Origin of the sequence: Leisingera coralii, from assembly GCF_049056525.1 — a bacterium.
Taxonomy (GTDB): Bacteria; Pseudomonadota; Alphaproteobacteria; order Rhodobacterales; family Rhodobacteraceae; genus Leisingera; species Leisingera coralii.
Window position 1 is genome coordinate 1 of sequence record NZ_JBHUPT010000023.1, and the last position, 55,094, is coordinate 55,094.

At 65.7% G+C, this 55,094-nt stretch carries 53 protein-coding genes, 1 tRNA gene, 1 pseudogene and 2 riboswitches (1 of these 57 running past the window's edge); of the genes and pseudogenes, 14 read left to right on the plus strand and 41 right to left on the minus strand.

Annotation, left to right across the window (positions count from 1 at the left end):
• Positions 1-19: 19 nt before the first annotated feature.
• The 5 genes and pseudogenes from ACFMBG_RS09210 to ACFMBG_RS09230 form a co-directional block, all read left to right on the plus strand.
• Positions 20-435: pseudogene (locus tag ACFMBG_RS09210) on the plus strand (transposase family protein); the annotation flags it as partial.
• Between the two features lie 820 nt (positions 436-1,255).
• Positions 1,256-3,532: a glycosyltransferase family 2 protein gene (locus ACFMBG_RS09215; RefSeq protein WP_421054407.1), complete on the plus strand. Its 2,277-nt coding sequence runs from the start codon at positions 1,256-1,258 to the stop codon at positions 3,530-3,532.
• Positions 3,533-3,641: 109 nt separating this feature from the next.
• A complete protein-coding gene (locus ACFMBG_RS09220) occupies positions 3,642-5,210 on the plus strand; it encodes a class I SAM-dependent methyltransferase (protein WP_421054408.1) in 1,569 nt (522 codons plus the stop codon).
• A 66-nt stretch (positions 5,211-5,276) separates the two neighbouring features.
• Positions 5,277-6,650: a hypothetical protein gene (locus tag ACFMBG_RS09225; RefSeq protein ID WP_421054409.1), complete on the plus strand. Its 1,374-nt coding sequence runs from the start codon at positions 5,277-5,279 to the stop codon at positions 6,648-6,650.
• 73 nt (positions 6,651-6,723) lie between these two features.
• Complete coding sequence (locus ACFMBG_RS09230) at positions 6,724-7,626, plus strand: hypothetical protein (RefSeq protein ID WP_421054410.1); 903 nt, start codon at positions 6,724-6,726, stop codon at positions 7,624-7,626.
• On the opposite strand, the gene ACFMBG_RS09235 is transcribed toward ACFMBG_RS09230, so the two are convergent.
• From ACFMBG_RS09235 to ACFMBG_RS09260, 6 genes are all read right to left on the minus strand, one after another.
• Positions 7,610-8,548, minus strand: a complete 939-nt coding sequence (locus ACFMBG_RS09235; RefSeq protein WP_421054411.1) for a hypothetical protein — start codon at positions 8,546-8,548, stop codon at positions 7,610-7,612. The two genes, ACFMBG_RS09230 and ACFMBG_RS09235, sit on opposite strands and share 17 nt — an antisense overlap.
• Positions 8,549-8,552: 4 nt before the next feature.
• Positions 8,553-9,863 (minus strand): TRAP transporter large permease, encoded by a 1,311-nt coding sequence (locus ACFMBG_RS09240; RefSeq protein WP_421054412.1) that lies wholly within the window; start codon positions 9,861-9,863, stop codon positions 8,553-8,555.
• Between the two features lie 6 nt (positions 9,864-9,869).
• Complete coding sequence (locus ACFMBG_RS09245; RefSeq protein ID WP_222480696.1) at positions 9,870-10,403, minus strand: TRAP transporter small permease; 534 nt, start codon at positions 10,401-10,403, stop codon at positions 9,870-9,872.
• A 73-nt stretch (positions 10,404-10,476) separates the two neighbouring features.
• Positions 10,477-11,451, minus strand: a complete 975-nt coding sequence (locus tag ACFMBG_RS09250) for a TRAP transporter substrate-binding protein (RefSeq protein WP_421054413.1) — start codon at positions 11,449-11,451, stop codon at positions 10,477-10,479.
• 49 nt (positions 11,452-11,500) lie between these two features.
• Entirely contained in the window at positions 11,501-12,754 is a 1,254-nt protein-coding gene (locus ACFMBG_RS09255; protein ID WP_421054414.1) for an NAD(P)/FAD-dependent oxidoreductase, read from the minus strand.
• Complete coding sequence (locus tag ACFMBG_RS09260; protein WP_421054415.1) at positions 12,751-13,878, minus strand: enolase C-terminal domain-like protein; 1,128 nt, start codon at positions 13,876-13,878, stop codon at positions 12,751-12,753. The genes ACFMBG_RS09255 and ACFMBG_RS09260 overlap by 4 nt, the downstream gene beginning before the upstream one ends.
• 100 nt (positions 13,879-13,978) lie before the next feature.
• Here ACFMBG_RS09260 and ACFMBG_RS09265 point away from each other — a divergent pair, with 100 nt between their 5' ends.
• The 3 genes from ACFMBG_RS09265 (at position 13,979) to ACFMBG_RS09275 (ending at position 16,596) form a co-directional block, all read left to right on the plus strand.
• Positions 13,979-14,881 carry a LysR family transcriptional regulator gene (locus tag ACFMBG_RS09265; protein ID WP_421054416.1) on the plus strand — a complete coding sequence of 301 codons (903 nt, stop codon included), beginning with the start codon at positions 13,979-13,981 and terminating at the stop codon, positions 14,879-14,881.
• Positions 14,882-15,159: 278 nt separating this feature from the next.
• Positions 15,160-15,852, plus strand: a complete 693-nt coding sequence (locus tag ACFMBG_RS09270) for a GntR family transcriptional regulator (RefSeq protein WP_421054417.1) — start codon at positions 15,160-15,162, stop codon at positions 15,850-15,852.
• 9 nt (positions 15,853-15,861) lie between these two features.
• The gene (locus ACFMBG_RS09275) at positions 15,862-16,596 is read left to right on the plus strand and encodes an aspartate/glutamate racemase family protein (protein ID WP_421054418.1); all 735 of its coding nucleotides are present in this window, start codon (positions 15,862-15,864) and stop codon (positions 16,594-16,596) included.
• A gap of 38 nt (positions 16,597-16,634) precedes the next feature.
• On the opposite strand, the gene ACFMBG_RS09280 is transcribed toward ACFMBG_RS09275, so the two are convergent.
• The 7 genes from ACFMBG_RS09280 to ACFMBG_RS09310 are packed head-to-tail and all read right to left on the minus strand — an operon-like array spanning position 16,635 to position 23,143.
• Positions 16,635-17,567 (minus strand): AEC family transporter, encoded by a 933-nt coding sequence (locus tag ACFMBG_RS09280; protein ID WP_421054419.1) that lies wholly within the window; start codon positions 17,565-17,567, stop codon positions 16,635-16,637.
• A gap of 50 nt (positions 17,568-17,617) precedes the next feature.
• A complete protein-coding gene (locus ACFMBG_RS09285) occupies positions 17,618-18,415 on the minus strand; it encodes an MBL fold metallo-hydrolase (protein WP_421054420.1) in 798 nt (265 codons plus the stop codon).
• Entirely contained in the window at positions 18,415-19,224 is an 810-nt protein-coding gene (locus ACFMBG_RS09290) for a TatD family hydrolase (protein WP_421054421.1), read from the minus strand. The genes ACFMBG_RS09285 and ACFMBG_RS09290 overlap by 1 nt, the downstream gene beginning before the upstream one ends.
• Before the next feature lie 35 nt (positions 19,225-19,259).
• Complete coding sequence (locus tag ACFMBG_RS09295; RefSeq protein WP_421054422.1) at positions 19,260-20,378, minus strand: DNA polymerase III subunit delta'; 1,119 nt, start codon at positions 20,376-20,378, stop codon at positions 19,260-19,262.
• The gene (tmk, locus tag ACFMBG_RS09300; RefSeq protein ID WP_421054423.1) at positions 20,375-21,022 is read right to left on the minus strand and encodes a dTMP kinase; all 648 of its coding nucleotides are present in this window, start codon (positions 21,020-21,022) and stop codon (positions 20,375-20,377) included. Before tmk ends, ACFMBG_RS09295 begins: the two co-directional genes overlap by 4 nt.
• Positions 21,019-22,206: a D-alanyl-D-alanine carboxypeptidase family protein gene (locus ACFMBG_RS09305; RefSeq protein ID WP_421054424.1), complete on the minus strand. Its 1,188-nt coding sequence runs from the start codon at positions 22,204-22,206 to the stop codon at positions 21,019-21,021. Before ACFMBG_RS09305 ends, tmk begins: the two co-directional genes overlap by 4 nt.
• A 10-nt stretch (positions 22,207-22,216) precedes the next feature.
• Positions 22,217-23,143 carry an SPOR domain-containing protein gene (locus tag ACFMBG_RS09310; RefSeq protein WP_421054425.1) on the minus strand — a complete coding sequence of 309 codons (927 nt, stop codon included), beginning with the start codon at positions 23,141-23,143 and terminating at the stop codon, positions 22,217-22,219.
• Between the two features lie 253 nt (positions 23,144-23,396).
• Between ACFMBG_RS09310 and ACFMBG_RS09315 the strand changes: the two genes are divergently transcribed.
• Together ACFMBG_RS09315 and ACFMBG_RS09320 are read left to right on the plus strand one after the other, a co-directional pair.
• Positions 23,397-23,486, plus strand: a tRNA-Ser gene (locus ACFMBG_RS09315).
• Between the two features lie 72 nt (positions 23,487-23,558).
• The gene (locus ACFMBG_RS09320) at positions 23,559-25,100 is read left to right on the plus strand and encodes a CHAD domain-containing protein (RefSeq protein ID WP_421054426.1); all 1,542 of its coding nucleotides are present in this window, start codon (positions 23,559-23,561) and stop codon (positions 25,098-25,100) included.
• Positions 25,101-25,109: 9 nt separating this feature from the next.
• Here ACFMBG_RS09320 and cobF read toward each other — a convergent pair whose 3' ends face one another.
• The 10 genes from cobF to cbiE all read right to left on the minus strand — a co-directional run bounded on the left by cobF (position 25,110) and on the right by cbiE (position 32,633).
• Complete coding sequence (cobF, locus tag ACFMBG_RS09325) at positions 25,110-25,862, minus strand: precorrin-6A synthase (deacetylating) (protein ID WP_421054427.1); 753 nt, start codon at positions 25,860-25,862, stop codon at positions 25,110-25,112.
• Positions 25,863-25,935: 73 nt separating this feature from the next.
• Positions 25,936-26,439, minus strand: a complete 504-nt coding sequence (locus ACFMBG_RS09330; protein ID WP_421054428.1) for a hypothetical protein — start codon at positions 26,437-26,439, stop codon at positions 25,936-25,938.
• Positions 26,440-26,505: 66 nt separating this feature from the next.
• The gene (locus ACFMBG_RS09335; protein WP_421054429.1) at positions 26,506-27,204 is read right to left on the minus strand and encodes a CbtA family protein; all 699 of its coding nucleotides are present in this window, start codon (positions 27,202-27,204) and stop codon (positions 26,506-26,508) included.
• Positions 27,205-27,208: 4 nt separating this feature from the next.
• A complete protein-coding gene (locus ACFMBG_RS09340) occupies positions 27,209-27,379 on the minus strand; it encodes a CbtB domain-containing protein (RefSeq protein WP_421054430.1) in 171 nt (56 codons plus the stop codon).
• A gap of 34 nt (positions 27,380-27,413) precedes the next feature.
• A riboswitch (cobalamin riboswitch) is annotated at positions 27,414-27,616 on the minus strand.
• Positions 27,617-27,792: 176 nt separating this feature from the next.
• Positions 27,793-28,128 (minus strand): DUF1636 family protein, encoded by a 336-nt coding sequence (locus tag ACFMBG_RS09345; protein ID WP_421054431.1) that lies wholly within the window; start codon positions 28,126-28,128, stop codon positions 27,793-27,795.
• Positions 28,125-28,859, minus strand: a complete 735-nt coding sequence (gene cobA / locus ACFMBG_RS09350) for a uroporphyrinogen-III C-methyltransferase (protein WP_421054432.1) — start codon at positions 28,857-28,859, stop codon at positions 28,125-28,127. Before cobA ends, ACFMBG_RS09345 begins: the two co-directional genes overlap by 4 nt.
• A complete protein-coding gene (locus tag ACFMBG_RS09355) occupies positions 28,856-30,166 on the minus strand; it encodes a cobyrinic acid a,c-diamide synthase CobB (RefSeq protein WP_421054433.1) in 1,311 nt (436 codons plus the stop codon). Before ACFMBG_RS09355 ends, cobA begins: the two co-directional genes overlap by 4 nt.
• 114 nt (positions 30,167-30,280) lie before the next feature.
• The gene (cobM, locus tag ACFMBG_RS09360; RefSeq protein WP_421054434.1) at positions 30,281-31,075 is read right to left on the minus strand and encodes a precorrin-4 C(11)-methyltransferase; all 795 of its coding nucleotides are present in this window, start codon (positions 31,073-31,075) and stop codon (positions 30,281-30,283) included.
• Entirely contained in the window at positions 31,072-31,449 is a 378-nt protein-coding gene (locus tag ACFMBG_RS09365; RefSeq protein ID WP_421054517.1) for a cobalamin biosynthesis protein, read from the minus strand. Before ACFMBG_RS09365 ends, cobM begins: the two co-directional genes overlap by 4 nt.
• On the minus strand, positions 31,446-32,633 hold the full coding sequence (gene cbiE / locus ACFMBG_RS09370) for a precorrin-6y C5,15-methyltransferase (decarboxylating) subunit CbiE (protein WP_421054435.1): 1,188 nt from the start codon (positions 32,631-32,633) through the stop codon (positions 31,446-31,448). Before cbiE ends, ACFMBG_RS09365 begins: the two co-directional genes overlap by 4 nt.
• On the opposite strand from cbiE, the gene ACFMBG_RS09375 reads away from it, so the two are divergent.
• A complete protein-coding gene (locus tag ACFMBG_RS09375) occupies positions 32,632-33,372 on the plus strand; it encodes a cobalt-precorrin-6A reductase (protein WP_421054436.1) in 741 nt (246 codons plus the stop codon). The two genes, cbiE and ACFMBG_RS09375, sit on opposite strands and share 2 nt — an antisense overlap.
• Here ACFMBG_RS09375 and cobJ read toward each other — a convergent pair.
• The 7 genes from cobJ to ACFMBG_RS09410 all read right to left on the minus strand — a co-directional run bounded on the left by cobJ (position 33,369) and on the right by ACFMBG_RS09410 (position 41,519).
• Complete coding sequence (cobJ, locus tag ACFMBG_RS09380; RefSeq protein ID WP_421054437.1) at positions 33,369-34,133, minus strand: precorrin-3B C(17)-methyltransferase; 765 nt, start codon at positions 34,131-34,133, stop codon at positions 33,369-33,371. The two genes, ACFMBG_RS09375 and cobJ, sit on opposite strands and share 4 nt — an antisense overlap.
• Complete coding sequence (locus tag ACFMBG_RS09385) at positions 34,130-34,846, minus strand: precorrin-2 C(20)-methyltransferase (RefSeq protein WP_421054438.1); 717 nt, start codon at positions 34,844-34,846, stop codon at positions 34,130-34,132. Before ACFMBG_RS09385 ends, cobJ begins: the two co-directional genes overlap by 4 nt.
• 3 nt (positions 34,847-34,849) lie before the next feature.
• Complete coding sequence (locus tag ACFMBG_RS09390) at positions 34,850-35,479, minus strand: precorrin-8X methylmutase (protein ID WP_421054439.1); 630 nt, start codon at positions 35,477-35,479, stop codon at positions 34,850-34,852.
• 1 nt (position 35,480) lies between these two features.
• Positions 35,481-36,644 carry a precorrin-3B synthase gene (gene cobG / locus ACFMBG_RS09395; protein WP_421054440.1) on the minus strand — a complete coding sequence of 388 codons (1,164 nt, stop codon included), beginning with the start codon at positions 36,642-36,644 and terminating at the stop codon, positions 35,481-35,483.
• Positions 36,641-39,886 (minus strand): cobaltochelatase subunit CobN, encoded by a 3,246-nt coding sequence (gene cobN, locus ACFMBG_RS09400; protein WP_421054441.1) that lies wholly within the window; start codon positions 39,884-39,886, stop codon positions 36,641-36,643. The genes cobG and cobN overlap by 4 nt, the downstream gene beginning before the upstream one ends.
• A gap of 185 nt (positions 39,887-40,071) precedes the next feature.
• Entirely contained in the window at positions 40,072-41,106 is a 1,035-nt protein-coding gene (gene cobW / locus ACFMBG_RS09405) for a cobalamin biosynthesis protein CobW (RefSeq protein WP_421054442.1), read from the minus strand.
• A gap of 2 nt (positions 41,107-41,108) precedes the next feature.
• Entirely contained in the window at positions 41,109-41,519 is a 411-nt protein-coding gene (locus tag ACFMBG_RS09410) for a DUF1636 family protein (protein ID WP_421054443.1), read from the minus strand.
• Between the two features lie 97 nt (positions 41,520-41,616).
• Positions 41,617-41,832: riboswitch (cobalamin riboswitch) on the minus strand.
• 51 nt (positions 41,833-41,883) lie between these two features.
• Here ACFMBG_RS09410 and cobO point away from each other — a divergent pair.
• Positions 41,884-42,519, plus strand: a complete 636-nt coding sequence (cobO, locus tag ACFMBG_RS09415) for a cob(I)yrinic acid a,c-diamide adenosyltransferase (protein ID WP_421054444.1) — start codon at positions 41,884-41,886, stop codon at positions 42,517-42,519.
• A 91-nt stretch (positions 42,520-42,610) separates the two neighbouring features.
• Here cobO and glpD read toward each other — a convergent pair whose 3' ends face one another.
• The 11 genes from glpD to metG form a co-directional block, all read right to left on the minus strand.
• A complete protein-coding gene (glpD, locus tag ACFMBG_RS09420; protein WP_421054445.1) occupies positions 42,611-44,188 on the minus strand; it encodes a glycerol-3-phosphate dehydrogenase in 1,578 nt (525 codons plus the stop codon).
• Positions 44,181-44,966 (minus strand): DeoR/GlpR family DNA-binding transcription regulator, encoded by a 786-nt coding sequence (locus ACFMBG_RS09425; RefSeq protein ID WP_421054446.1) that lies wholly within the window; start codon positions 44,964-44,966, stop codon positions 44,181-44,183. The genes glpD and ACFMBG_RS09425 overlap by 8 nt, the downstream gene beginning before the upstream one ends.
• 139 nt (positions 44,967-45,105) lie before the next feature.
• Positions 45,106-46,185 (minus strand): DUF1513 domain-containing protein, encoded by a 1,080-nt coding sequence (locus ACFMBG_RS09430; protein ID WP_421054447.1) that lies wholly within the window; start codon positions 46,183-46,185, stop codon positions 45,106-45,108.
• A gap of 16 nt (positions 46,186-46,201) precedes the next feature.
• Positions 46,202-47,197: an imelysin family protein gene (locus ACFMBG_RS09435; RefSeq protein ID WP_421054448.1), complete on the minus strand. Its 996-nt coding sequence runs from the start codon at positions 47,195-47,197 to the stop codon at positions 46,202-46,204.
• Positions 47,197-48,759 (minus strand): di-heme oxidoreductase family protein, encoded by a 1,563-nt coding sequence (locus ACFMBG_RS09440; protein ID WP_421054449.1) that lies wholly within the window; start codon positions 48,757-48,759, stop codon positions 47,197-47,199. The genes ACFMBG_RS09435 and ACFMBG_RS09440 overlap by 1 nt, the downstream gene beginning before the upstream one ends.
• Positions 48,716-49,204, minus strand: a complete 489-nt coding sequence (gene bfr, locus ACFMBG_RS09445; RefSeq protein WP_421054450.1) for a bacterioferritin — start codon at positions 49,202-49,204, stop codon at positions 48,716-48,718. Before bfr ends, ACFMBG_RS09440 begins: the two co-directional genes overlap by 44 nt.
• Complete coding sequence (locus ACFMBG_RS09450) at positions 49,167-49,445, minus strand: (2Fe-2S)-binding protein (RefSeq protein WP_421054451.1); 279 nt, start codon at positions 49,443-49,445, stop codon at positions 49,167-49,169. The genes bfr and ACFMBG_RS09450 overlap by 38 nt, the downstream gene beginning before the upstream one ends.
• Before the next feature lie 469 nt (positions 49,446-49,914).
• The gene (locus tag ACFMBG_RS09455; protein WP_421054452.1) at positions 49,915-51,183 is read right to left on the minus strand and encodes an imelysin family protein; all 1,269 of its coding nucleotides are present in this window, start codon (positions 51,181-51,183) and stop codon (positions 49,915-49,917) included.
• Positions 51,184-51,209: 26 nt separating this feature from the next.
• Positions 51,210-51,689, minus strand: coding sequence for a hypothetical protein (locus tag ACFMBG_RS09460; RefSeq protein WP_421054453.1), 480 nt, complete (start codon positions 51,687-51,689; stop codon positions 51,210-51,212).
• A gap of 10 nt (positions 51,690-51,699) precedes the next feature.
• Positions 51,700-51,870: a hemin uptake protein HemP gene (gene hemP / locus ACFMBG_RS09465; protein ID WP_008554566.1), complete on the minus strand. Its 171-nt coding sequence runs from the start codon at positions 51,868-51,870 to the stop codon at positions 51,700-51,702.
• 370 nt (positions 51,871-52,240) lie between these two features.
• Positions 52,241-53,959 (minus strand): methionine--tRNA ligase, encoded by a 1,719-nt coding sequence (gene metG, locus ACFMBG_RS09470; RefSeq protein WP_421054454.1) that lies wholly within the window; start codon positions 53,957-53,959, stop codon positions 52,241-52,243.
• A gap of 234 nt (positions 53,960-54,193) precedes the next feature.
• Between metG and ACFMBG_RS09475 the strand changes: the two genes are divergently transcribed.
• Both ACFMBG_RS09475 and ACFMBG_RS09480 read left to right on the plus strand, forming a co-directional pair.
• Complete coding sequence (locus tag ACFMBG_RS09475; RefSeq protein WP_421054455.1) at positions 54,194-54,919, plus strand: OB-fold-containig protein; 726 nt, start codon at positions 54,194-54,196, stop codon at positions 54,917-54,919.
• Positions 54,920-55,017: 98 nt separating this feature from the next.
• Positions 55,018-55,094: the start of a flotillin family protein gene (locus ACFMBG_RS09480; protein ID WP_421054456.1), read on the plus strand. It continues 1,690 nt past the right edge of the window; 77 of the gene's 1,767 nt are visible here — the first part of the coding sequence; it begins with the start codon at positions 55,018-55,020; its stop codon lies beyond the right edge, outside the window.

Genomic DNA, 55,094 nt, shown 5'->3' on the forward strand with positions numbered 1-55,094 from the left:
GGCCTTTTGCTCGCCATCTATGGTCCTCCGTTTCCTAATCATAGGGGCGGACCACTTCTTTGGGGGAGGCTCACCGGACTTTCCCAAGCGCCATGGCAAGCCGCACGTGGATGACAGACGTGTTCTGAGCGGGATTACCTTCATCAATCGCGGTGGTTTGCGCTGGTCCGATGCGCTGAAAGAGAATGGCCCGCCCAGTGAGGCGGGACCGTCGCCCCAGAAGGGCGGCGCAAGCCCGGTGAACGCTCTGCAATCGCTGGAAACGGTGGAGCAATACGGGTGTCTTCGTGCGGATCATGGAAGAATTGGCTGCTGAACACTCGGATCATACGGCAGTCATGATCGGCGCGACGTACCTGAAAGCCCATCGCACGGCTTCATGCCCAGGGCTGAAAATAGGGGGCTGGGCGTCTGATCGGGCGCACCAAGGGCGGCACGGCAGATCGAACAGTTCCACGTGGTCATTGTCGCGCGCATCTAGCATATGCTGAGCCAGTTTCTTGCCATGAATCCGCTGATTGCCCTTCAGGATCCTGCGCGGCCCCCATTCAGGCCAAGCGCTTCGATCAGCGCTGCCCGCATTTTGGCGATGTTCGCGCAGGCCTCGCACAGCTAGGATTCGGTTTCGGGGTGAACAGGCAGCGTGCCCGGGATTGCCGCACTGGCGGGCTGATTGAGGTTTCTGGACAGGTGAGATTGCCCCAAAGCCGCCAGAACGCGCCCCAGAGGCTCAGGGCCGGCGACAGGGTCGTATTCCAGCGCCGCACCTTTTAGAGGTCCTGGGCAAACAACACGGCCTTGATATAGGCCCCAAGCGGCACGCCATTGGCCGCTTCTTCGGGATGCGCGCGTTCCTCGAAGGTCAAACGCAACGGAAACGGTGCTTCACGCTGCTAGCGCGCTTTGGCGGATTTCGCCGCTAGGTCACAGAAATTCTAGCGCGAATTCATCGTCATTGACCTCAGATCGCTACGGCCAATAGATGTAAGATGGCGCTCCTAATCCTCTAAAACCTCAAAGAGAGTGTCCGAGTGTTCTCTCTCCAGGCGCACCAGCTATCCTGAAAAGCAAGCCTGAACAGGCAGCCTTTGCGTAACCGCGCCGTGTTGTTTTGTTGCGGGAATATCAGCTGCCGGCGGCTTTGGCGGCGGGTGGCGGCGTTTCCAGGTTCCGGCACATCGGCAGGCCGGTTATAAGGGCACTTGCTCCGGGCACGGCTTCCGGGGCCAAGAACGCCATAACGTGAAGCAGCAGTATGCCAAGTCCAGCAAACGGGAATCGCGACAGCAGGATCCTTGAGCGCGAGCTTTGCGCGCTGTCATTGGGGCAGGCTGTTTTGCTGGATGCCGTGGAGATGCCAGGCGGCAATGGCCGCCTGGCCCGTCTGTTTTTCAAATCCGGAACTCCGCGGGAGGGGCTCGATACATCCTCTCCGGCCGGCAAGGCGATCCTGCACAACTTTGGCGGGGCGCCTGTTCTGGATATTGAGGTCAAAAACGGAAGCAACCCGCTTGCGGTGTCCGTTGATGGCACGCTTTTTAGCATCGGCCTGCACCCGGACGAGACGGAGCTGTTCACCGGGCTCAACGTGCTGGCCGCGGTGCGTAATGGCGAAACGGTCCGGACGGCGGTTGAATGGCTGCGGTTCCATGCCGCGCAGCATGGTATGCAAGGCGCGGTCATTCTGGACCGGGCTCCGCCGCAGGAGAGCCGCCAGTTCATCCAGGCGCTGCAGGAGCAGGCCGCGGGCATCGAGGGGCTGCAGCGGGTTGTCGTGGTGCATTCCAGGCTGCCCCTGGGCAAGGACGGCCTGCCGGAGGAGGCGCATCCCTTCAACGTGCCGGGGGCGCCGGGCAAGGACCGGATGGAGATCCCGCCCGCCGACCCTTGGCGTGCGCCGCTGGGCGAGTTCCTGATCTACGAAATCCTGCGCGCGCGCTTTCTGGCGCGCGCCCGGGCGGTGGCCAATATCGACCTGTTCGACCTGCTGGCACCTGTCGATGGCCCCAATGTTTTTGACCGCGCGGCGGAGGCGCCTTCCGGCTGTCTGCGCCTCGGCGGGGTGCAGGGCTATCCCTGGCGGGTGCGCAAGGGAAGCGAGGCTGCTTTTGCGGACCACATCTGCACCCAGTTTGACGCCACCGGCCTGCGCCCTCGCTGGTGCCTGGCACCTGCCAAGACCGGAGCGGACTGCATCTGGCGCCTCATCCGCGTGGTTGGGGCAGAGCCTGACCCGGCGGATGATCTGCGGTTCTACCGCTGCATGGGCCTGCGCCACCCAGCCGATACCGTCTCAAAAATCGTGCCGAAAACCAGCCTGGTGGAAACGCCGGAGCTGCTGGAGCTGGCCACCGGGTATTTCAATGTCAAACCCGTGCGCATTCCCGAGGAGCAGGCGATCAAGCGCAGCGGCGGCAAGCCAAAGACCACCATCGTCACCACGATGAAGAACGAAGGCCCCTTCATCCTGGAATGGCTGGCCTATCACCGGGTGATCGGGGTGGATGATTTTCTCGTCTACACCAATGACTGCACCGACGGCACCGACACCATGCTGCAGATGCTGCAGGAGAAGGGGCTCGTGCAGCACCGCGAAAACCCGTTCCGGGGCACTGATCTGAAGCCGCAGCATGCGGCGCTGCAGGCGGCGGAGGAGGAGCCGGTCATCCGGGACGCCGACTGGCTGGTGTGCATGGATGTGGATGAATTCATCAACATCAAATGCGGCGCGGGGCGGCTGGCTGACCTGTTCGAGGCGGTGGGCGATGCCAACATGATCTCGATGACCTGGCGGCTGTTCGGCAATAGCGACGTGCGCGATTTCACCGGCGATCTGATCACCCGGGAATTCACCCGCTGCGCCTTTGAGGTGACCCGCAAGCCGCATCAGGCCTGGGGCTTCAAAACGCTGTTCCGCAACAATGGCATCTTCAAAAAGCTGGGCGTCCACCGCCCCAAGGGGCTGAAGCCGCAGCTGTGGGAGGACATCCGCTGGGTCAACGGCTCCGGCCGGGACATGCCGCGGGAGATGTTCCGAAATGGCTGGCGTTCGTCGATGAGCACTTACGGTTATGATCTGGTGCAGCTCAACCACTACGCCGTGCGCAGCGCCGAAAGCTTTCTGGTCAAGCGCGACCGCGGCCGGGTGAACCACGTGGACCGCGACCAGGGCCTGTCCTACTGGTTCCGGATGAACAACAACGCCGAGGAGGAACGCTCGATCCAGCGCATGATCCCGGCGCTGGAGGCGGAGATGGCGCGGCTCTTGGCGGATCCGGAAATCGCGGCGGCGCATGAGTACTCCTGCCGCAAGCATCGCGAAAAGATCGGGGAGCTGAAGACCCGGGGCGATATGCTGGAACTGTTTAATGAGCTGACCGGGGACAAGCTGTGCAAGCTGTCGCGGATGCACGCGCATTTCGGCGCCAATGTGTTCCTCAGCGGCCCCGGCGTGATCCCGGATGAGATCGCCGAAAAGGAGCCGGGCAGCGATTTCTGGTTCACGGTAGAGCGCGGTGAGACCACCCATTGACCGCCGCGGCCCCTTCGATTGACAGGCCTTCCGGCGGCGGGCTAGAATCCGTTAACAAAAAAACGCGGTTAAACGGCTGCATTATACGGGTATTTGAGGGGCAGTAATCATGGCACTTCCGGCCATTGCGTCGCTATGGGTGGGCCCGGAGCTCAGCTGGCTGGAACAGCTCTGCCTGCAATCCTTCCTGGACAACGGCCATGAGGTGATCTTGTTCACCTATGATGAGGTCAAAGGCGTGCCCGATGGCGTGCAGGTGGCGGACGCCAATGACATCCTGCCCGCTGACCGCATCATCCGCCACGCCAAGACCGGCAGCCCGGCCTATCATGCCGATATCTTCCGGCTGCATATGCTGCGCCAGACCAACTATGTCTGGGCCGATACCGATGCCTATTGCTGCCAGCCCTGGGACATCAAGGGCAAGCATTTCCACGGCTGGATCTCCGACAACAAGCCGATGGTCAACAACGGCGTGCTTCGGCTGCCCAAGACCTCCAAAACGCTGAAGGCGATGCTGCAGTTCACCAGTGACGAATATCCCATCCCGCCCTGGTACAGCGCCCGGAAGCAGGCCGAACTGCAGGCGCTGAAAGATGCTGGGCAGGGGGTTCACGTGTCGCTGTTGCCCTGGGGCGTCTGGGGGCCGGATGCGCTGACCTGGTTCCTGCAGGAAACCGGGGAGGTGTCCAACTCCCGCCCCGGCCATGTGATCTATCCGGTGCCGTTCAAGCGGGCTGGCGTTGTGCTCAACCCGAACCGCCCGGACCAGGCGCGGGGCTACATCCGCAGCGATACCCTGTCGATCCATTTCTGGGGCCGCCGCTTCCGCAACATTGCTGCCAAATACGGCGGCGTGCCGGCGGAAGGCAGCTATGTGCATGAATTGCTAGCCAAGCACGGGATCAACGCGGAGAAAACCCGCCACCTGCTGCTGCCTGCTCCCGAGCCGGAAGAGGCCGCCGCGGAGGCGGTGGACCCGTCCGCGCTGGATTTTTCGATGTTCAGCGACCGGGATGTGGCCAACCTCCTTTTGCAGCGTTCCGAACTGGCAAGCTCCGGTCAGACCCTCAGGGACTGGATGGCAGGCGACGAGGCGCTGCTACTGGCGGAAGCCCGGATACAGCGGGACCATATCCTGCAGGAGTCGATCCGGATTGCCGAACGGGAATGCAATTTCTTTCTTGAGGCTACAGATCCCATCGCGCCCAAGCGGGCCGCCGATATCGGCTGCGGCTACGCCTTTGCCAGCCTCTTGCTGCACCGCCGTTACGGCTGCGACATCGTGCTGATCGATATCGAAGAGGGCAACGGCCGCCATTTCGGCTTCAAGGGCGCAGGCGCAGGCTTCACCAGCCTGGCGACCGCCCGCGCATTCCTCGAAAGCAACGGGGTGCCAGCGGAAAAGATCACCACCATCAACCCCAGCACCGAAGACACCGCGGCGCTGGGCCGTTTCGATCTGGTCATCAGCCTGGCATCCTGCGGGTTCCACTATCCGGTCGGCACCTACGAGGATCTGTTCCGCAACCAGATCAACGAGGGCGGCGGTATTGTGCTGGATATCCGCAAAAGCTCTGGCGGCATTGCTGCGATGAAGAGCTTTGGCGCAGTTGATGTGCTGGCCAAGCACGGCAAATACTCCACCGTCCTGATCCGTGCCGGGCAGGGGACGTGAGTGGTACCCGGATCCTTAACCCTTTTCGGGTATGGCGTGGGCAGGCCCATGGGGGACAGTTGACGCATGTTTGGTGAAGACTTCGACTTGAAGGGCGTTCTGCCGTCGCTGGATGTGGACGACGTCCGCACCGTTGCCGACGTGAACGGACAGGCCCCTGAGCTGTGCATTCTTCTGCACCAGCGCTATGGCTGCAGCATTGATTTTGTCAGCCTCGACCGCAAGGGCGCGCCCAAGCCGCCGGATGAAGCTGAGTTCCAGGACTGGCTGGCCCGGCTCGAACGGGGCGGGGTGGACCGGGATGCAATCCGAGTTGCCGGCCAGCCGCGCGGGCAGGGCAGCTATGACGTGATCCTGGCGCTGAACAGCTTTGGCGTCCGCCACAAGATCCAGAATATCAAACCGCTGCTGGACCAGGCGCTGCACCCGCTCAGCCGCCTGGTGATCGAGATCCGCAAAGGTTCGGGCAGCTACCCGTTCCTCAAGGCTTATGGCAGCTGCAACACGCTGCTGCCGCCGGAGGCGGGCAAGAATGGCCTGGCCATCCTCTCCGCCGAACCGCAGGAGGTGCTGCCGCCCACGGGCGAGTGGTCCCGGGTGGCCCGCCAGCTGGCCGGCAAGGAAGGTTTCTTTGACGAGCTGGAGGAGCATTCCTTCCTGTTCATGCCGCGCGGCGGGACCCTGGTGGTGACCTTCGACAACCTCGATATCGCGATGACCAAGCGCGACGACCGGCGGCCCTGGGGGTTCAGCTTCATCGAGGCGCAGGGCTGGTCGATGCTGGGGGTGATGGCGAACGGCTGGACCTGGTTCCGCCATCAGGAAGTCAGCCGCAAGTTCGAGGAACTGCGCGACAGCGGTTTCTTTGACCGGTTTTCACGGGTGGTGTTCTACGGCGCTTCGATGGGCGGCTATGCGGCGGCGGCCTATGCCGCGGCGGCGCCGGGGTCCACGGTATTTGCGATCAGCCCGCAATCCACCCTCGACAAGACCCTGGTGCCTTGGGAAATGCGCTACAAGAAGGTCTGGGACCGGGATTTTTCCGGCCCCTTCGGCGATGCGGCGCTGGCCAGCCAGGCGGCAGGCGATGTGCATATCATGTTCGACCCCTATGCGGCGCCGGATGCCGCCCATGCAGCCCGGTTCACCGGTGCAAATGTCACCTTCTGGCGCTGCCCGCTGCTGGGGCACCGGCTGGGCTCCTCGCTGCAGCAGATGGGCATCCTGCAGGAGATCGCCCGCGGCGCCATCGCCGGCGAGCTGACCCCGCACCGGTTCCACCGGCTGCTGCGCAAGCGGCATGGCTTTCCCCGGTTTCAGCGGGAGCTGGCCAACCTAGCGCTGGAGCGCGGCCATCCCCGGCTTGCGCAGCGGGTCTGCGACTATATTCTGCACCAGCGGGACGACCGGTTCTTCCGCCGGATGAAGGCGCGGCTCTAGCCCGCGCAGGCAGCGGCACGGCGGGCCGCCAGGGCACCGCGGAAAGGACACCGGGCAGCGACCGGACAAGACAATGAACCAGGCAGACAGCACCATGCGGGACATAACCCTCGCCTTTCACATCGGGGCCCCCAATACCGACAACGGCCAGCTGACCTGGTCGCTGCGCAAGGATGCGCAGCCGCTGCTGGAGCGCGGCGTCATGATCCGCCGTCCGGGCACTTATATGCCCGCCGTCACCAAGCTGATGCGCAAGCAGGAAAAGGAGCCGGTGACGGATCAGGAGCGCGAGGAACTGCTGGCGTCCATCATCAAGGATCAGGAGGTGTCCCGCCTCATTCTGACCAATTCGAGCTTTCTCGGCGGGCCGAGCTGGATGCTCAGCGGCGGCCGGCTGTTCCGCAACGCAGGCAGGAACACCGCGGCCCTGCGGGCGGCGTTTCCCGGCAACCCGTGCGAGTTTTTCCTGGGTCTGCGCGACCCGGCGACCCTGATCGGACCGGTGTTCAAGTCGCAGTCAGGCAGAACTTGGGAGCAATTTGCCGGGGGCACGGATTTTCTGAACCTGCGCTGGTCCGATGTGGTCGCGGATATCCAGGAGCATAACCCGGGCTGCCGCATCACCGTTTGGTGCAACGAGGAATCCCCGGTGGTCTGGCCCAGTATCCTGAGCCGCGTGACCGGCCTGGGTGACACATTCCGCTTCAGCGGCGAGCTGGACATCACCCGCGGCATCATTTCGGAGGAGGGATATGAGCGGCTGGAGGCCTATCTTGCCAGCCGTCCCGGCCTGTCGGAGGACCAGCGCGAGCGGGTGCATGCGCTGTTCCTGACGTATTTCCATTCCGAGGACGCGGTGGAGGAGGAAATCGATCTGCCGGGCTGGTCGCAGCCGCTGGTGGATGCGATGGGCGAAACCTACCTGGCCGATACCGAGCTGATCCGCCGGATGCCCGGGGTTACGTTCCTGTCCTGACGTCCTGGCGGCCGTAAAGCGGTTTCATCAGGATTGCGGTCAGATACATCGGGATCTGGTAGCAGCCGAGGAAGATCAGCAGCGGGTCTGTCGTGGCTGCGGGCAGGGCGATCAGGAAGAGGGCGAAGTTCCGGTTGCCGGCGACCACGGAGACTGGCACGGCGCCACTGCCCGCGCGGCGGCGCAATACGGCGAACACCAGCACCTGCAGGCCGAGGTTGGCGGCCATCGCAAAACCCAGCCATTGCAGCACCAGCAGCGGATCCTTGCGCAGTGCAGGCCCCAGCGCCGCCATCAGCCCCACCACAATCACCGCCAGCGCAATCATGGTCAGACCGTCAATGGCCCTGGCCTGATCCGGGCGCAGCTCCGGCAGCGTCATGCGGCGCAGCAGGAAGGCCGCGGTCACGGTGAGGCCAATGGCCCCGATCAGCCGCCCGGCGGCACGCAGCACGTCACTCAGATCGCCCAGGCTGGGGGCCAGCAGAAACACCGGGATCACCGTCAGCGGCATCAGCGCGGTGCCTGTGATCAGCAGGCGGAAGGCGGGCTCGGGCGCGTGCCCCATCAGGGCGGTGATATTGGGGCTGCCGGTGACGGATGGCGCGCTCAGCATCAGGATCAGCGCCACCGCGGCGGGGGTTTGCGCGACGCCGAACAGCGAGGCCGCTCCCAGTGCCAGCAGCGGCAGGCCCATCTGCAGCAGGGCAATGGCCTTGAGGGTGCCGATGCCATCCGCCAGCCCGCCTGCGGCTTTGCGTAGCCCGATCCGGTAGGCATTCAGGAACAAAAGCCCGGCCACCATTTCAGGGAGCCAGGGCTGGAGGGCCGCGGCGAGGCCGGGCAGCAACAGCCCGGCCAAAAGCCCCAGGACCAAAGCGGCCCGCCCGTGCCGGGCGGCAAAGGCGAGCGCTTTCATCATGGTTCTAGACCGGTCCCGGCCTGAGGTTGTTGGGCAGATAGGTCGCCAGCTCCGGGAAGGCGATCAGAACAAACACCATCAGCACCATGATCAGGAACATCGGGATCGCGGCGCGGGCGATATAGCTCATCTCGTGATGGGTCATGCCCTGCATCACAAACAGGTTGAAGCCGATCGGCGGGGTGATCTGCGCCATCTCCACCACCACCACGATGAAGATGCCGAACCAGATCAGGTCGATGCCCGCCTGGCGGATCATCGGCTCCACCACCGCCATGGTCAGCACCACCGAGGAGATACCGTCGAGGAAGCAGCCCAGCACGATGTAGAAGACCAGCAGCACCATCAAGAGCTCGAACCGGGTCAGCTCCCAGCCTGCGATCAGATCGGCCAGCCCGCGCGGCAGCCCGGTAAAGCCCATCGACAAGGACAGGAACGCCGCGCCCGCCAGGATCAGTGCAATCATCGCGCTGGTGCGGGTGGCGCCCATCAGGCTTTCGGTAAAGGTCTTCCAGTTCAGCGAGCCCTGCGACAGCGCCAGCAGCAGCGAGCCGATGACCCCGAATGCCGCCGCTTCGGTTGCGGTGGCAAAGCCCAGATACATCGAGCCGATCACCACGATGATCAGCGCAATCACCGGCGCCAGGAAGCGGGAGTTCTTCACCTTCTCGGCAAAGCTTAGCTTGCTCTCCTGGTCCGGGTTCCAGTCCTTGCCGACCTTGGAGTAAATCGCCACGTAGCCCATGAACATCGCCGCCAGCACCAGCCCTGGCAGGATGCCCGCAAAGAACAGCTTGGTGATCGATTCATTGATGGTGACGCCATAGACGATCAGCGTCAGCGACGGTGGGATCATCAGGCCCAGAGTTGCCGCACCGGTCAGGGTGCCGATCACCATGCGCTCCGGGTAGTTGCGCTTGCGCAGTTCCGGGATCGACATCTTGCCCACGGTGGTCAGCGTCGCGGCGGAGGAGCCGGAGACCGCGGCAAACACCGTGCAGCCGACGATATTGGTGTGCACCAGCCCGCCGGGCAGGGGTGCCATCCAAGGGGAGAGGCCCTTGAACATGTCCTCGGACAATCGCGTTCGATACAGGATTTCCCCCATCCAGATGAACATCGGCAGCGCGGTCAGGGTCCAGCTGGAGGAGGCCGACCAGACCGTGGTCAGCATGACGTCGCCGACGGGGCGGGTGGTGAACAGCTCCATGCCAACCCAAGCCACGCCCATCAGCGCCAGGCCGACCCAGACGCCGGTGCCCAGCAGGGTGAACAGCACGAAGAGGAACAGGATGATGACTGAGATATTTTCCATGTGCCCTTACTCCGCGTGGCTCTGATCTTCGAGATCCCGGGTGATGCGGTGGTCGCCGCGGAAAATCACGTGGATCAGGTGGTCGGTGAGGGCGATGGCCAGGATGACCGCGCCGATCAGCATGGCGCTTTGCGGCATCCACAGCGGCGTCCGGTCCTGGCCCTGGCTGACATCGTTGAACTTCCAGCTCCAGTAGACAAAGCGGTAGGCGTAGAAGCAGAAGTACCACATCACCGCGGTACCGATGCCAAAGCACCAGATCTCCAGCACCCGGCGGAAGCCTTCGGGCACGACGTTCAGCAGGATCGACACCCGGATATGGCTGCCGCGGTTCAGCGCATTGGCAAAGGCCAGGAAGGACGCCGCTGCCATCGCGTAACCTGCATAGTCCGGCGCGCCGGGGAAGACTTCACCGGTCCAGCGGGCCAGCATCTGGACAACGATCAGCCCCAGAATGGCAATCAGGCAGAGGGCGGCCAGCACCCCCGCCGCGAGGTATAGAAAATCCAGTCCGGAGCGCAGCCCCCTGAGCACAGTCATAGCATCCCCATCGGCATTATTCTTATGAGAATACGGGCGGCACCTTTCGCGCCGCCCGCATCAAGCTGTCTGATTACTCGGCGTGGAAGGCGTCGACGATGGCCTTGCCTTCTTCACCAGCCGCTTCCAGCCATTCATTAGTCATGGTGACGCCGATTTCCTTCAGCTCGCCCACCATCTGGTCGGAGGCCGGACCCACGGTCATGCCGCCATCGCGCAAGCCCTGCAGGGTGAAGCCGGTGTACTCCTTGGCGCGCCAGTTGCCCGCGTATTCGGCCAGCTTGGCGCAGCCCTTGATCACGTTCTGGTTCGCCTCGGAGGTGCCGCTCCAAACGTCGGAGTTCACGAACACGTAGTTGCGCGGCAGCCAGGCATCCACTTCGTAGAAATAGTTCAGGCTTTCCCATACCTTGCGGTCATACCCGGTGGAGCCGGAGGAGACCATCGACTCTGCCACGCCGGTGGCGAAGGCCTGGCTGATCTCAGCCGCCTCAATGGTCACCGGCAGCATGCCGGTCAGCTCCGCCAGGCGCGAGGTGGCGTTGTTATAGGAGCGGAACTTGATGCCCTTCATGTCGGCGACCGAGTTCACCTCGTTCTTGAAGTAGAGGCCCTGCGGCGGCCACGGCACGGCATAAAGCAGGGTCAGGTTCTGCTCGGCCAGCAGTTTCTCGATGGCCGGCTTGGCGGCCTTCCACAGCTTGTCGCTGTCATCAAAGGAGGTCGCCAGAAACGGGATCGAGTCAAACCCGAACAGCGCGTTTTCGTTCTGGTGGCCGGACAGCAGCCGCTCGCCGATCGGGGCCTGGCCGGTCTGCACCGCGCGCTTGATGTCGGCGCCCTTGAACAGCGAGCCCGACGGATGCGTCTTGACCTCGATCTCGCCGCCGGTGCCGGTGGTCACGCACTCAGCGAACTCAGCACCGGTGGCCGAGTGGAAGTTGGAGGCCGAATAGGCCATCGGCATGTCCCAGACCTCGGCCGCAGCGGGCAGGGCGGCAGCCGCGGTCAGCGCGGTGGCGGTCAGCAGTTTGGTCAGTTTCTTCATCGTTTTCTCCCTGTTGTGGTCGCGGCCCCTTCAGGGGCACTGGTTGGTTTCAAATCGCATAGCGCGCCGGGTCATAGGCGCTCATATCCATGTTCGGGGTGCGGCCCGAGATCATCTGGGCCAGCAGGCGCCCGGTCTTCGGCCCGCCGGTCAGGCCGATGTGATGGTGGCCAAAGCCGACAAAGGCGCCGCTGAGACGCGGCACCTCGCCAATGACCGGAATCGAATCCGCCGGGGCAGGCCGGTAGCCGAGCCATTCCTCCTCATGCTTCCAGGTAACACCAGGCAGGATGCGCCGCGCGTTCTTGCGCAAGAGCTCAAGCGGACCTTTCGACGGCCCGGCCTCCAGCCCGCCGAATTCCACAATGCCCGCAATCCGGATCCGTCCCTTCATCGGAGTCACCACGCATTTGGCTGCTGCCACCATGGCGGGGGCCTTGGGCATCGCCGAAGGCTCCCACAATTCAAGATGATAGCCGCGTTCTGCCTCCAGTGGTACGGAAATTCCCAGCTTCTCCGCCAAGGGTTTTGACCAGACACCCGTGGCTACAACAACGGCATCGCAGGTGATGGTCTCCCCGCCGGCACGCACGCCGGTCACCTTGCCGTTTTCGCGGGCCACATCCTCGGCAAAGGCCTGGATCAGCCGGCCGCCATTGGCCGTCACATGGGCGGCCAGGTCCTTCACATACCGGCCCGGGTCCAGGATGAGCCCGTGATCCTTCAGCCGGGCGGCAAAGCCGAACTCCTCTGCATAGATACTGTCATAGGCCCGGACATCCGCGCCCTCCAGCTCATCCCAGCGGAACCCATGCTTCCTGCGCAGGCCCCAGCCGAATGCATCCTCGCCGAAATGCGCCCGGTCATTGTAGAGGAACAGGTAGTCGGAGGGCTGCAGATGCCGCTCCGCTCCGGTGCCCGCTGCCAGCACCTGATGATCCGCCAGCGAGTCTCCCACGACGGGCGCCAGCGCAGCCGCAATGCGGGCGGTGTCCTCTGCATTGGCATGGCCCATGTACTTCATCAGCCAGGGCGCCAGTTTCGGCAGGTACCCCCAGCGCATGAACAGCGGCTGGCTGGGGTCCAGCAGCATCTTCGGTGCCTTCTTCCACAACCCCGGACCTGTCACCGGCACGATAGAGCAGGAGGCCAGAATGCCGCCGTTGCCGTGGCTGGTGCCTTCGCCCGGCCCCTTGCCGTCGATCAGGATCACCTGGTGCCCGTCGCGCTGCAGCTCAATCGCGGCGGAGACGCCGACAATGCCGGCGCCGATGATGGCAACGGTTTTCTTCTCCGCCGTCATGCCGCAACCTTCTTGGCGACCGCGAAACGGCTCAGCTTTTCAACATCCGGCCTGATGCCCAGCCCCGGCCCATCCGGCACCACCACCTGGCCGTCCTTGACCTGGAAAGGCGTCTCCAGAATGTCTTCTTTCAGGAAATAGCTCGCCTGGTAGAACTCGCAGCCCAGCCGGATCTCGGGTGTGGCCGCAATCATGTGGGTGCCCGCCAGATGCGCCAGCCCAGCCTCGAACATGTCGCCCCCATAGGCAGACAGCCCGTTCGCCGCCGCAATCCGCGCCACCGTCTGCCCGCGGGTCAGCCCGCCCGACTTCATGATCTTGACCGAGACACCATCGCAGATGCCCTCTCGCGCGGCGCGCACCATGTCCTCCGGGCCAAAGACGCTTTCATCCGCCAGCAAAGGCACGTCGATCATCTCCCGCAGCCTGGCCATCATGCCAAAGTGATGAAACCGCACCGGCTGCTCAATGAAATCCGGCTTGAACCGCGCCACGTCGCGCACCTGCGCGGGCGCATCCTCGATACTGAGCCCCTGGTTGTAGTCCACCCGCACCCGGAACTCGGGGAAGTCCTTGGCGATCCGCTCCAGCCGCATGATGTCAAAGGCATGATCCTTGAAGCCGGTCTTCAGCTTGATCAGCCCCACCTTGTCCGCCCGCAGCCGGTGCAAGAGGTCGATGTCCTTCTCGAAATCCGGATCGGCAATCGAACAGCTGAGCGGGATGGTGTCGCGGCACTTACCGCCCAGCAGCGCCCAGACCGGCGCCCCGGTGATGCGCCCGGTCAGATCCAGCAGGGCGGTTTCCAGTGCCGCCTTGGCCTCTGTGCAATGGGCCACTGCCTTGGCCGCATCCTCCATGATCGCCGCCCTGTCCGCCACCCGGCGGCCTTCCACCAGCGGCCGGATGTAGCGGTCCAGCGCCGCCAGGCTGGCTTCCGGGGTGCCGGTGAACACCGACCACGTCGAGGCTTCGCCAAACCCTTCGGCGCCGCCTTCGCTGCGCAGCCGGACAATCACAACTTCGCAGGAGCCCTCAACAGACCCGATCCCGTGGTCGCGGCGCGACAGCACGGGCAGCGCGAGATGCCAAAGGTCCATCCCGGCAATCTTTTGTTCCAGCACTTCGATCTTCCTCCCAGGTGCGGGGAAAGCGTGCCTTGACTGGATCATCATTACCAATACAAAGAATTGGGCAAGGTATCATGAAAAGTGATGATTTGACATGTCTCTCCGCTTCCGCCAGCTGCAGGCGTTCCACGCTATCGTGGAGACCGGCACCGTCACCGGCGCGGCCGAGCAGCTTGGCATTTCCCAGCCTGGCATCTCCAATCTGCTCTACCAGCTGGAGCGCCAGACCCGCCTCAAGCTGTTCGAACGCAGTAAGGGCCGGCTGATCCCGACGCCCGAGGCCGGGGTGCTGTTCCAGGAAGTCGACACCGTGGTCCGAGGGCTGGATCACGTGGCGCAGGCGGTCACCGACCTGCAGAACAAGCAGGCGGGCCAGTTGCAGGTTGCCTCGCAGCACTCCCTGTCCTTTGGCTTCATGCCCGCCCTGATCGCCCGTTTCGCCCGCACACGCCCGGACATGTCGATATCATTTCAGGCACAGTATTCGCTGAAGATCCAGGAATGGGTGATCGCAGGCCTGTTTGAGATCGGCGTCTGCGAGATGCCGCTGATCCACGACGGGCTGGAAGTGCATCCGGTGAGCGTCGAAACCCGGCTGGCGATGCCTGCGGACAGTCCGCTGGCAGATCATGAGGTGCTGACACCGGAGCTGCTGGAGGGTGTGCCCTTCATTGTCATGGGGCCGGAGCACATGACCCACCGCCGTACTCGCGAAGTCTTTCAGCAGGCTGGAATCCCGCTGAAAACCCGCGTGCATTCGCATATGTTCAAGAACCTCCTGAGTTTCGTGCAGGAGGGAATGGGTGTTTCGCTCCTGGACCCCTTCGTACTGGGTTTTGAGAGCGGCGGCGGGTTTGTTTCCCGCCCGTTCCGGCCGCGCATCATGATGGATATGGCGGTGATCACTTCCAAGTCGCGGCCGCTGTCAGCGGTAGGGCAGGAGTTCCTGGCGCTATTGAAGCAGGAGCTGGCGCCTTACTCCGTGGCAGACGGCTAGCCCGTTCCTGATAACTCTTTGCCCGGCCGATAGGCCGGGCAGCGCCCGACCCTCCCGTCAAACCGCAGGTTTGCCACCGGCAAAACGGAGAGGGCGCTTTTGCGCCGACCCAGGGTCTGGCGCTGCCCTATGCGCCTTGGGAGCAATCTGGTCATGGCGCGGGGAGCTGAAGAGCTGCCCCATCGCGCCACCTAAATTGTATGCAGTTTCGAATTCAATCTTGCGCAGGGCCGGGCGCTCCCCTAGTCTGCACTTCGGATTGAACGAACGGCGGGAACATGGCCAAACGCGAAAGCAACGTGGACCGGGTCTATGAGGCGCTGCGCCGGATGGCGGCGGATTTTGCCTTCAAACCCGACCAGCGGATCAACGAAAGCGCCTTGTCCGAAGTGCTGGGCGCCAGCCGCACGCCGCTGCGCGAGGCGCTGAACCGGCTGGTGGCCGAGGGCTTTCTGACCTTCCAGAACAACCGCGGCTTCTTCTGCCGTCCGCTGACCCCCAGCTATATCATGGACCTGTACGAGGCCCGGGTGGCGGTGGAATGCGAGGCCACGCGGCTCGCCTGCACCCGTGCCCCGGACGAGGACATCGCGGCGCTGGCGGATTACCTCAACCGGATGGAGCCGGAATACGAAAGCGCCACCGACCCGGAGGCGCTGCTGGCAATGGACGAGAGCTTCCATGCCCGGCTGGCGCAGCTCTCCGGCAACAGCGAACTGCAGCGCATCCTGAACAACCTCAATGGCCGGATCCGCTATATCCGCCTCATCGATCTCAAACGCATGCGCGACCGGGCAGGGGGCAAGGCGCCGGGCGACATGTCGGCGCACCGCCAGATCGTCGAAGGCATCGCTGCCCGCAACACAGACGCTGCCGTGTCGGCCATGCGCAGCCATATCGAAAAACGCCGGGAGGAGGCGACGGAAGCTGTCCGCATCGCTTTTTCCCAGCTTTACGTTCCGGACGAGTAGGGGATTCACATGGAACACGGCGGCAAGACTGTCTTTGGCGCGGCGGTTGGCATCCTGATGCTGGAAGCACGCTTTCCCCGTATCTATGGCGATATGGGCAACGCGATGACCTGGGACTTCCCGGTCCACTACAAGGTGGTGCGCGGGGCCAACCCGGAGAACGTGGTGCGCGGCAACCCCAAGGAACTGGTGGACCTGTTCGTCGAGGCCGGCCGCGACCTGGTCGCCATGGGGGCCGACGGCATCACCACCAACTGCGGCTTCCTGGCACTGATCCAGGACGAGGTGAAACAGGCGCTGGGCGTGCCGGTGGCGACGTCCTCGCTGATGCAGGTGCCGATGGTGCAGAACCTGCTGCCTGCAGGCAAGCGCTGCGGTATCCTGACGATCTCCAAGGCCACGCTGACGCCCGCGCATTTGGAGGCCGCAGGCGTGGCGCTGGACACGCCCATTGCCGGCACCGACGGCGGCCGCGCCTTTACCCGCGACATCCTGGGCGACGCGCCCTCGATCGACTTCGAGGCCTGCCGGCTGGATATGATCGAAGCCGCGCGGGCGATGGTTGCGGATATCCCGGACCTTGGCGCCATCGTGCTGGAATGCACCAACATGGTGCCCTATGCCCGCGATGTCAGGAAAGCCACCGGCCTGCCAGTGTTTTCGATCCACTCCTTCATCAACTGGTTCCAGGCTGGTCTGCTGCCCAAAGGGTTTCCGCTGGAATTAGACGATCCGCGCTGGTGAGGCCGGACGGTGGGCGATTTCGCCCACCGATCCCATTTTCAGCTCAGCACCAGCAGCCAGAACCATACGGTCAGGATGCTCGACCCTGTGGCGATCAGCACGGAAGAGGCCGCAACCCGCTTGGCCCGTCCGTACATACTGGCAAAGATATAGCCGTTGAACCCGGTCGCCATCGCCGCGTTCAGAACGCCGGAGCGGAACAGATCCTGCGGCAGCGCCAGCGCCGAGCCCATGGTCCAGACAATGGCGGGGTGAATCATCAGCGAGGTGAAACACACAAACAGGATCGCCCGCATGTCGCCTTCGGGGCGGTATTTCACCAGCACCCCGCCCAGGGCAAACAGCGCGCCGGGCAGGGCGGCCCGGATGATCAGCGACAGCGCCTCATCCACCACCAGCGGAATGGAAAACCCCGACAGGTTCACCGCAAACCCCAAGGCAATCCCCAGGATCAGCACATTGCGGAACATCGCGTTCAGGACCGAGGCCACAGTCCTGATCCCGCCTGCGCCGCGGTTGCGCACAATCTCCATCGCGGTGATGCCGACGCCATAGCAGAAGGGCGAATGGAAGGCGATGATCGCGTAATTGCCGGTCAGGTTCTCAGGCCCGAAGGCACGCTCGGTGATCGGCAGGCCCAGCAGCACGGAGTTCGAGAACAGGCAGCAGAAGCCAATGGCGATGCAGTCTTCCCAGTCCCGCTTGAACAGGGTGCGGGCGCCAAAGACGCCAATAAGAAAGCAGGTAAAGGCGCCGGTATAGAAACTCACCAGCAAGCGCGGATCGAAACTGGCAGACAGATCCAGTTCCGCCATCGCCTTGAACAGCAGACAGGGAATGGCGAAGCCCTGCGCAAACTTCATCACCCCTTCGATATGGTCCTGGCCCAGCACCCCCCGTGCCGTGGCGGCATAGCCCGCGCCGACAACCAGGAACACCGGCAGGATGACATCAATCAGGCTCTGAAACACGGTGCTTCCTCAAATCCCGCACATGAAAAAGGGCGCTGAGTTGCGCCCCTTCAGACCTCCATCCGGATCACCATCCCGTCATAGGCGGGGGTGATATGGTCCGGGGTCTCGGCCTCGACCGTGGCGTAATCCATGTCGATATGCATGTTGGTGATGATGCCGCGCTTGGGGGTCATCTTTTCGAACCACTCCAGCGCTTCCTGATAGCTGAAATGCGTCGGATGCGGGGTGCGGCGCAGCCCGTCCAGGATCCAGATATCCAGCACCTCCAGCTCCGGCAGGGCGCTGTCCGGGATGGTGGACACATCCGGCAGATAAGCCAGCCCGCCAATGCGGAACCCCAGCGCATGGATCGAGCCGTGGCTGACCTCGAAGGGGCGGAAGCTGATTTCGCCGCCGGGGCCGCCGATGGAGAACGGGCCGCTGATGGTCTGCAATTCCAGGATCGGCGGGTAGGGGGAGTTGTCGGGCTGCGCAAAGGCGTAGCCGAAGCGGCTCAGGATGTCGTTCTGGGTGGCACCGTCCGCATAGACCGGGATCCGCTGGCGCATGTTGAAATAGACCATGCGCAGATCGTCGATCCCGTGCAGGTGATCGGCGTGGGAGTGGGTGTAAACCACCGCGTCCAGGCGGCTCACCTCCGCATCCAGCAGCTGGCTGCGCATGTCCGGCGTGGTGTCGATCAGCACCGAGGTGGTGCCGTCCGGCCCGTCCCGCTCCACCAGCATAGAGCAGCGGCGGCGGCGGTTCTTAGGGTTCTTGGGGTCGCAGTCGCCCCAATGGCCGCCAATCCGCGGCACCCCGCCGGAGGATCCGGACCCGAGAATGGTAAAGCGCAGTTCAGCCATCAGGCGGCGGCCTCATACTGGGCGGCCTTCCAGAACAGCCGGTCGAAATTCGCCTGCGTCTGCGCGGCAAAACCCGCGTAGTCCATGCCGAACACCTCTGCTCCCACCTTGGCGGTGAACGCGGTATAAGCGGGTTCGTTGCGCTTGCCGCGGTAAGGCGGCGGTGCCAGGTAGGGGGCGTCGGTCTCGACCAGGATGCGCTCCACCGGGGCGGCGGCAAAGATATCGCGCAGCTCCTGGCTCTTGGGGAAGGCGGCGATGCCGGACATCGACAGGTAGAACCCCAGGTCCAGCGCTGCCTTGGCCAACTCGGCGGAGGAGGAGAAACAGTGCATCACGCAGGAGTATGCGCCATTCTTCATCTCTTCGCCGAGGATGCGCGCCATGTCGTCATCGGCAGCGCGGGCGTGAATGATCAGCGGCAGGCCGGTCTCGCGTGCGGCGGCGATATGGATGCGCAGGGACTCCTGCTGCACGCCGGCGCTGTCGGCGGTGTAGTGGTAGTCCAGCCCGGTCTCGCCAATACCGACGAACTTCGGGTGCTTGGCCAGCGCCACCAGTTCATCGACCGAGACCAGCGGCTCATCCGCGGCGCTCATCGGGTGGGTGCCCGCGGCATAGAACACCGGCGCATGCGCCTCGGCGATGGCACGCACGGCGGGCTCGTTCTTCATCTTGGTGCAGATCGTCACCATCCGCGTCACGCCAGCCTCAGCCGCGCTGGCGATCACCTCATCCAGCCGCCCCTCGAAATCGGGGAAGTCCAGATGGCAATGGCTGTCGGTAATCTGGGGGGGCGTCTCGGTCATGTATCCTCTGGTGCCGCTAGCGCCGCGCCGGAAGCCTAGCGCGACGCGGTTTCCTGCATCTTGAAAACCGTATCTAGGACAAGCGCCGCGGGGTCAAGGTTCACCGCCTGGCCGTGGCGGGCACGTGCCGTGACTTCTGCTGCAAGGTCCGCCCAGGCGCGCGCCTTGCGGGGATCGGGCGACAGGCGCTGGAGCATCGCTGCTTCCTGCGGTGCCGCCTCCGGCGCTGGCGGAGCGCCGGTGGCGCCGGTGCGCGCCAGCCGGGCCAGCGCCATCTCTGTCAGCGACAACAGCAGCTCGAACCGTTCCGCCGCACCGCGCTGCGCGGCGGCCTCGGCCAGCGCCATCGCCCGCTGCCGGTCCAGCCGCGGCATCGAATCGAGGATCTGCACCAGCTCGGCATAGATCTTAAGCCCGCCCAGGTTGATCAGCCGCAGCGCCGCGCCAACGGAACCGCCTGCGAGCGCTGCGAGGTTTTCCATGTTCTGGGGCAGTTCGACACCGGACTGCGCCAGCGCCGCCTCCATGTCCGGCGCGCTGAGCGGCCCCAGACGCAAGGTGCGGCAGCGCGACCGGATGGTCGGCAGCAGGCGCGAGGGCTGGTGCGAAATCAGCAGGATGGTGGTCCGTGCCGGCGGCTCTTCCAGCATCTTCAGCAGCGCATTGGCAGCGCTTACGTTCATGTCGTCGGCGGCATCGACAATCACAACCCGCCGACCGCCATCGGTGGCCGACAGGCCAAAGAACCGGTTCAGCTTGCGGATGTCGTCCACCACGATCTGGCTGCGCAGCTTGCCCTTGTCGTCATAAGAGCGGGTGATCGGCGCCAGCCCCGGTTCCGCCAGCGCCTGCATGCGGTGCGAGACCGGGTGTTCGGGATCAATGTCCAGGGTCTGCGGCGGCGGCGGGGCACCGAACAGGCCCCCTTCCGCCGGGGGCGTGGCGAGCAGGAAACGGGCGATCCGCCAGGCCAGCGTTGCCTTGCCCACCCCTTGCGGGCCGGTCAGCAGCCAGCCGTGGTGCAGCCGGTCTGAGTTGTAGGCGGTCAGAAAGTCCCGTTCCGCCGCATCCTGCCCAATGAGGCGCAGGGTTTCGCGCGGATGCGGTGCACCCTCGGCCTGGTCGGCGCGTGGCAGTTCGTCGTCAGCGCTCATGCCCTGCTTCCTTCCAGCGCCTCTTCCGCCAGCCTGCGCACATCGGCCGCCACTTCTTCGACGGGACGGGCGCCGTCGACCACCCGGAAGCGGTCCGCAAATTCCTTGGCCAGCGCCAGGAAACCGGCGCGCATCTTTTCTTGCAATCCGACGCCGAAATCCTCGAAGCGTTCTTCCTTGCCCTGCCGCCCCTTGGCGCGGGCCAGGCCCCCGGCCGGGTCCATGTCGATCAGCAGGGTCAGGTCCGGCTCGCGCCCGATCATCAGCTTGTGCATCTGATCCACTGCCGCGCGCAAATCGCCGCGCGACAGGCCCTGGTACATCCGCGTGCTGTCGGCAAAACGGTCGCAGATCACCACCTTGCCTGCCGCCAATGCGGGCTCGATAGTACGCTCCAGGTGGTCGCGCCGCGCTGCCATGAACAGCAAAAGCTCGGTCTCCGCCGACCAGCGGTCGGGATCGCCCTCCAGCACCAGCCGGCGGATCTCCTCGGCGCCGGGGGAGCCGCCCGGCTCCCGCGTCAGCACCACATCGCGGCCCGCCGCGCGCAAGGCTTCGGCCAGCAGCTGGCATTGTGTCGATTTTCCGGAGCCGTCGATGCCTTCGAAGGTGATGAACACCCCGCGCTTGCCGCCCGCCGTCACAGTGCCCCCTCGGAACCGGTCAGGAACTGCTTGATCAGCACCTGCGCCGCGGTCTTGACCCGCACCACAAAGCCGCCCGCGGGCACATCGCTTTCCGCCACCAGCGGCAGCCGCACCTCCGGCAGCTCCTCGGGCTGCAGCACCAGTTCGGCCAGACGCTGGCCTTTCTTCACCGGCGCCTCGATCGGGCCGTTATAGACAACTTCGCCCTGGATGGTGTTGGCCGACAGCGACGGCAGCAGGATTTCCAGATCCTTGGCCGGCACCAGCCCTACCGATCGCTCGGCCCCCCGCCAGATCTCGGCTTTGGCGATGGCGACGCCCTCCTTGGCGACGGTCTTCTTGGTAAATTGGCGAAACGACCAGTTAACGAGGGCCTCGGCCTCCTCTGCGCGCCCGCGCTCGGTGTCGAGCCCGGAAACCACAAAGATCACCCGCCGGTCGCCTTGCTTGGCAGAGCCGACCAGGCCATAGCCCGCTTCCTCGGTGTGGCCGGTCTTCAGCCCGTCAGCGCCGATGCCCAGCTTCAGCAGGGGATTGCGGTTGCGGATGTTGGAGGGCGCGCGGCCATCGAATTCAAACGTGGTCTCGGCAAACAGCGGGTAGTATTCCGGGAAGTCCTCGATGAGCCGCTCGGCCAGGACCGCCAGGTCATGCACCGACATCCGGTGCCCGGCAGCAGGCCAGCCGTTCGAGTTGGCAAAGGTCGAGGCGGTCATGCCCAGATCCTCGGCCCGCTTGGTCATGTAGCGGGCAAAGCCGGCCTCGGTGCCGTCCGGGCTCAGCGCCTCGGCGATCACCACGCAGGCGTCGTTGCCCGACAGCACGATGATGCCGCGCAGCAGGTCCTCGACCCGCACCCGGTCGGTGGTGTCCAGGAACATGGTGGAGCCGCCATAACTCATCGCGTGCTCGCTCACCGGCAGCCGCTCATCCAGCGTCAGCCGCCCGTCGCGCAAGGCTTCGAACGCCACATACAGCGTCATCAGCTTGGACATGGAGGCCGGCGGCAGCGGCACATCGGCGTTCTTGGACAGCAGAACCGTGTCGGTGCCCGCATCCAGCACATAGGCCGCGCGCGCGCTGGAATCAAAGGCCGCAGCCGACAGCGCCGACAGGCTGACCGCCAGGCCCGCGGCCAGCGCCAGCCGCAGGGAGGATTTCAGAGCGTGGCTCAGGTGCATGGCGTTTTGTTCAATTGGTGACAGCATAGGCATCCGCAAACCCGGTTTCCTTCACGCTTTTCAACAGCTGGCTGCGTTCGGTCTTGTTCTGGGCCGGGCCGACCAGAACCCGCCAGAACGTCTTGCCGCTGGAGGACTGCTCCCGCACCACCGGCACCATGCCCGCGCTGCGCATCATGTTGGCGGTCCGCTTGGCGTTCGCCTCGACGCTGAAGATGCCGATCTGGATGAAGGGCTTGCTCAGCACGGATTTCTGCGGTTTGGCGGCAGGGGCCACGGCAGGCTCTGCCTTGGCAGGTGCAGCCTGCGCCGGAGCCGCGGCCGCCGGGGCCGAGGCTTCGATTGCGGCAGCGGCACCGGCAATCGGGTCCAGCGGGGTTTCGGTGATTTCGCGGCCCGCCAGCGCGGCCTCATTCACCTCTGCAGCCTCCGGCAGCGCAGCATCAGCACCAGCCTGCTCATCCGGCTGCGGTTCCGGCGCGATTTCCTCACGCCGCAGCGCGGTCACGTTCAGTTCCACCGGCGCGCCGGCCAGCATCCCCAGGGCCGCCGCGGCATCCGACGAGACCTGCAGCCGCGGTCCCGGGATCTCCCGCTCGCGGCGGAACAGCGCGCCGATCACGAACTGGCCATTGGCATTGTTGCGGATGATCACCCGCTCGGGGTCCTTGGTATCGGGATGCGCCACCCAGACGCCGCCGATCGACGGACGGCCGTCCCACAGCCCCGCCTCGGTCACCTGGAACACATCAGGCGCTTCCACGTCGCGCTCCACCAGCTTGGTGCTGCTGGAGGCCTGCACGGCACCCTCCGCCTTGGGTTTGGGTTCCAGAAAGCCCAGTTTCGGCCCGTCTTCGCAGCCTGCCAGGACCAGCAGCCCCAAGGCCGCCGCGGCGGCGCGCGGGGCCGTCCTTGCTTTCGACATGGTGTCTTTCATGCTCTCATCCTTGCCTGTGCCCGCGGCGCTTCTGCGCCCCCGCCGGAATACCCGGTCTTCTTGGTTTGGCGGCATGATAGCCTGCACATCCGGCCATGAAAACCCTGCCGGGCCGCGGCACAAAGGAAAGCCGCGGCGGCGGCATGAATCCGCGCGTCCGGACGGGCCGTGAAAATTTCCCTTGGACGCTGTCCGCCGGCCTCGGATTTCCCCTTGCCTCGTCCAGCGTTGCATCCTAAACCGCTGACGGACCGGGGAGGTGGCAGAGTGGTCGAATGCGGCGGTCTTGAAAACCGTTGAACGTGAGAGCGTTCCCAGGGTTCGAATCCCTGTCTCCCCGCCACTGCACGCCGTGCCAGCGTTCCGGTTATTCCTCTCTCCCCTATACATGCCACGCTTCCGGCCTAGGTTGATGATGGGCACAGCACGTGCGCCCGATCCGTTCTCAGGAGACCAGCCGGACCCGAGTGACATGGCCGAAGCCGTACAGCTTTTCCTACTGAAACCACCGGCGGAAAACGCGCTGAAGCTGGCGAGGTGCCGGGGCAAACTGCAATTCCGCAAGCAGAAGAAGGGGAAGTTTGCGGAATTCACCGCCTGGGACTGCTTTGACGGCTCCATCCGCTCCAGCGGCCGCCTGCTGGTGGAGCGCGGCAGGAAACTGCACCTGCTGGGGCAGGGGTATGTGCTGACCCAATCCGCCAAGCGCAAAGGCAATTTCCTGCACGACCTGCGCGCAGGGCCGGTGAAGGAGGCCTTGCGGGGTCAGTTCCCGCTGCGCCGTTTGCTGCCCGTGGCTTCGGGCAGGCTGGCCCGCAAGCGGTACTGGATCACCTGGAAACGGGCGGGCGGCGGCGCCTTGGTCCGCTGGCAATTCTCGGGCGCTTTCGGATCAGTGTCGCTGATTGACGTGCTGGCGGAGCCGGGAGCGCCGCGGGACGCCGCCGTGCAATTCCTGACCGGCCTGGGGGCCGTGCCTGCTGCTCCGGGAGATCTCTACGCGCTGCTGGCGCCGGGCCGTCCGGTATACAGGCTGAAACCGCGGGCTCCGCTGGCGCCCGCGCAGCCCGCGCTGGAAGCGGCAGCCGCGATCATCCGCTCCTGCCTTAGCGTTGCGCGGCAGAACGAGCCCGGCATCATCTCGGACCTCGATACCGAATTCCTGCACGACTACCGGATTTCCCTGCGCCGGATCCGCTCGGTGCTGAGCCTGTTCAAGGGGGTGTTCACGGCTGAGGACACCGCGCGCCTGAAACAGGCGTTCTCCGGCCTGATGGAGCCCACCGGCAGGCTGCGGGATCTGGATGTCTACCTGCTGCAGCGCGAACGGTTTTACGCGCAGGTCCCGCAGCCGCTGCATCCAGGACTGGACGCGATGTTTTCTGCCTTTGAGGCGGAACGGCAGCAGTGCCACCAGCAGCTTGCCCTGCATCTGGCCGGAGCGCGGTACAAATGGCAGATCGCGGCGCTGCAGGCGGAATTTGCCGAAGGGGCCGGGATTGCGCCGGGCCCCAAGGCCGCCCGCCCGGCCTTGGAGTTTGCGCAGCGGCTGATCTGGAAGCGCTTCAGCAAGGTCTGCCGCATCGCCGAGGGGATTACCCCTCAGACAGCGGACGCAGAGATCCACGAACTGCGCATCAGCTGCAAGAAGCTGCGCTATTTGATGGAGCTGTTCGAGCCGCTGTTTCCCGAGCGCGAGCTGAAGCTGATGCTGAAGCCTCTCAAGCGGCTGCAGAACACTTTGGGCGATTTCAACGACTGTTCCGTGCAGCAGGCGGCGCTGCTGGCCTTTGCCGCACGCCCCGCCGCCACCCGGCAGATCGCCTTGAGCGCCGGCGCGTTGATTGCCGTGCTGCACCAGAACCAGCTGGCTGCCCGGGGGCAGGTGGAGGAGCGGTTCCGCGCCTTCAACAGCCCGGAGACGCAGGCTGGCTTCCGGGAGCTGTTTCGGGCCTGAGTGCGCGGCTTACCCCCGCCGCAGAAGGTAGATATCCATGATCCAGCCATGCGCGGCCCGGGCCTCGGCGCGGGTTGCGATAATTTTGTCTGACACTTCGGTCAAGGGGCCCGCGACGGAAATCTGGTTCTCCATGCCGACATAGGCAGTCCAGTAGATTTCCACCCCCTGCGGATCGATGGACTGGAAGGAGCATTCCCCGTCCAGCATGATCACCAGCGTATCGGCACTGTCCGGCCAGCCGTTTTCGCGCAGCTGGCGGCCGGTGGTGATGGTGAAGGGCGCGCCGATTTCGTTGATCGGGATGGCATGGGCCGCAGTCAGCGCCTGGATAGAGGTTATGCCGGGGATCACCGTCAGCTTGATCTCTGCCAGCTTCTGCAGCCGCTCGGCAATCCGCATGGTGCTGTCGTAAAGCGACGGGTCGCCCCAAACCAGGAACCCGGCCTTGCCGCCCGCCGGCAGGCTGGCGGTGATATTCTGCCACCAGATCTCCGCGATGGCGTCGTGCCAGTCATCCACCCGCTTGCGGTAGCTCTTGGTGGCCTCGTCGCGCACCGGCAGGGCAAATTCCACGATCTTCGGTCCGTCGCCCTGGATCGCCCGGTTGCAGATCTCGCGCCGCAGGCCCGCCAGGTCGTCCTTGCCCGCGCCCTTGTTGGGGATCAGGATCAGATCCTGCGCATTCAGCGCCTCGATCGCCTGCAGCGTCATGTGCTGCGGGTTGCCGGTGCCGATGCCGATCAGGGAAAGCTCAATCATGACGGGGCCTTTCACAGGAAAACACGGCCCCCTATGGGGCCGCGCAATTGGTCTTGCAAGCCTGCAGTTGCGGTCAGGAGCCTTCGCCGTCCGCAGGCGCGGTCACCTTGGCCTCGACCGGCACGCCGTCCACCATCAGCTGGCTGTGGCTGTTGGTGTTGAGCGAAACCTTCACTTCCGCCCCTTCGGGCAGGGAAGGGATGTGCATCCAGCTGGCGTAAAGTCGGGCGAGTTTCTCGCCGTTCACATAGACATGCGCATGGCCTTCACCATCCACGTCTGCCGCAGAGGCGTTTTCCGGCGCAAAGCGGAAGTTCTGCGGCATCACCTGCAGGTTCCAGCCGGCCATCGGGTCCTTGTGCAGCTGGACCGCGACGCTGGGCGCATCCGGGCCTGCAGCCAGGCTGACCGCCTGGGAGTGGTCGTGGGCTGCCATTTCGCCATGATCGCCGCCGTGGTGCGCCAGGTCGCCGTGGTCATGGCCGTCAAAGGTCACGCCATTGCCGGCCGCAATCACAAAGCCGGCGCCGCCGCCGAACACCAGGCCGATGGCGAAAAGAGCGAGAGAGCGGGACATATCGGTATCCTCAGAAAAAGAATGTCCCCGCCGGTCGGGGCCGGCGGGGAACTCTGCAAGGGTGGATCAGGCTGCAGCTTCTTCGCGCTTGCCTTCGGCCTGCCAGAAGTAGCCGGCAAAGGCACCCAGCAGCACCCAGGCAGCCATGCCGATGCCAAAGGCCCGGGCGGCAAACAGCGCACCGATCTCGGTCGGCACCGGACCCGAGAAGCTCTCCGGCTCAGGTGCGCCGACGATATGCGGAGCCATCAGCAAGAGCGCCGCGACAAGGCAGCTCACCAGGTTGCCGCCAAAGGCAATCAGCCACATGGCCACGCCGGCAGCCGCCACGGTGATGGTCCACCAGACCTGGCGCGCGCCCACGTCGGCAGCGGCAACACCCGGCACTTCCGGCGCCAGCGACAGGCCGGGCGCGAAGTGGAAGGTGATGAACCCCGCCAGGCCCCACAGCAGGCCGGTGCGCGCGTTGATCTCATGGCCCTGGCGCTCGGCCACCGACATCAGCGCTGCCATCACCAGCGCATAGCCGGTGTAGGTCAGCATGGTGAAGATGATGCTCAGGCCATCGCGCATCGGCTCAGCGAACATGCCGGGCAGGTCGGGATGGGCAGTTACCGGGTCAGCGCCGAAATGCACCAGGTCGCCGCCCTCATAGAGTTCGGCGTGGAGCAGCACGGGCTGCACGAAATACAGCTGCAGCAGGGCGGTAATCAGCCCTGCTGCAGCACCAGCGAACAGGCCGCTGGTCAGAATGCGACTGAACATGGCCTTAGTGGCAGGGGAAGCCAGTTGCGTGGCGCACGTCATGCGCGGCGTCGTGCAGGGCAGATGCCTGAACATGGCCGGTCAGCGTGATGATCCCCAGCCCCAGAACCACTGCAAACAGTGCCGGAAGAACACTGGAGCCAGCGGCGGAAGCCTTAAGCGTCTTGGTCGTCATTTGTCGTCCTCCTTACCGTCACACCCGACGGCATAAGTTGCGTTCCCATACGGCCGGTCTCCTGACTCGCGGGTCGCTGCTGCCTTCCTCCTTCCCGGCTTGCGCCAGTGGCTAGTGGAAGGCCGCTCGCCGCTCACAGTCGCGGGGGCGGTTGAGGCTTCGGTGCCGCGATTTGGTCCACCGTCCTCATTCCCGTTTCAGTCCCGATGCTTAGGCACCATCAGACACCGTATCATTTTGTAATGCCCCGCGCGGCTGAGTCTGGTCAAGGAAGAATGCGCCAAGTTTGCGCCCTTCAGCGGCATGCGGGTTCGGAAATGCGTGTCAGCAGGGGGCGGCCAGGGAGGCCGGAAAATTCAGATTTTCCGGCCAAAATTCCGCGCCGGAATTTTCCCCCGCCCGCCGCAGGCGGATCACGCCAGATCAGCCGGAATGCGGGCAATCGCCTTGAACCGCAAATTGCCCAGCGGCCTTGCATCGGCAAAATTGCCGTCGGTGCTGGCTTGGTACATGCGCAGAAAGGTCAACAGGTCCGGCAGATCCTCTGCGGTGATCTCCCCGAACAGATAGGCGGTCTTGCCGCTCTGGCGCACCGCCAGCGTCTGCGGCCGCTTGCAGCCGGACATGCAGTCCACCTGCTGCAGCCGCGCCTTCACCCCGGCCGTCTCCAGCGCCGCGGCAACCTGCCCGGGCAGGGCAGGGTCCGCGTCGCGGCAGGTGCGGCACAGGGTGAGGGTGGGCAGGCTCATTCGCCGGGCAGGTCCTGATCCGCCAGCGGCCCGTAAAGGATCAGCACCGGCGCCTTGGTCTCCATCGCGCGCAGCACCGCGGGCAGCTCGCCCACGTTGTGGCAGAACAGTTTCTGCTCCGGCGTGGAGACGCCAAGCGCCACCAGCGCGTGGGTCTCCGCAGGCAGGCCTGCCTCCATCAGCTTCTCCGCCAGCGCGGCAAAGGTGCTCTTGCCCATGTAGACCACGGTGGTGGCGTGCGGGTCGGCGAGCGCCGCCATGTTCAGATCATCCGGCAGGCCGCCAGTCACGTCATGGCCGGTGATGAACTGCAGCCGCCGCGCAGTCAGCCGCCGGGTCAGCGGGATATTCGCCGCCGCTGCCGCCGCCGAGGCCGCGGTGACACCCGGCACGATCTCGAACCCGATGCCCGCCTCGCGCAGTGCCGTCATCTCTTCCTCCAGCCGTCCGAAGACGCCGGAATCGCCGGACTTCAGCCGCACCACATTGAGGCCGGAGGATGCGTAGTCGACCAGCAGCTGGCTCACATGGTCCTGCTTAGGGGAGGGGCGGCCAGCGCGTTTGCCCACACCCACCAGATCAGCATCGGCGCGCGCGTGGCTCAGGATCGGCCCGGACGAGAGGTCATCGAACAGGATCGCATCCGCCGCCTCCAGCCGCTTCACCGCCTTGACGGTAAGCAGTTCCGGATCGCCCGGACCGGAGGAGACGAAGCTCACAAAACCGCTCATGCGCGTTCTCCCGTGATCAGGTGGAAGAAGGTGCCGGTCACATTGCCCTTGATGGAGCCGGTCTCCGGCACCGGGTTGCCGTCGGCGTCCATGACATTGGCCAGCGGCGCGTCGGGCTCTTCCAGAATGGTGGAATAGTGGAATTCATGGCCGCGCAGGGCGGTGCCAGCTTCAAATCCCGGCATCCCCGCCTGCAGGACCGCGCGGCGGTAGCCGAGGTGGAACTTGCGCTTCTCGTAAGAGGTCACAAGGCCCAAGAGACCCAGCATCCGGTGCCGGTTGCCTTCCTTGTCGATCAGCGCCTCGCCCAGGGCCATGTAGCCGCCGCATTCGCCATGCACCGGTTTGGTCTCCGCGTGCTTTTGCACGCCTGCGCGGAAGGTCTCCGCCGCCGCCAGCGTGCCGCCATGCAGCTCCGGGTAGCCGCCGGGCAGCCAGACCAGATCGGCATCCGCCGCCGGGGCCTCATCCGCCAGCGGCGAGAACGGCAGGATCTCTGCGCCCGCCGTGCGCCAGCCTTCCAGCAGATGCGGGTAGGTGAAGGAGAACGCCGCATCGCGCGCCAGCGCAATCCGCTGGGCGGGCGGCTCCGGCAGGCTGGCCGGCGCGGGCGCCTGGCCGGCCAGGGCCGCGGCCTTGATTGCCTCCAGATCCACATGCTCGCGCAAAAACGCGGCATAACCTGCAATCGCGGCTTCCAGATCCGGATGTTCCACCGCTTGGATCAGGCCCAGATGCCGCTCCGGCAGGGTCAGGTCACCGCGGCGGGGCAGGGAGCCCAGCACCTTGATGCCTGCCTTCTCCATACCGAGGCGCGTCAGCCGCTCATGCCGCGGGCTGGCGACACGGTTCAGGATCACGCCGGCAAAGGGCAGCTCCGGGTCGTAATTCTTGAACCCCAGTGCGGTGGCCGCCGCCGACTGCGCCTGGCCGCCCACATCGACAACCAGCACCACCGGCCAGCCCATCCGCTTGGCAGTCTCGGCAGAGGAGCCGAAGCCCGACTGCCCGCGCGTTGCCACGCCGTCGTAAAGGCCCATCGAGCCTTCGCCGACGCAGATTTCCGCGCCTGCCGACTGGGCGGTGACCGCATCCAGAAGTCCGCCATCCATCGCCCAGGTGTCGAGGTTGAAACTGGGCCGCTTCGCCGCTGCCAAGTGGAAGGCGGGGTCGATATAATCCGGCCCGCTCTTGTAGGGCTGCACGGTGAGGCCGTCCTCGGCCAGCGCCCGCAGCAGGCCCAGCATTACGGTGGTCTTGCCGGTGCCCGAAGAGGGTGCCGAGATCATCAGTCCGGGAGGGTTCATTGCGCGTTCTCCTCATATTCCGCCCGGGCCGCTTGCGGCTCGGGCCGCACCCGCCCGCCCCCCGGGCGGGTGCGTTCGCACCCCCCTCGGGCAGGCGCGGCCCTGGTGTACTTCTCAATCATCCCCGTGGCTCCAGCTCGACCACGGGCTGTCGGCGCTCTGCGGCCGGTAGCGGCGGTCGTAGTCGGTGGAGTAAAGGCAGCTTTCGTCGAAGCCCTCGCCCTTCAGCACCGGCCCCACCAGGATCAGCGCGGTGCGGGAGATCTTCTCGTCCAGCGATGCCTTCAGGGTGTCCAGGGTGGCCCGGATGATCTGCTGGTCCGGCCAGCTGGCGCGGTAGACCACCGCCACCGGGCAATCGCCGCCGTAATGCGGCGTCAGGCTGTCGACCACATGGTCCAGATTGCCGATCGACAGGTGGATCGCCAGCGTGGTGCCGGTTTTGGCAAAGTTCTCCAGCGACTCGCCTGCAGGCATCGAAGACGCGCGGCCAGGGGTCCGCGTCAGCACCACCGACTGGCCGAGGCCGGGCAGGGTCAGCTCGGTTCCCAGCGCCGCAGCTGCAGCAGCAAAGGACGGCACACCGGGGGTGACGCTTACGGGAATGCCCTCGGCCTTCAGGCGGCGGATCTGCTCGCCCATCGCGGACCACACCGACAGGTCGCCCGAGTGCAGCCGCGCCACATCCTGGCCCGCCTCATGCGCCGCCTTGATCTCAGCCACGATGGCATCCAGGTCCATCGCCGCGGTGTTCACGATCTTCGCGTCCTCGGGGCAGTGGCTCAGGATTTCCTCCGGCACCAGCGAACCGGCATACAGGCACACCGGGCAGGACGCGATGATGTCGCGCCCGCGCAGGGTCAGAAGGTCGGCAGCGCCCGGTCCGGCGCCAATGAAGTGAACGGTCATGGCTCAAGTCTTTCTGCTATGGCCGCGGTGGCAAGCCCATCCGCGGTGACAACTCTGGGGGCGAGAAGGCGCGCGCTGGCGCCCGGTGCCCCTTTGCGCGCCCCGGCCAGCGCCGCGGCTTCCGCCAGCGACCCGGTGCCGAACCGCGCCTTGATCCGGGGCGAGCAGGTGAGGGTCTGCTCCCCGGCAATATCCTGTTCCTGCAGCGCAATCACCGGCAGCCCGGCGGCGCGCGCAAATTCCTGCATGGCAGGGGCTGCGGCCTTTCCGGCCACGGACGCCAGCGCGTCCACATGCTCGCCCGTCAGCGCCAGCGCGGCTTGCAGGTCGGCTGCCGTTGCAGCGCTGCGAAATCCGAGGCCCGCCACCTTCATCGCGTGACGCTCCACTGGATCACGGGCCGCGCCCGGCGCCAGTCGCGCATCGACCCTAGCGGACCGGCCTCGGCAATCTCGGCCTTCAAGAGATGCCCGCCGCGCGCGGCATGAGCCTGCATCAGCAGGGTCTCGGTCTCCAGCGTGACGCCATTGGCAACCAGCCGGGTGCCCTCGGGCAGGATTTCCCACAAGTGGTCCAGCAGCTCTTGCGAGCCGCCGCCGCCGATGAATACGCAATCGGGCAGGGGCTGCCCCTCCAGCACCTGCGGGGCCTTGCCCAGCACCGCGGTCATCCGGTGATCCAGCCCGAAGGCGGCCGCGTTGGCGCGGATGTTCTCCAGCCGGCTCTCGCGCGGCTCGAACGTGATCGCCCGCGCGCCGCGGGCCGCCAGGCACCACTCCACCGAGACCGAGCCGGAACCGCCGCCGATGTCCCACAGCAGCTCACCCGCGCGCGGTGCCAAAGCCGACAGGGTCAGCGCCCGGATCGGCCGCTTGGTGATCTGCCCGTCGCTGGCAAAAAGATCATCCGCCAGCCCGGCCGCCTGCGGCAGGCCCTTGTGGCCCGCGGCCTCGACCGCCACGGCAACAGGCGCCTGAATGTCCTGCAGATCAAACCCTTCGGCAGTGGCAGAACGCACCCGTTGGCGCGGCCCGCCCAGGCATTCCATCACCGTGAGCTGCGAGGCGCCAAAGCCCTCAGCGGTCAGCCACTCCGCCAGCTCCGCCGGCGCTGCGCCATCCCGCATGGTGCATATTACGCGCGTGCCGTTTCCAAGCAGAGGGCGCAAGCGCGCATAGGGTGCCGCGTGCAGGCCGAGGCACAGCACCTCTTCCAGCTTCCAGGCCAGATGGTTGGCCGCCAGCGCAAATGTGGACGGAACCGGGTAAGAGACCCACTCGCCATCCTCCAGATGCCGCGCCAGCGAGCCTCCGGCGCCATGCCAGAACGGATCGCCCGAGGCCAGGACGGCGACCTTGCGCCCGCGCATCTCCAGCACCGGCCCGATGGAGAACGGCACCGGCCAGGGCTGGCCCTTGGCCGCTGCACCCGCCAGCTCCAGATGCCGCGGGCCGCCGATTACGACCTCGGCCTCCGCCAGCGCCTTCCGGCTTGCATCGCTTAAGGAATCCAGTCCATTTTCGCCCAGACCGATTATCGTAAGCCACGGATCAAACATGACACGCATCCTTCTCCTGGGCGGCACCACCGAAGCCTCGACGCTCGCCAAGACCCTGGCCGGGGCGGGCATGGATGCGGTGTTTTCCTACGCGGGCCGCACGGCCAAGCCCGTCAGCCAGCCGCTGCCCACCCGCGTTGGCGGCTTTGGCGGCGTGGAAGGGCTTGCGGAATATCTGAACACCGAAGGCATCACCCATGTGGTCGATGCAACCCACCCGTTCGCCGCCCAGATGAGCACCAACGCGGTGCACGCCTGCGAAGCGGCGGGTGTGCCGCTCTGCGCCTTTGAACGCCCGGCCTGGCAGGCGGGGGAGGGCGACCAATGGGTTCACGCGGACAGCATCGAAGGCGCGGTAAACGCTCTGCCTAAGGCCCCCGCCCGGGTGTTCCTGGCGATCGGCAAGCAGAACCTTGCACAGTTCGCCGCCAAGCCTCATCACCACTACCTGCTGCGGCTGGTAGACGCGCCGGAGGCGGACTTGCCGCTGCCGCACACTACGGTCGAGATCGCCCGCGGGCCGTTTGACGTCGCGGGCGACACCGCGCTGATGCAGCGCCATGGCATCACCCATGTGGTGGCCAAGAACGCAGGCGGCGCGGGCGCCGCGGCCAAACTCACTGCCGCACGTGAGCTGAGCCTGCCGGTCATCATGATCGGCAGACCCGAGGTGCCCGAGCGCCCCGTCATGGGCAGCGTGGCAGAGGTTATGGCCTGGCTGTCCCATCCCCCGGCTTAGGCCTCGGCTGCGTAGCGCGGGGTGTAGACGAAGTTGCCGACGCGCCGGGTGTCGCGGTTGCCGACAATCACCACGGTGCGCATGTCGGCCATCTCGGGCGTGGCCTCCTTCAGCGGCACCGTCAGCAGTTCCTGCCCGGGCTTGGTCACGTCGCGGGCAAAGGTGATCAGTGTATCTTCGCCGCAGGCCTCGCGCAGGATGTCCAGCGCGCGGGCAAACTGATGCGGCCGCGACTTGGAGCGCGGGTTGTAGAACGCCATCGCCAGACCTGCCTCGCCGACCAGCTGCAGGCGCTTTTCAATGAGGCTCCAGGGCTTCAGGTTGTCGCTGAGGTTGATGGCCGCAAAATCATGCCCCAGCGGCGCGCCGATGGCGGCAGCGGCGGCGAGCATCGCGGTGATGCCGGGCAGCACCTTGATGTCCAGATCCAGCCAATCGGGGTGGCTTTCCGCGTTGTTCTCCAGCGCCTCGAACACGGCGGAGGCCATCGCGAACACGCCCGGATCACCGGAGGAGACAACGACCACGCGTTTGCCCTCGGCGGCCATCTCCAGCGCATGGGCGGCGCGGTCGACCTCGACGCGGTTGTCGGTGGCGTGCAGGGTCAGCCCCTCGCGCGGCTCGATGCGTTTGACGTAAGGGATATAGCCAACGATATCAGTGGCTTCCCCGATGGCGTCGCGCACTTCCTGCGTCACCAGCGCCTCGTTGCCCGGGCCAAGCCCCGCAATCACCACCCAGCCGTTTTGCGATAGTTTCATGGCCGGCGCCCCTGTCCGTGAACCAATACGATGGAGAAGTAAGGCACCTCGCCCTCGATCTCCGAGAGCTTCTGCACGGTTTGCCCCGGCATGGTGCCGCGCTCGACCAGCCAGGCGTCGTCCGCGCGGCCCGCACGCTCCAGCGCGCGGCGCAGCTTGGGCAGGTTGCGGCCGATCTTCATCACCACCAGCGCGTCCGTTTCAGCGGCGCGCTTGGCCAGTTCATCCTCGCTGAGGGTGGCCATCGCCACGGTCAGCACATCGTCCCCCCAGGTAATCGGCTGGCCGGAGGCGGTCCAGCAGCCGGACATGCCGGTGATGCCGGGCACGATCTCCTGCTCGGCGCGGCCCTGCAGGCGGGTGTAGAGGTGCATGTAGGAGCCATAGAGGAACGGGTCGCCCTCGCACAGCACCACCACGTCTTCACCCTTGGCAATCTCGGCAAGGGTGTCGGCCCACTGGTCGTAGAATTCCGCCAGCACCCGGTTGTACTCGGGGTCCGAGAAATGGATCTCAGTCGTCACCGGATATTCCATTGCGTGTTCGGTGACGCCGTCTGCCAGCATGCCTTCGACAATGGCGCGGGCCTGGCCCTGGCGGCCGGCCTTGCGGAAATAGGCGATGTGGCGTGCGCCAGAGATCAGCCGGTGCGAGCGGACGCTCATCAGGTCGGGATCACCGGGGCCAAGCCCTGCGCAGATGACTTTGCCCATGGGTTACTCTTTCCAGCTTGCCAGCGCGTTCACCGCAGCGACGGTGATGGCGGAGCCGCCGAGACGGCCCTTCACGATCATCGACGGCTCTGGCAGGTCCTCCATCAGCGCGTCCTTGGATTCCATCGCACCGACAAAACCCACCGGGCAGCCGATGATGGCGGCGGGGCGGGGGCAGTCCGGGTCCTTCAGCATGTTCAGCAGGTGGAACAGCGCAGTGGGCGCATTGCCGATGGCAACCACGGCGCCTTCCAGTTTCGGGCGCCACAGCTCCAGCGCGGCGGCGGAGCGGGTGTTGGACATTTCCTTGGCCAGTTCCGGCACCTTGGGGTCGCGCAGGGTGCAGATCACCTCGTTGTCCGCAGGCAGGCGCGGGCGGGTGATGCCTTCGGAAACCATGTAGGCGTCGCACAGGATCGGCGCGCCCTTGGCCAGCGCGGCGCGGGCGGTTTCGGCCATGCCCTCGGAGAAGCGCACGTGCTCTTCCAGCCCGACCATGCCGGCGGCGTGGATCATGCGGACGACGACGCTCTCCTCGTCCTTGTTGAAGCGCGCCAGATCGGCTTCGCGGCGGATGGTGGCAAAGCTTTCGGCGTAGATCGCGGCGCCGTCGGTTTCATAGGTGTGGAGCATGTCAGCTGCCCTCTGTCAGAAGTTCGGGAGCGGCGCGCAACGCGCCGCCGCTCAGGTGGGTCTTTAGCGGCTGATCCGCGGCAGTGCCATTGCGGATCAGGGAGAATTCATCATTGCCGGTGGCGGTCAGGGTGAGCGGCGCGGGGCCCGGGCAGGCGCAGCCCTTGGCGCAGCCGGAAACATGCAGCTTTGTCCCTGCGGGGACGTGGGCCGCCAAGTCCCGCGCCAGATCGCGGGTGGAGGAAAGCGCCTGCAGGCAGCCGGGCGCGCCGGTGCACGCGACCACTTGCAGGCGCGGATCCGTTGCATCCAGGATCAGGCCGGGCAGGGGCGGGAGAGCGGCGGCACCTTCGACCAGCAGCATCCGCCAGGGGGTGAGGCGGATCGGCCCGTGGTCTGCCAGCTTTGCCAGCGTGGCGGCGGGCATCTGGCCGAATTCCAAAGCGGCGAGTGTCCCCGCGGGGACAGTGCCTGGTTTTGCGGTGAAGCCCGCCTTTGCCATCGGTGCCGTGTTCGCCGGCGGCGGCCCGCGGCGCGCGATGAGACGGTGCATCCTGCCGCGCCCTTCGGGCGCGCCGCCCTGGTCGAGGAACCAGCGCGCCAGGGCCAGGGCTTCGGGAACGGCGGATTCACGTGTGACGGGCAGGCCGGTTTCTGCACCGTCTGCGCGCAGGATCAGACCATCGTTTGTGCGCTCGACGCGGATATCGGCGGCAATGTCTTGCAGCACGGGTTCCGCGCCGCAGTCGACGGCAAAGCCGAACTTCCCGGGCAAGGGGAGGTCAGTCGCCGCGGTCAGAGCGGCGCTCAGGTCCATGGCTATGGCGTGGGTATCGTCGCCCTCGGCCCAGAACGGGGCGAGCAGGACATTGCGGCGGGCTTCGGCGCTGGCGTCCTTGTCGATCAGGCCGAGATCGCGCAAGGCTTCGATCAGCTCTCCATGCGCCTCTTCGCGGATGCCGCGCATCTGCAGGTTGGCGCGAGCGGAGATATCCAGCAGGCCGTTGCCGAAGTCCTGCGAAAGTCTTGCCACACCGCGCGCCTGGGTAACCGACAGTTTACCCAGCGGTGCGCGCACGCGCACCACCAGCCCGTCGCCGGACATCATCGGGCGCAGCGCGCCGGGGCACCAGCCGTAGACCTTGGGTTCAGGGGTGCCGCTCATGCCGCGCCCTCCAGCTCAGCCATGATCGAGTTGCGGCGGGTGCTCCAGAGGCCGGCATCGAACAGCGCCCGGAAGCGGTCGCGCATGGCGGCGAGCGCCTCGGGGTTTTCGCGCTCCATGAACGCCACCAGGTCATCGCGGCCCAGGGTGGCCTCGAAGTAGAGGTCGAAGAGGTGCGGCTGCACCACCTGCGCCAGATGCGCGAAGGCGGCCATGTGGTCGAGGGTGGCGGCAATCTCCGCCGCGCCGCGGAAGCCGTGGTTCATCATCGAGGTGGCCCAGTCCGGGTTGGCGGCGCGGGCGCGGGTGACGCGGGCGATTTCCTCGCCCAGAGAGCGCGCCTGCGGTTTGTCGGGGCGGGTGGCGTCGAGGTGGTAGAGCGCCGGCGCCGTCTGGCCGATGCGGGCCATGGCGGCGGCAAAGCCGGCCTCATGCGCGGCATAGTCGGAAGCGATCAGCAGGTCGGTTTCCGGCAGGTCCTGCAGATGCACGAAGCTGTCGGCGCCCTGCAGGCGGGTTTCCAGCGCCTCGCGGGCGTCGGTGATCGCGCCCTTGGCGTCGATTGCGTGGGAGGAGGCGTTGAGCCAGGCCTCGCCCGCCGCCTGCCGCGCCGCGTCCGTGTAGTTGTCCAGATGCGGGTTCATCGAGAGGCCGTACTGGCCCGGCTTGGGGCCGAAAACGCGCGGGGTCTCGGTGAGATAGGGGTTGTCGGCCTGGGATTCCTCGCGGCCCGCCAGTGCGGCGGCGGCGGTCTCGAACATCTGGGCAAGGCCGGGGAAGACGTCGCGGAACAGGCCGGAGACGCGCAGGGTCACATCGATGCGCGGGCGGTTCAGCATCGACAGCGGCAGCACCTCAAACCCGGAGACACGCTCGGAGCCTTCGTCCCATTTGGGCGCCAGCCCTGCGAGGTGCAGCGCCATGGCAAACTCCTCACCCGCGGTGCGCATGGTGGCGGAGCCCCAGAGGTCGATTACCAGGCCCTTGGGCCAGTCGCCGTGGTCCTGAAGGTGGCGGCGCAGCAGCTCTTCCGCCAGCTTGACCCCTTGCTCATGCGCCGCCCGCGACGGCACCGCCCGTGGATCGGTGGTAAAGAGATTGCGGCCCGTCGGGATCACATCGGCGCGGCCGCGGAACGGCGAGCCGGAGGGGCCGGGAGTGACGATTTTCCCGTCCAGCGCGGCGATCAGCCCGGCGCGTTCCTCCGCCCCGCATTGGCCGGTGCCGAAGATGTGCAGGCCCTCGCCGTACTGGCTTTCCTTGATGTCGCAGACAAAGGCGTCGATGCGGGTGATTGCCTCGGCGGGGGAGGTGTCCGGCGTCAGGCCAAGGTCGGCCTCCACACCGGTTCCCTGCGCCTCAGCGCGGATGTCGCCGATCAGCCGGTCGCGGCGGGCGGGATCAAGGCCGTCGGCGGTGGAGTATTCATCCAGCAGGCTTTCGAGCCGCGCCATGCCCTCGGGCAGGTTTGTCTGCGCCAGCGGAGGGGGCAGGTGGCCGATGGTGACGGCACCGATGCGGCGCTTGGCCTGGGCGGCCTCGCCTGGGTCGTTGACGATGAAGGGGTAGGCGACCGGCAGCGGACCGGTCAGCACTTCGGGCCAGCAGGCGCCGGAGAGCGCCACGGCCTTGCCCGGCAGCCACTCCAGCGTGCCGTGGGCGCCGATGTGGACGAGGGCGTCGGTTTGGCCGCGCAGCCACAGGTAAAAGGCCACATAGGCGTGGCGCGGGGTGCGGTCGAGGTCGTGGTAGTCATCGACGCGGGTTTTCACCTCGCCGCGTTCGGGCTGCAGCGCGACCAGGGCGTTGCCAGCACGCAAGGCCTTGAAATGAAAGGCGCCGTCGCGGCAGTCTGCGTCTTCTTCCGGGGTTCCCCAGGCCTCGGCCAGGGTGTCCTGCAAGTCTTGCGGCAGGGTGGCGAGGGCCTGGCGGTAGTCCTCCAGCGGGACGCTCAGGGTCTCTTCCATCAGCCGCAGGCCGGTGTTTTCGAGCGCTTCGACGGCGTAGCCCTGGGCGGAGAGTTCGCGCAGGATTTCGTCGCAGGAAGCAAGCGCGTCGAGGCCGACGGCATGGGCGAGGTTGTGGTCGCGGCCGGGATAGGTGGAGAGGATCAGGGCGAGGCGTTTCTCGGCATTCGGCAGCTTGGCGAGGCGCAGCCAGCCCTCGACGCGGTCCACGGCAGCCTTGATGCGGTCCGCGTCGGCGCGGTGGGCGAAGCGGGAGTACTGCAGGTCCGGGTCTTTCTTGCCCGGCGATTTGAAGCTGACGACGCCTGCGAAAATGCGGCCGTCAACCTCGGGCAGGACGACGTGCATGGCGAGGTCGGCGGGCGACAGCCCGCGGTCGGCCTCACGCCAGTCTTTCTTGCGGGCGGTGGAGAGGGCGACCTGGAACACCGGGCAGCCGGTGACGGAGAGCGGCGAGGCGCTGCCGTCTGTTCCTTGAGCGGAAAAGGCGGTGGCGTTGATGATCGCGGCAGGGTTCAGCCCGGGCAGCTTTTCGCGCAGCCAGCCTGCGGCGGCGGGGGACTTGAGGCTGGCGGCAAAGGCGCCATAGGCCGCGTAGCCGCGGGCGCGCAGCTCTTCGATCAGCGCATCGACCGGGGCGGTGTCGGCAGCGGTGAGGTAGGAGCGGTAGAAGCTCACCAGCACCAGCGGTTTATCCTGCGGCGGCAGGTCGGCCAGAACGCCCTTGGCCGGGTCATAGAAGCCGTGTTCGGGAGTGGTTTTGAGGCCGATCACGGGTCCTGCGTAGAGACCAGCGGCGAGCGACAGCTGGGCGAGGGCGGCCTGGGCCGCCACCGCACCGCCGGCGTCGCACAGGGATTGCAGGCGGCGCAGGGTGGAGACGGGCAGGGTCGAGAGCTCATCCAGCCGCGCGTCCTCGCGCCCGTCGGCGGGCAGGATGGCAAGCGCGATCCCCTTGCGCCGGGCGAGGTCCTGCAGGGTGGCCAGGCCGTACGACCAGTAGCTTTCGCCGCCGATCAGGCGGACCAGGACGCCCTTGGCGCCCTCCAGCGTCTGTTCCGCGTAGACATCGACCGACAGCGGGTGCTTGAGCGCCACCAGGTTGGCGAGGCGCAGGGAGGGCAGCTTGCCGTCTGCCCGGTGCCAGCCTGCTGCAAAGGCGCCGAGATCGCTGTCGGAGAAGGACAGCACCACAAGGTCCGCGGGCGTCTGCCCGAGGTCCTGCGGGGTATCGGTCTCTTCAAGGCCGTGGCTTTCGCGGAAGACGACGTGCATGGGTCAGGCCTTTGTATTCTGGTAAGCAATGGGCGCTCTGAGGGCTGCGCCCGAGCCTGGGAGGGTGCGAATGCGCCCTCCCATTTTGCCGGAGGCAAACCTTTGGTTTGACGGGAGGGTCGGGCGCAGCCCGGCCTGCGGCCGGGCACTGTCATCTGAATTGATGCGCCAGACCGGCATCAGCTTCAGGCCCCCAGCTCGGCGCGGATGGCCTGTTCGTCGATGTCGTCATGCTCGGCAATGACCACCAGGGCGGTCTTGCGCGGCTGCGCGCCCCAGGGCTGATCGTATTGGGCGCGCAGGCGCTCGCCCACGGCCTGAACCAGCATCCGCATCGGTTTCCCCTCCACCGCGACATAGCCTTTGACGCGCAGGATGTTGCGCTCGCGGGCGAGTTTCACGATGGCATTCTGCAGCGCTTCCGGGTCGGAGACTTCGCCCATTTCGACAACGATGCTTTCAAAATCGTCATGCTCGTGGTCGTGGTGGCCGTCGTGATGGCTGGGGCGGGCCTCCAGATCGTCCTCGGCAGCGGCGCCCAGGCCCAGGATGATGCGCGGGTCGATGACGCCTTCGCTCATCGGCAGGATCGGCAGCTTGCGCGGCGCCTCGGCCTCGATCACCGCGCGGGCCTTCTCGACGCCTGCGTCGCCGGCCAGGTCGGCCTTGGACAGAAGCACGATGTCGGCGCAGGAGATCTGATCCTCGAACACTTCGGACAGCGGGGTCTCGTGGTCGAGGCTCTCATCCGCTTCGCGCTGGGCCTGCACGGCGTCCAGGTCAGGGGCGAACTGGCCCTTGGCGACGGCTTCGGCATCGGCCAGCGCAATCACGCCGTCAACGGTGATGCGGGAGCGGATCGCGGGCCAGTCGAAGGCCTTGAGCAGCGGCTTGGGCAGGGCCAGGCCGGAGGTTTCGATCACGATGTGATCGGGTTTTTCCGGCAGGTTCATCAGCTGCTCGATGGTGGGGATGAAGTCATCCGCAACGGTGCAGCAGATGCAGCCGTTGGCCAGCTCCATGATGTTCTCCGCCGGGCAGTTTTCATCCGCGCAGGACTTCAGGATGTCGCCGTCGACGCCGGCGGTGCCGAACTCGTTCACCACCACGGCCAGGCGCTTGCCCTGCGGGTTCTGCATCAGGTGGCGGATCAGGGTGGTTTTCCCTGCGCCCAGGAAGCCGGTGATTACAGTGACGGGGATCTTGTTGAGGTCGCTCATGTTTACTCCTCGGAGAAGAACTTGGCCGGCGGGATGCGGGCAACGGATTGCTTGCGGAAGGTTTGCGGGCGTTCGCGCCAGGGCACCACGCCGTCGGCGGTGGCGGCGTAAGCCGCGGCGCCTTCCAGGATTTCGGGGACATGCTGGTCCGGGTCGAGGTCGCCGTAGACATAGGTCCAGCGCTCCTCGCCGCCGACCAGCGCAACGGCGCAGCCGCGCTTGCAGGAGGACAGGCATTCGACACCGCGCAGACGCACGCCTTCGGGCATTCCGGCCTCTTCCAATGCGGCGTGCAGGATGGCGCCGGGGCGGGCGGCCTCCGGGTCGGCGCCCTCGCGGCGGCAGGTGAGGCAAACGGTCAGCGTGACCGCTCCCGGGGTGCTGGCAGCTTTGCCTGCCATATCGTCAGCCATCGGCGCGTCTCCTGTCGCGGCAGGGCGTGCGGGATGGCCAGAAAGGGGCCGCCTCGAACCAGCCCCTCACCCGGTTGCAGAACACCCCGTCTGCCCGTTGATCTCGTCGTCGCTGGCAGGTCTCCCGGCTTGCGGATGCCAAGGCGTTTGCCTTGCCGGCCATCCTGCCTTCCCGGGGTTTTCCCAGTGGCATGGCGGCCTCATCCGGTCACGGTCGCGGGGGCGGCTGTGCTTCGGGTCTCCAACGAAAATTGGCGGCCTTCACATTCCCTCTTCGCCTGCTTTCGCAGGAACCAGCGAAACCCCCTTGCGCTATCGCGCCCTTCTTTGTCAAGACATGGGGTCAAACAGCTGGAGAGCCCCCATGAGCGAAAAGTCTGAAACCGGCATCTCAGAGGAAGAAGCCGCCCGTCATGCCTCCAAGATGGCCAAGAAGAAGGCCGCGCGCGACAGGATGATGAAGACCAAGGAGGGCGAGAAGGGCCTGATCATCGTCCACACCGGGCCGGGCAAGGGCAAATCCTCGTCGGGCTTCGGCATGATCATGCGCTGCATCGCCCACAAGATGCCCTGCGCCGTGGTGCAGTTCATCAAGGGCGCCTGGCAGACCGGCGAGCGGACGCTGATTGAGGAGAACTTCAGCGATCTCTGCCAGTTCTATGCGATGGGCGAGGGCTTTACCTGGGAGACACAGGACAAGGCCCGCGACATTGCCGCGGCGCAGAAGGGCTGGGAGAAGGCCAAGGAGATGATCCTGGACGAGCGCAACACCATGGTGCTGCTCGACGAGATCAACATCGCGCTGCGCTATGAGTACCTGGACCTGGAGGAGGTGCTGGAGTTCCTGGTGGAGCACAAGCCGCCGATGACGCATGTGGTGCTGACAGGGCGCAATGCCAAGGAAGAGCTGATCGAGATCGCCGATCTGGTGACCGAGATGGGCCAGATCAAGCACCCGTTCCGCGCCGGGGTGAAAGCGCAGAAGGGCGTCGAGTTTTAAGCTGAGGGCGTAGCCTGCCTGGGTAGGCGCGAATGCGCCTGCCGGGGGGGCAGGCAGGCGCAGCCCGGCGGTGCCGCCGGGCAAAACACTTTTATGCGGCGAGCTGTGCAGCCTTGCCTTGGATGTAGGTATCCACCGCTGCGCGCTGGGTCTCATCCAGCCGCAGGCCCAGCTTGGTGCGCCGCCACAGGTAATCGTCGCCTGCGCGCACCCATTCGCGGGCAATCGCCCAGTCGAGCTCTTGCGCGGTGATGGTGGCGCCAAAGTCCTGGCCCAGATCGCCTGCGGTTTTGGCGTCTCCCAGCACCTCCCAGGCCTCGGTGCCGTAGGCGCGGATCATCCGGCCCGCCCAATAGGGAGTCAGGAACCGATAGTCCGCGGCCAGCTTGGACGTCAGCTTTGCCACATCCTCCACCGGGAAATCGCCGCCGGGCAGGGCCACGCCTGCGGTCCAGCCGGCGGGCAGCTGCGGGAACACCTCTCCGATCTTTGCCAGCGCCGCCTCGGCCAGCTTGCGGTAGGTGGTGATCTTGCCGCCAAAGACATTGAGCAGCGGCGCCTGGGCCTGATCCAGCGTCAGCACGTATTCGCGGGTGGCCGCGGTGGCGGAGCTGGCGCCGTCGTCATAGAGCGGACGCACGCCGGAGTAGGTCCAGACGATATCCTCGCGCGTCACCGGCTTTTCGAAGTATTCCGATGCAAAGGCCACCAGATAGTCCTGCTCGGCTTCGGTGCAGACCGGTGCGGTGTCCGGGTCCGGGTGGTCGGCGTCGGTGGTGCCGATCAGGGTGAAGTCCTGCTCATAAGGAATGGCAAAGATGATCCGCCCGTCGGTGCCCTGGAAGAAATAGCAGCGGCCGTGGTCGAACAGTTTCGGCACCACGATATGGCTGCCGCGCACCAGGCGGACGTTCTCGCGGCTGTTCTGGCCCAGCTTCTGATGCAGCACGTCGGCAACCCACGGCCCGCCCGCGTTGACCAGCATCTTGGCGCGGTGCGCCTGTTCCTCGCCGGTGGCGTGGTCCCTGGTGCGGATCACCCAGTGGTCGGCCTTGCGTTCTGCGGACAGCACTTCTGTCCGGGTCAGGATACTGGCACCGCGGGCCATCGCGTCGCGGGCGTTCAGCATTACCAGGCGGGCGTCCTCGATCCAGCAGTCGGAGTATTCGAACGCCGTTCTGAATTTGTCTTTCAGCGGGCGGCCCGCCGGGTCGCTTGTCAGGTCCAGCTTGGCGGTGCCGGGCAGGATGCCGCGTTTGCCAAGGCTGTCGTACAGGAACAGCCCCAGCCGGATCAGCCAGGCCGGGCGGCGGCCCTTCATCCAGGGCATGAAGGCGGTCAGCAGCTTGGACGTTGGCGTCTCGCTGTCAAACCGCATGTCCTTGTGAAACGGCAGCACAAAGCGCATCGGCCAGGAGATATGCGGCATCGCTTTCAGCAGCACCTCCCGCTCGATCAGGGCCTCGCGGACCAGGCGGAACTCGAAATACTCCAGATAGCGCAGGCCGCCGTGGAACAGCTTGGTCGAGGCCGACGAGGTGGCGGAGGCGAGGTCGTGCATCTCTGCCAGTGTCACCGACAACCCGCGGCCGGCGGCGTCGCGGGCGATGCCGCAGCCGTTGATGCCGCCGCCGATGATGAAAAGGTCCGTTACAGGGGTGTCAGTCATTTTCGCTGCTTTCGTTTTGTCCTGCGGTCAGGATGCGGGTTCCGGCGGCACGGGCGGCCTCAGCAAATTCTGCGGGCACGGGGCGGTCGGTGATCACCACGTCCAGATCGGCGATGTTGCAGATCCGCACCGGGGCGGAGCGGTCGAACTTGCTGCCGTCGCAGACCAGCACCTTTTGCCGCGCGTTCTTGAGGATGGCGCGGGCGACGGAGACCTCGCGGGCGTCGTGGTCCATCACCGCGCCGTCGGCATCCAGCGCCGAGGCGCCGATGATCGCAAAATCCACCTTGTAGCGGGAGATGAATTCGACCGCGTCCTCGCCGACGATGGCGCCGTCGCTTTGCCGCACGGTGCCGCCGGCCAGGATCAGTTCCTTGGCCTGGCCGCCCATCATCATGCTGATAATGTTGATGTTGTTGGAAATCACCGTCAGTCCGCGATGACCCGAAAGGGCGCGGGCCACCTGCTCGGTGGAGGTGCCGATGTTGAGGGTGAGGGAGCAATTGTCGGGGATCAGTTCAGCGGCGGCCGCCGCCATCACCTGCTTGCCGTTTGCGTTCAGCTTGCGCCGGTCGGCGTAATCCTGGCTGGCCGCGGAGCTGAGCCGCACCGCGCCGCCATGCACGCGGGACAGCGCGCCGCGGGCGGAAAGGTCGCGCAGGTCCGCCCGTACCGTCTGCAACGAGACGCCAAAGCGCTGGGAGAGATCCTCGACCTCGACCCGGTCCTGCTGGTTCAGCAGGGCGATGATTTCGTTCTGACGGCTGGAGGCATCCATTTGCTTTCCTTTCGCTGCGATTCTCTAGCGTATTGCGCGCGGAGAGTCACGGTATGTTTTCGTTTTGATTTCGTTGGGCGTAAACACGAAAAAGGCGCGCCGTTGCGGGCGCGCCTTTGCAGGTGTGGATGCGGTAGGCTCAGGCGAGCGGGATCAGGTGGTTGTCCCAGGCGAGGCCGGCCCGGTGCAGCGGCTGTTTGCCGGAGGCGGTGACTGCAAAGAACCGGCCTGTTCCGGTGCTGGCGGTGAAGCCGCCGGGCGCGAGGGCGAGGCCGCAGACATCCGGCATCCGGTATTCCTGCACAAGGTCGCCGCTGGCGGTGTCCATCAGCTGCAGCACGCCGCCGCGCGGGGAGGTGACGCCCACGATTGCACCGTCCGGGGAAAACGCGATGGAGCCGCCGTAGCCGTTGAGGTTCAGCACCCGCGGGTCGCCTTCCGCCATCAGCCTTGGGGTGCTCCCCGGTTTGTGGAGGCCTACGATTGGAACCAGCTCTGCCGCGTCCCCTTGCCACTGCATCGCAAACCCCACCGTGCCATCGGCGCGCATGGCGAGGTGGCGGATCGAGTTGAGATGCAGTTCCTGCGGCAGTTCCATCTGGTCCTGCAGCGTGCCGTCAAAGCGCAAGTAGCTGAGGTTCGGGCGCATGTCGGGCAGGTTCAGCTTGGCGCGGCCGCTGTCGGGGTGGGTTTCGATCCCGCCGTTGGCCACCACCAGCCCCGGCGCGTCCCGGCGCAGCAGCATATCGTGCGGGCCGATGCCGCCGGAGGAGAAAGCGCTGATGCGGCTGTAACCGCTCGTGGCGTCCCAGACGCCGATCACGCCGCGGGCGTTCTCGAAATCGTTTTCGGTGGTGAACAGGCGGCGGCCGTCCGGAGAGAAGGTGCCGTGGCCATAGAAGTGATGGCCTGCGGGCGGCTGCAGCCGCGCGATGGCGGTGCCTGTCCGGCAGTCGATCACATCGGCAAAGCGGCCCGGGCGCCGGGCAAAGGCAACGGCCTCCGGCCGGACCGGGTGCGCGGCAGCAGCATGGCCGCGGCCGGGCAGCGGGTGGCGGAAGAGGATTTTGCCTTCACGTGTGAGGCCCGCGAGGAAGAAGCCGCCGCCAGCATCTTTGCCCGCCGACAGGAAAGCTGGGCTGCCAGCGCTGGCCCAGGTGGCTTGCGGAGCGAGGCCCGTGGCCAGCAGCCCGGCCAGAAATCCGCGGCGGCAGGTCATGCCGTGTCCCTTTCCCTTAGTCGCCGTCGAGCGCGTTGAAGCCGGCCGCGACGCCCAGGGCGGGGCCGAGGTCTTCGCTTATCAGAGCGCGCAGGTCCTTGATCTCCTGGCGCAGCGACTCGATGCGGAAGCGGCTGGCGGGATCCGCCACACCGGCGAACACCGGATCGTCGAGGGACTCGGCCTTGGCACGCGCCTTGGCAAAGCCCCCAGTGATCTTGGCCTGCAGGTCCTCATTGCCGCCCGCAAGCGCCACTGCCAGCGGCTCCAGCGCGGTCAGCGACACCAGCACATGGCGCAGACTGCGGCCGGAGCGGCGGGCCTCGGCGCGGTTGGGGCGGGGTTTGTCAAACGTGCCCAGCGGACGGCCCAGGCGCATGTCGTCCATCACCTGCAGGCCGGTGGTCAGAGCCTTGAACAGTTCCTGGGTGATCTCGTCTTCGCTCTGATAGCGGCTGCCCGGCGCGCGCAGTTCGGCGGCGTAGTTTTGCTTCCAATCGGCGCTGATGGCTTGGGTGGTGGCCGCGATGTCTGCACTGATGGCGCGGGTCAGGGCGCAGCGGTAGTCTGCGCTGCCGGCGGTGGAGAGCTGCGGGTCATAGAGCAGGTATTCCAGCGCGTAGAAGCCGCGGGCAGCGATGGAGTAGCTGGCGAATTTGGCGGGGTCAGCGACGCCGGGGTCTTCGCTGCGGATCAGGTTGCCAAGCGCCTTGGGTGTCTTGCCGCGGCTGTCAGGCCAGAAGGCCAACGCGAAGGCGCGGCTGTCTGTTTCAGTCGGGCCAAAGCGGTAATGGCTGGCGGCGATCCAGGCGTCGAAGGCCTCCCCGTAAGCCGTGCGCAGGGGGTCGGATTGCCCTTCACAGTCTGCCTGCGCCGCCTCGGCGAGGGACTGGCTGTCCTGCGCCAGGTCCTCAAACGCCGGGAGGATCAGCTGATCGGTGATGCTGCCGGACATCTCCGATGCCGCGGCGGGGGCGGCGGCAACGGCAAAGATCAGGGCAAGGGCGCGCATCAGAGGCTCTCCAGGAAGGAAATCAGCGCGGCGCGGTCCTGCGGCGGCAGCTTCACGACGCGGGCCTTGGCGGCCTCCGCTTCGCCGCCGTGCCACAGGATGGCCTCCAGCAGGGTGCGGGCGCGGCCGTCGTGCAGGAAGGTGGCGCGGGGCGAGACCTGCTGGGTGAGGCCGATCCCCCACAACGGCGCGGTGCGCCATTCGCGGCCCGTGGCGCGGGCCTCGGGGCGGTGGTCGGCGAGGCCTTCGCCCATGTCGTGCAGCAACAGGTCGGAATAGGGCCAGATCAGCTGGAAGCTCTGCTCCGGGCGGTCCTGCAGCCGGTGGGTCACGTATTTCGGCACATGGCAGTCGGTGCAGCCGCTGTCATAGAACACCTGCTTGCCGCGCAGCACCCGGGGATCGCCGGTGCCCCGGCGGGCTGGCACGCCCAGATTGCGGCTGTAGAAGGTGACCAGATCCATGTTGGGCTGGTCGATCTCGGTTTCACGGGAATCATCTCCGCCATGCGGCGCGGTTTGGCAGGCAGTTTGGAGATCCGTGCATTCACCGGCATGGGCCGGGAACAGCGGGGTGGAGATGCCGATGTCGCCGGAGAAGGCCCCGGCAGACTGCTGGTGGACAGTCGGGGCGCCGGCCTTGAGACCGAAGCGGCCCAGCATGATGCGGTTGAACTCCGGCGACCAAACCAGATTGGCACGGCCGGAAATGCCGTCGCCGTTGGCGTCCTCCTCATCCGCGTGGGTGAGGATGTCCGCGGCAGGGATCGCTTCCAGCAGCCCGAGGCCGATCATCGGCGGCGCAACGCGGGGGCTGAGCATGGCGCCGCCGGCCAGCGGGCCGTAACCGAGGTTTGCGGCGGTGTAGCTTGGGCGGCGCAGGGTGGCGGTCTCGCCGCCGTTCAAGGCGATCTCGAATTCCTCGTACTCCACCTGCAGCTTGTATTCCGGGGCGATGCCGGGGGCGGAGAAATCCTGCAGCTGGCTGCCGTAGTTCGGGTCGGGCGCGGTGCCGATGTAGTCGCTGACCTGCTGCAGCTCCGGCGGCACCGGGCCGGGGACAGAGACGCGCAGGAACATGGTCGTTGAACTGTAATCCGGCTGCTCCGGCACATGGCCGCGGCCGTCCTTCAGGTGGCAGCGCTGGCAGGAGCGGGCGTTGTAGAGCGGGCCGAGCCCGTCGGACGCCTTGGTGGAGGCAGGCGAAAACACCCAGATCTTCTTGAACAGCCCGTTGCCGAGCTTGAATTCCAGCTCCTGCTCGAAGCTGAGATTGGCGGAGTGCTGGGAAAACGCCTCGTCATCTGTCCGGGCGCGCACCGTGGCGGCACCTGCGGGCAGGTCCTCGTATGGTTCAGGTGCGGAGAAATCCGTGGCGGGGGCCGTGACGGCGCCGATCCGGGCGCGTTCGGCATCCGTGCGGGGAAGGGGGGAGAGGTGCGGGTCTGCCTGGTACCGGCTGGCCAGGTCCAGCGCCGCAAGGGGAGTGGCCGCCGCAAGCGCGGCAGCCAGGGCAATGTTAGTCTTCAACCTCTGCCATCTTGGTGGCGTTGAGCTGGGCATAGTTTTCGGCACCGATCCGGTCATGCAGTTCAAGCTGCGTTTCGAGGAAATCGATATGGCCTTCTTCGTCCGCCATCAGCTCTTCAAACAGCTTTTGTGAAACATAGTCGCCCGCCTTGTTGCAGGCGTCGCGGGCTTCCTTGTAGAGCTCACGGGCATCCACTTCGGCGGCAAGGTCGCATTCGAGAGTTTCTTTCGGGGTCTGTCCGATCCGCAGCGGGTCGAGTTTCTGCAGGTTCGGGTGGCCGCCGAGGAACAAAATCCTTTCAATCAATTTATCCGCGTGCTCCATCTCCTCGATGGATTCCTCGCGGCTTTTCTTGGCCATGCTGCCCAGGCCCCAATCTTCCTGCATCCGGTAGTGCAGCCAGTACTGGCTGACTGCCGTCAGCTCATGGCGCAGCGCTTTATTGAGATAGTCGATAACCTTGGCGTTGCCCTTCATTACTTTTCTCCCGAATTGATGCTGCGCGTAAATTCGTAAGCTGCGCAGGTACTTCCAGCTTACTGCTGGAACGCATCGTGTCGAGGAAAAGCGGCATGCAGCCGCCGCAGTCAGCGGCTTTCCCCAGGGCGTGATAGATCTTGCCAGGGGTGATAATCGTTTCCGGATCGGCATTTCGCATCCAGTCGATGGCGGCGCGGATGTCGTAGTCCGATATGTTCGTGCAGTGGCAAACGATCATGCTGCTTGCGTCCTTGCCCGGTGGCGCGAAAGGCCAAGTGATTCCGTTGGGAAATATATCTGACAGATTTGCTGGGGTTTCAAGGGTTAACCAGAGTAAAATGCTTGGGATTGCAGCGTGAGGCGGCAACTCGCCTGAAAAAGAGGGGACGCAAGCTGCGGCCCCGAGTGTGGTGCTGTTCAGGGGATGCCCGGCCTCGGCGAGGGAAAGCTCTGGCGTTAAGCGGGATGGGCAGGTTCACACCTGGCACGGTGCTTTTGGTGCCGGCCTTGCCGGCGCGGCCCGGGACGCCGAAAGAGAAATCCCGGGCCAGGGGAGGGTTTGCGGACAGCAAGGCCGTGGCGCTGAGGGGCAGCGCTGCGGGCGTTTTGATTTTCATGGAGGGGCTATTCGAAGTGGGGGAGCCTCGCTGCAGTCCGCTGGCTGGCTCCCCCGGTTCTTCGGATCGTCTGATTATTTGGCTGAGGACTTAGTTGAAGACCGCAGAGGGGTTGTCGAGGCTGTCGGAGCCTTCGATGGCAACGCCGTCCAGGTCCAGCGTGGTCACGATGCGCTCGATCGAGCGGGTCTGGCCGATCAGCCCGTTCACGCCGCCCATCACCAGTGCTTCGCCGGCTTTGTTGCCTTGGGCCAGCATCTGGTCATAGGAGAAGCCAGCCTCAGCCGCGGTCTTGATGCGGCCAAGCGCCAGCATAGTGTCCGACAGCTTGCCGCGCATCTCGGCGTCCAGATCCGCGTCCTTGGCGGCCACCAGATCCGAAAGCGACGGACCGGAGACCAGCGCGCCGTTCACCCGGACATATTCGCCCAGATAGACGTTCTGCACGCCCAGCCCGTCGTAGTAGTGGCTGTTGTGGGTGTTGTCGGAGAAGCAGTCGTGCTCTTCCTCCGGGTCGTTCAGCATCAGGCCCAGACGCATCCGCTCCCCTGCCTGCTCGCCGTAGGACAGTGAGCCCATGCCGGTCAGTATCGCGGTGATGCCGGCGTTTTCATCGGCCAGCAGGGCGGTGCGGGCCTCGCCCTCGGCGCCCCATTGGGAAGCCATCCACTCCAGGTCGGAGATCAGCAGGTCGGTGGCGGCCTGCAGGTATTCGCCGCGGCGTTCGCAGTTGCCGCCGGTGCAGGTGTCGCCTGCCGCATAGTCGGTCCAGGGGCGGTCGCCCGCGCCGTGCTCCGTGCCCTTCAGATCCTGGCCCCAGAGCAGGAATTCGATGGCGTGGTAGCCGGTGGCGACGTTGGCTTCCACACCGTCGGCCTCATGCAGGGCGCCCTCCAGCAGTTCCGGGGTGATTTTGGCGGCGTCGACCGCCTTGCCCGACAGCTCGAAGCTGGGGGTGGCGATCACGTTCAGCGCCGCTAGGGTGTTTTCCTCGGCCGGCCCGCCATAGGAGGCGTCGACATAGTCGATCAGGCCCTCGTCCAGCGGCCAGGCGTTCACCTTGCCTTCCCAGTCGTCGACGATGGCGTTGCCGAAACGGAACACCTCGGACTGCTGGTAGGGAACGCGGGCAGCGATCCAGGCGGCGCGGGCGGCTTCCAGGGTTTCCGCCGACGGCTGTGCAACCAGCGCGTCCACGGCGGCCTTCAGCACCTGCGCGGTGGCGAGGCTGTCCTGATACTTGGCCTCGGCGATGTTGGCGTAGTTGGTCAGCACCGCGGATTTGTCAGCGGCCAGCGCGGCGGAGGCGCCAAAGGTCAGACCGGCCAGAGCCGTGCCTGCGAGAAACAGGGATTTCATGATATGCGTCCTTGGGTTTTGTGGCTTCAATGAAGGGTGGCAGCGGCTGGCCGTGCCGGTTGCGGCGGCGGCTGAACGCCCATGATCTGCTGCAGCAGCAGGCCGCAGTCAGAGGCGAGCCGGGTCAGCTCCTGCGCCTTGCGCGGGGTGACAATCAGCGAGGCGAGGATGTGCGCGTCGTCCTGCTGCCCCTCGGCGGCGGAGGCCAGCAGGTTGGCAAAACAGTTCTCATCCGCGCCGAGGCACTTGCAGGTCATGCCGTGGCGCACCAGCGGGCGGCGGCCGTGGGCGGCGCAGAAGTTGCAGAGATAGCCAAAGGCCTCGAACGCGGCTTCGGCCATTTCCGGGCCGAAGTTGACCTCAAAGTCGCGGCGCATCTGCTCGCGGGTCTCAGCGCCGGAAAACCAATGGCGCAGGTAGATCACCGCGCCGGCTTCAAGCGGCGGCAGATCGGACAGAGTGCCGACGGTGACGCCGCCGCGGGGCGTTGGGGTCTCGGGGCTCATCGCCGTCTGCTCACTTGGTCAGGATCAGCTTGCCTGCGCGGGTGATGCGCAGCGAATAGATCTGGCCGTTCAGCAGGATGCGGGCCTGCACGCCGCCGCGGGTCAGGTCCTCGGCGTGGTAGGTGGGGAAAACTTCGGTGGTTGCGGTGGTGGGCACCGGCTTGGAGGCAATCTGGTTCATGACTTTCGCCCATTGCTGAATTCCGCCCTGTCCAGAAGCCATTCCAGACAAAAGCCGGACAGAGCGCCGGACGACGCAAAGACCTGCGGCCACAGGTGGCGCATGTCCTCCGGTTCCAGCTCCTTGACTTGAGGGCCGCGGGGGCGGCTGTCTCCGTTCGGCATGGGGGCGATCTCGGTTGATGACACGTCACTCGGGCTCGCCTGATCCGAGTCAGGCTGGCTGGAATGCCGTATTCCTGAATTAATTGCTCAGGTATGTCAATCCGAGTTTTTTAGTAAGAATTAATTCTTGTGCAAACGCAACGGGATGGGCCCAACAGAAAGGGCCGCCCGGTGGGCGGCCCTCTGCAAATTCAGTTGTGGCAGCCTCAGCTGCGGGTGCCGGAGAAGCGTGCCTGCCAGTCTTCGCGCTGCTCGTCGGTGATCTTGGCGAACAGCACCTCCGGCACGGTGAAGCCGTGGCCCGCGGGCAGGGCGGAGAGCGCTGCCGCCACATCCTCGGGCCAGCTGCGGTCGTCAGAGTTCAGCGCCGCCATCAGCGTGTCGGTGGCGTGCGGGATGAAGGGCGCGGACAGCACTGCATAAAGGCGGATCAGGTTCAGGCCAAGACGCACCTGAGCGGCGGCGCGCTCGGGGTCTTCCTTGAACACCGACCAGGGGGCGGCGGACTGCAGGTATTCGTTGCCGGCAACCCAGATCGCCCGCAGCTCTTGCGCCGACTTTCGGACCTCCATCGCCTCCATGTGGCCCTCATAGGCGCGGATGCGGGTGGTCAGCTCGTCGATCAGCGCCGCTTCCTGCGCGCCGTATTCGCCGCCCTCGGGAACCTGCTCGCCGAACTTGGAGCGGCAGAACTTGGTGATGCGGCTGACAAAGTTGCCCAGCACGTCCGCCAGGTCCTTGTTCACCGACTGCTGGAAGTTCTCCCAGGTGAATTCGGAATCGCTGCTTTCCGGCGCGTGGGACAACAGCCACCAGCGCCAGTAATCGGCGGGCAGGATCTCCAGCGCCTGGTCCATGAACACGCCGCGGCCCTGCGAGGTGGAGAACTGGCCGCCGTCATAGTTCAGGTAGTTAAAGGATTTCAGGTGGTCGACCATCTTCCACGGCTCGCCGGAGCCAAGGATGGTGGCCGGGAACGACAGGGTGTGGAAGGGGACGTTGTCCTTGCCCATGAACTGGACGTATTTGACGTCCTCCGCGCCCTTGTCGGTGCGCCACCAGCGCTGCCAATCAGCATCCGTTTTGCCGTTGGCCTCGGCCCATTCGGCGGCGCAGGCGATGTATTCGATCGGCGCGTCGAACCAGACGTAGAAGACCTTACCTTCCATGCCCGGCCAGTCCTCGTCGCCTTTCTTAACCGGCACACCCCAGTCCAGGTCGCGGGTGATGCCGCGGTCCTGCAGGCCGTCGCCGTCATGCAGCCACTTCTTGGCGATCGAGGTGGTCAGGACCGGCCAGTCCTTCTTGGAGTCGATCCAGGCGTCCAGCTGGTCCTTCAGCTGCGACTGGCACAGGTACAGGTGCTTGGTCTCGCGCACTTCCAGATCGGTGGAGCCGGACACGGCGGAGCGCGGGTTGATCAGGTCGGTCGGGTCCAGCTGCTTGGTGCATTCCTCGCACTGGTCGCCGCGGGCGCGCTCATAGCCGCAGTTGGGGCAGGTGCCCTCGATATAACGGTCGGGCAGGAAGCGGCCGTCGGCATTGGAATAGACCTGTTTCTCGGTCACTTCGCGGATCAGGCCGGCCTCGGCCAGCTTGCCTGCGAAATGCTGGGTCAGCGCATGGTTCTGCGGGCTGGAGGAGCGGCCGAAGTGGTCGAACGACAGGGCAAAGCCCTTGGCGATCTCCGACTGGATGCCATGCATCTCGGCGCAGTATTCCGCAACCGGCTTGTCCGCCTTGGCGGCGGCCAGCTCAGCCGGGGTGCCGTGCTCGTCGGTGGCGCAGAGGAACATCACCTCATTGCCGCGTCCGCGCTGGAACCGGGCGTAAAGGTCGGCAGGCAGCTGCGAGCCCACCAGGTTGCCCAGATGCTTGATCCCGTTGATGTAGGGGATCGCCGAAGTGATCAGAATGCGTGCCATGCCATCCATCCAGGTAATGCGTCAAAGGCCCGTCTAGCCTATGCGGCGGGCGGCGGAAACCCCGCCTGCGGAATTCGGCAGAAATAAGGGGCGCAGGCACAGTTCGCGCTTGATCTGCAATCGGGGCTGACGCACTCAATGGTTGCGAAACTCTATTTGAAACCCTTGAAAGTTCACGAGGGCGTTACCATATCGACTGTATACCAATGCATACAATAATGAGGCATTTCATCGGTGTTTGACTTTCTGCTTGATGGCGCCTTTGCGCCGTTTTCCCTTGCGCTTGCCCTGCTGGGCGGTCTGGCGGTTCTGGAGCTGCTGGCGCTTCTGCTGGGCGGCAGCCTGATCGGCAGTGATGGCGACGCAGGGCTAGATGCGGCGGATGGTGCAGACATCGGCGGCTTCCCAGATGCCGCCGACCTGGGCGATCTGGGCGACGTTGATCTGGCGGATCTGGACGGTGCGGACACCGCGGACAGTGCCGGGGCGGCGGACGCTTCGGGCAGCCTGGCGTCCTGGCTGGGGCTGGGACGGATGCCGGCGCTGATCTGGCTGGCGGCTCTGCTGATGGGCTTTGGCCTGTCCGGCATCGGCTTGCAGATGGTGCTGAAGTCCTATCTGGGCTTTGCCGCGCCTGCCTGGATGCCGGGCCTGCCGGCGGGGGCCTTTGGCCTGTGGTTTGCGCGCGGCTTTGGCGGTGTGTTCGCCCGGCTGCTGCCGCAGACCGAGACCGAAGCGCTGTCGGAGCGCAGCCTGGGCCGCCGCCGCGGTGTGATCACCCAAGGCACCGCTGCGCAAGGCAGGCCGGCCGAGGTGCGGGTCACCGATGGTTATGGCAATGCCCATTACCTGCGCGCCGAGCCCTTTCAGGCGGGCGAGGAGCTGGCCCAGGGCACCGAAGTGCTGGTGATGCGCGACCGCCGCAAGGACCGGTACGTGCTGATCCCGCTGTCCGAGTGACCTGCCGGACTGACCCGTCCGAATGACCTGCCGGGCGGGCCTGCCCGGAAAACTGAAACCAATAAACTCTGACTTTTTTCTCCAAGGAGGTATTCCGCATGGAATTTCAATTCATGCTCATTGTCGTGGTGAGCGCTCTTGTTTTTCTTCTGGTCTTTGGCCTGGTTCTGGGCCG

What these genes read in the sequence shown, in the direction of transcription:
- ACFMBG_RS09215 (WP_421054407.1), top strand. Translation starts at nt 1,256, where the DNA reads ATGCCAAGTCCAGCAAACGGGAATCGCGACAGCAGGATCCTTGAGCGC.
- ACFMBG_RS09220 (WP_421054408.1), top strand. Translation starts at nt 3,642, where the DNA reads ATGGCACTTCCGGCCATTGCGTCGCTATGGGTGGGCCCGGAGCTCAGC.
- ACFMBG_RS09225 (WP_421054409.1), top strand. Translation starts at nt 5,277, where the DNA reads ATGTTTGGTGAAGACTTCGACTTGAAGGGCGTTCTGCCGTCGCTGGAT.
- ACFMBG_RS09230 (WP_421054410.1), top strand. Translation starts at nt 6,724, where the DNA reads ATGAACCAGGCAGACAGCACCATGCGGGACATAACCCTCGCCTTTCAC.
- ACFMBG_RS09235 (WP_421054411.1), bottom strand. Translation starts at nt 8,548, where the DNA reads ATGATGAAAGCGCTCGCCTTTGCCGCCCGGCACGGGCGGGCCGCTTTG.
- ACFMBG_RS09240 (WP_421054412.1), bottom strand. Translation starts at nt 9,863, where the DNA reads ATGGAAAATATCTCAGTCATCATCCTGTTCCTCTTCGTGCTGTTCACC.
- ACFMBG_RS09245 (WP_222480696.1), bottom strand. Translation starts at nt 10,403, where the DNA reads ATGACTGTGCTCAGGGGGCTGCGCTCCGGACTGGATTTTCTATACCTC.
- ACFMBG_RS09250 (WP_421054413.1), bottom strand. Translation starts at nt 11,451, where the DNA reads ATGAAGAAACTGACCAAACTGCTGACCGCCACCGCGCTGACCGCGGCT.
- ACFMBG_RS09255 (WP_421054414.1), bottom strand. Translation starts at nt 12,754, where the DNA reads ATGACGGCGGAGAAGAAAACCGTTGCCATCATCGGCGCCGGCATTGTC.
- ACFMBG_RS09265 (WP_421054416.1), top strand. Translation starts at nt 13,979, where the DNA reads ATGTCTCTCCGCTTCCGCCAGCTGCAGGCGTTCCACGCTATCGTGGAG.
- ACFMBG_RS09270 (WP_421054417.1), top strand. Translation starts at nt 15,160, where the DNA reads ATGGCCAAACGCGAAAGCAACGTGGACCGGGTCTATGAGGCGCTGCGC.
- ACFMBG_RS09275 (WP_421054418.1), top strand. Translation starts at nt 15,862, where the DNA reads ATGGAACACGGCGGCAAGACTGTCTTTGGCGCGGCGGTTGGCATCCTG.
- ACFMBG_RS09285 (WP_421054420.1), bottom strand. Translation starts at nt 18,415, where the DNA reads ATGGCTGAACTGCGCTTTACCATTCTCGGGTCCGGATCCTCCGGCGGG.
- ACFMBG_RS09290 (WP_421054421.1), bottom strand. Translation starts at nt 19,224, where the DNA reads ATGACCGAGACGCCCCCCCAGATTACCGACAGCCATTGCCATCTGGAC.
- ACFMBG_RS09295 (WP_421054422.1), bottom strand. Translation starts at nt 20,378, where the DNA reads ATGAGCGCTGACGACGAACTGCCACGCGCCGACCAGGCCGAGGGTGCA.
- ACFMBG_RS09305 (WP_421054424.1), bottom strand. Translation starts at nt 22,206, where the DNA reads ATGCACCTGAGCCACGCTCTGAAATCCTCCCTGCGGCTGGCGCTGGCC.
- ACFMBG_RS09310 (WP_421054425.1), bottom strand. Translation starts at nt 23,143, where the DNA reads ATGAAAGACACCATGTCGAAAGCAAGGACGGCCCCGCGCGCCGCCGCG.
- ACFMBG_RS09320 (WP_421054426.1), top strand. Translation starts at nt 23,559, where the DNA reads ATGGGCACAGCACGTGCGCCCGATCCGTTCTCAGGAGACCAGCCGGAC.
- cobF (WP_421054427.1), bottom strand. Translation starts at nt 25,862, where the DNA reads ATGATTGAGCTTTCCCTGATCGGCATCGGCACCGGCAACCCGCAGCAC.
- ACFMBG_RS09330 (WP_421054428.1), bottom strand. Translation starts at nt 26,439, where the DNA reads ATGTCCCGCTCTCTCGCTCTTTTCGCCATCGGCCTGGTGTTCGGCGGC.
- ACFMBG_RS09335 (WP_421054429.1), bottom strand. Translation starts at nt 27,204, where the DNA reads ATGTTCAGTCGCATTCTGACCAGCGGCCTGTTCGCTGGTGCTGCAGCA.
- ACFMBG_RS09340 (WP_421054430.1), bottom strand. Translation starts at nt 27,379, where the DNA reads ATGACGACCAAGACGCTTAAGGCTTCCGCCGCTGGCTCCAGTGTTCTT.
- ACFMBG_RS09345 (WP_421054431.1), bottom strand. Translation starts at nt 28,128, where the DNA reads ATGAGCCTGCCCACCCTCACCCTGTGCCGCACCTGCCGCGACGCGGAC.
- cobA (WP_421054432.1), bottom strand. Translation starts at nt 28,859, where the DNA reads ATGAGCGGTTTTGTGAGCTTCGTCTCCTCCGGTCCGGGCGATCCGGAA.
- ACFMBG_RS09355 (WP_421054433.1), bottom strand. Translation starts at nt 30,166, where the DNA reads ATGAACCCTCCCGGACTGATGATCTCGGCACCCTCTTCGGGCACCGGC.
- cobM (WP_421054434.1), bottom strand. Translation starts at nt 31,075, where the DNA reads ATGACCGTTCACTTCATTGGCGCCGGACCGGGCGCTGCCGACCTTCTG.
- ACFMBG_RS09365 (WP_421054517.1), bottom strand. Translation starts at nt 31,449, where the DNA reads ATGAAGGTGGCGGGCCTCGGATTTCGCAGCGCTGCAACGGCAGCCGAC.
- ACFMBG_RS09375 (WP_421054436.1), top strand. Translation starts at nt 32,632, where the DNA reads ATGACACGCATCCTTCTCCTGGGCGGCACCACCGAAGCCTCGACGCTC.
- cbiE (WP_421054435.1), bottom strand. Translation starts at nt 32,633, where the DNA reads ATGTTTGATCCGTGGCTTACGATAATCGGTCTGGGCGAAAATGGACTG.
- cobJ (WP_421054437.1), bottom strand. Translation starts at nt 34,133, where the DNA reads ATGAAACTATCGCAAAACGGCTGGGTGGTGATTGCGGGGCTTGGCCCG.
- ACFMBG_RS09385 (WP_421054438.1), bottom strand. Translation starts at nt 34,846, where the DNA reads ATGGGCAAAGTCATCTGCGCAGGGCTTGGCCCCGGTGATCCCGACCTG.
- ACFMBG_RS09390 (WP_421054439.1), bottom strand. Translation starts at nt 35,479, where the DNA reads ATGCTCCACACCTATGAAACCGACGGCGCCGCGATCTACGCCGAAAGC.
- cobG (WP_421054440.1), bottom strand. Translation starts at nt 36,644, where the DNA reads ATGAGCGGCACCCCTGAACCCAAGGTCTACGGCTGGTGCCCCGGCGCG.
- cobN (WP_421054441.1), bottom strand. Translation starts at nt 39,886, where the DNA reads ATGCACGTCGTCTTCCGCGAAAGCCACGGCCTTGAAGAGACCGATACC.
- cobW (WP_421054442.1), bottom strand. Translation starts at nt 41,106, where the DNA reads ATGAGCGACCTCAACAAGATCCCCGTCACTGTAATCACCGGCTTCCTG.
- ACFMBG_RS09410 (WP_421054443.1), bottom strand. Translation starts at nt 41,519, where the DNA reads ATGGCTGACGATATGGCAGGCAAAGCTGCCAGCACCCCGGGAGCGGTC.
- cobO (WP_421054444.1), top strand. Translation starts at nt 41,884, where the DNA reads ATGAGCGAAAAGTCTGAAACCGGCATCTCAGAGGAAGAAGCCGCCCGT.
- glpD (WP_421054445.1), bottom strand. Translation starts at nt 44,188, where the DNA reads ATGACTGACACCCCTGTAACGGACCTTTTCATCATCGGCGGCGGCATC.
- ACFMBG_RS09425 (WP_421054446.1), bottom strand. Translation starts at nt 44,966, where the DNA reads ATGGATGCCTCCAGCCGTCAGAACGAAATCATCGCCCTGCTGAACCAG.
- ACFMBG_RS09430 (WP_421054447.1), bottom strand. Translation starts at nt 46,185, where the DNA reads ATGACCTGCCGCCGCGGATTTCTGGCCGGGCTGCTGGCCACGGGCCTC.
- ACFMBG_RS09435 (WP_421054448.1), bottom strand. Translation starts at nt 47,197, where the DNA reads ATGCGCGCCCTTGCCCTGATCTTTGCCGTTGCCGCCGCCCCCGCCGCG.
- ACFMBG_RS09440 (WP_421054449.1), bottom strand. Translation starts at nt 48,759, where the DNA reads ATGCCCAGCTCAACGCCACCAAGATGGCAGAGGTTGAAGACTAACATT.
- bfr (WP_421054450.1), bottom strand. Translation starts at nt 49,204, where the DNA reads ATGAAGGGCAACGCCAAGGTTATCGACTATCTCAATAAAGCGCTGCGC.
- ACFMBG_RS09450 (WP_421054451.1), bottom strand. Translation starts at nt 49,445, where the DNA reads ATGATCGTTTGCCACTGCACGAACATATCGGACTACGACATCCGCGCC.
- ACFMBG_RS09455 (WP_421054452.1), bottom strand. Translation starts at nt 51,183, where the DNA reads ATGAAATCCCTGTTTCTCGCAGGCACGGCTCTGGCCGGTCTGACCTTT.
- ACFMBG_RS09460 (WP_421054453.1), bottom strand. Translation starts at nt 51,689, where the DNA reads ATGAGCCCCGAGACCCCAACGCCCCGCGGCGGCGTCACCGTCGGCACT.
- hemP (WP_008554566.1), bottom strand. Translation starts at nt 51,870, where the DNA reads ATGAACCAGATTGCCTCCAAGCCGGTGCCCACCACCGCAACCACCGAA.
- metG (WP_421054454.1), bottom strand. Translation starts at nt 53,959, where the DNA reads ATGGCACGCATTCTGATCACTTCGGCGATCCCCTACATCAACGGGATC.